The sequence below is a fragment of the Chitinophaga sp. CB10 genome (assembly GCA_001870995.2).
In the GTDB taxonomy this organism is placed as follows: Bacteria; Bacteroidota; Bacteroidia; order Chitinophagales; family Chitinophagaceae; genus Chitinophaga.
In genome coordinates this window covers 57,672-115,342 of sequence record MLAV02000009.1, presented here as the reverse complement: position 1 = coordinate 115,342, position 57,671 = coordinate 57,672, and the positions used below count along the sequence as shown (strand labels likewise).

Below are 57,671 nucleotides of genomic sequence, written 5' to 3'. Positions count from 1 at the left end.
CATCAATCGCTTGTCCGCCGAATACCATGAATGGTTTTACTACGATGGTACCAAGCTCAATTTCGGCAAGCCGGAACAGCTGGATGAAGTGCAGCTGGTGTACGGCCGGGATGTAAACAGCTTGCAATACGCCATGCAGGTGGCGCCGCTCAAGAGCCGCAAGTTTGCCTACCAGCCCGCGGAAGACGAGATGTTCAAGGCGGAGGCCAAAGCGCAGGCCAGCGGCCAGCCGGACCTTGCGCATGCCGTCAACGCATCCAATGAATTATACAGCAAGGTGTACTCCCAACCGACGCATGTACGCGTGGATACAAAAAAGGAGATGGACACTTATGTGGAAAATGAAGATAAGGCCAACATCGCTGACCTGTTGCGGATAACGGCTTCGGGAGATAATCCAGAGGTGGGGCTGGGAAAAATTGTGGATGTGAGCATGAGCGTGAAAGAGGCCCTGAGCTTCAGCGTTCAGCAGCTGGGGCGTTTCCTGGTAACGGCGGTGTATCATCATATAGACGGCGTGGGCCATTACTATCACACGTTTGAGGGTATTACGGCCGATGCGGAAAAAATTCCCGTGCGGGAGTATGAGCGCCCATTTGCGGATATGCAACTGGCTATCGTGGAAGATAATGCGGATCCTAAAGGCCAGGGCCGCGTAAAAGTTAAGTTTAAATGGGAGTGCAATTGCAACGACGCCTCTGAATGGTTGCGGGTAGTAACGCCGGATGCCGGCAGTTCCGATAAAGTGAGCAAGAACCGGGGATTCACTTTCATTCCTGAAAAGGGGGACCAGGTGGTGGTCGCTTTTGAAGAAGGCAATATTGCCCGGCCGATTGTGATGGGCAGCGTGTTCCATGGCAAAACCGGCAGTGGCGGCGGTTCGGCAAACGGGGTAAAGAGCCTGACTACCCGTACCGGCTCCACGGTGATACTTGATGATAATAAGGGAAGCGTTACGGTGAAGGACCCCAGCGGTAATATACTGGTGATGCAGGGAGATGGCACCGTTACCCTGACGGCGCCGCAGAAGATGATCATCAATACGACGGACTTTGTGCTGAACGCCAGCAACAGCGTCACCATCAACGCGCAGCCCGGCGAGCAGGGAGGCGGGGAAGGTACGGTTACCATCAGCGCGAAAAAGAGCATTAGCGGTACGGCCGATACGGAGGATATTACCCTTACCTCTACAGCGAAGGACGTGTGCATAAATTCCGCTGCGGGTGTTTACAAGCTGGATTCAAAAGAGGTATCCATCACCGCTACAGAAAAATTCTACGCCAGCGGAGGCGCGCGGGGTGAATTTGTGGCAAATGAAATCGAGATCAACCAATGTTAAGTATCCATCAACCCAGACCGGGCGATTCCGCTTTGTATCACCTCACTTCCGCCAACAGGACGATTGTAGGCGGGCGGCTGCTGGAATTCATCCAGCAGAAGGTAGTGCGCCTGACCATGCTGGGAGCAGAAGAGGAAGGCACGTTGTGGCAGTCTGAATTATTGGCGCAACAAGTGGAAGGCGCTGCTTTGATACACGAATGGGCGATGGATATGGAAGTATTGCAATCTCCCCTGAAAATATTACTGGACGAAGCAGGGAAACTCAAGGATGTCCGCAACCTGTATGAAATCCGTGAAAGATGGGATAGTACTTATGCCAATACGCTCCGGAAAAAATACAGGAAGCAGCAGGAAGGGCTTGAGGAGCTGATAGCCGCTACCACTGAGCTGTTGCGGGATAAGGCGAGGTTTATACAATCGCTGAACGGGTTCAGCGCCTGGCGTTTTTTCTTCCAGGACAACTTTCGTGGCAAGCAGGGGGAAAGCCGGCAGCCGTTGCTTCTGAAGGGCTTCTTCGGGCAGGTGGACTTACCGCTGACTTTAACCGCGAACTGGATGGAGGAATATGGTATTGGGGAGTATCATTGTCAGTTGACGCACAAAGGGGAACTGGATGTGCAGCAGTTTGACCGGAAACAATTTGCCAGGATGCTGAAAGACCTTACGGGCGTTTATAACGTCAGCGCGGAGCTGGAAGTACTGATGGAAGAGGAATTCCATTACGACCGCCGGCGGTGGCTGACAGGCGGGGAAATGTACCTGGAAACGAAAGTTTCCGACTGGTACCTGGTCGCATCTGCGCATGTGCTGGAGCGCATTGGGGAGGAGCAGGCGGCGGCGCTTAAAAATCATTTCAATGTAGCAGCGGAGCATTCCGCATAAATATCCGGAATCATGGGATCAAAGAAATACATTCCAGATAACAGCTGGCTTACCTGCGATAAAGGAAGCGCTCCTTCCAGGTTAAAGGTGACGCATCATAACAACACGAAGATATACGGCGAGAACCTCGCCAGTGAAATGGATATTGTGCCCGGTGAGAACATTATGCCAATGGGCACCTGTTCGGTGACGGGCGGCAGTTGTCAGCCGCAGCCGATCTATTGGGATAAATGCAACAAGGGCGTAAAGGTAAACGGCTATAAGCTGGTATTTGAAGATGCCTGTTTGTTATGCAAACAGGGTGGTAAGGTGAAAGTAGATTTTAATGCCCCGTCAGGCGGAGGCGGTAATATGCTGTTGGACGGCGTTACGGGCCTTGGCGCGGGCGCGTGGGCGTTTGGAAGTTATGACGCTGCCATAGACTATGTGCAACGCGGGATGATCTACGACGTGGAGAACGGGAAGTTGAGCCTGGTGAGGCCGAACAGTCCGCGCGATTACAGGAGAGGGGGGAACTATGGAGAGATGAAGGACCAGGTGTACCACCGGCAACAGGGGTGGAGAGATGTTCGCAATGAGCATCCGCTGATTGATATTGACAAAAATCCGAAGGCCGGTATTGACGGGGCCTATGCAAAGAAAGGCAGTTACAAGATTACGGATGCAAAATATAACACGGCCACGCTGGAAAACACCGATAACTACGGGCGTGAGCTGAGCAGGCGCTGGACCAGGAACCATATTGACCGCGGGGGAATCAATCCGGCTGACAGGGACGCCTTTACCCGTGCCAATGAATCCGGCACCTTGCAGCGGGAGATGGTGAAGACCATGCCAAATGGCGAGATGCATTCGGAAACGCAGGATAGTCGGGGTTACAAGCAAACCCGTGGCCAGCGTGAAGCGCTGGAGATCAAGACGAGCCGGGCGGGTAACCTGGTCAACGGCGTACGGTCTTCCATCCGTAATTCCAGGCCGGTAACCGCTTTAGCAAATTCAAATTTTTCCCAGGCTGTCAGAAGTAGTAAATTAGCTACCGGGGCTAATAACAGTCTGTTTAAAGTTACGCAGGCTGTTTCCCGCTCAAAGGCGCTAACGGTGGTAGGGAAAGTGGCCGGCAAGGGGTTGGTGGTAGTGGGCGTTGGCCTGGAAGTGCTGAACGTGTATAACACCTACCAGGAAGAGGGGCATTTTGGCGAAAAGACCAAGGAAGCGGTAGGAGGCGCTGCGGGCGCGATTGCCGGCGCATGGGCCGGCGCTGAGCTGGGCGCAATTATAGGAACGGCCATTTGTCCTGGTGTGGGTACGGTGGTCGGCGGATTGCTCGGCGGGGCCATTGGCGGATTGCTGGGAGGCGGATTAGGAAAGACGATTGGCAGCTGGTTCTGATTACATTCTTTAAAATAGCATTAGATGGGTTTTTTAAACAAATTGTTCGGCGGTTCAGCTGCGAAGGAGGATGAACGTTCTCCCGGTCAAAGGGCAGCGTTGAAGAACGCCAAATATTTTGAAAAAATGCTGCAGTTGAAGGAGCATAATATCGTGGTGGATATGGAGATCAGGTCCGACCTGATGAAGCAGGGGAAAGCGGAGCCTTACCATGATTGGTCTATGTCGTTTGACTACCTGCAGAAGTTCACGGTGGCTTATTCCATGGGTAAGCCGCTGGAGGAATGTTATGATATTTTCATTACTGCGGCGGACTGGTTTGCGAATGGATGGGAGCCTGATTCCACTTATGCGGATATGTTGGAAATGGTGGCGCTGGGATACCTGCTGCAAATTCCCGATGATAAGTTTAACGGCATTGCAAAGATCGTGGAGCAGTCCGATGCGGGTTCTGATTACCCCGAGTGGAAGCCGGATGGTATCCTTTGGTTTATCATCAATGCCCGGAGAGGCGGAGGGAAGAATCCGGATGAAGTGATCTATCCGACACTGTATAGTTACTTATTGGATATAACCCGTATGAGTAAGGAAGATGCTACCGTTGCTATGAAAAAATACCTTGATACCTGGTATGACCTGCACAGGAACGATCCGTGGTATGATAATCACAAAAAGGACCAGGCTTATATAGGCTATTGGTGCTGGGAGGCCGGGGCTATCAGTAAAATTATGCAGCTGGATGATACGACGTTTAAGGATAGTCCGTATTATCCGAAGGATTTGGTGGAGTGGGTAAGGAGATGAGTGAGGGGGAGGGGGCTATCTGCATTGGATAAAAGAAATAATTGAAAGGTTTCGGGGTAAATCCGGAACCTTTTTTTATGGCAGAAGGGTTAGTGGGAAGTTTACCCGGTTTGATGAGGTGGGTACACAGTGGGGAAAATGGGGGAATATGCAACCGGCGGTAAGAGGGTTGAACCTGTGTCGTATGCAGTTAAGAGATCAGTGATCATGTGTCAAACCCGTTGTATATATCTTTTCCAGGTGTTAGGAGGCCTGTACAACCTGGGTTAATTAATCCTGCTCATGCGCAGTAATTGCTGAATCAACCGCGACCATTTCCAATGGCATAATACTGGAACGGTTATGTAAAATGCATGACACATGAAAGCGGTAATTCTCCTGGGTACCTTAAAAAAATCCGGACTCTCCAATACGGCCACCCTGGCGGAGTTCTTCGCGGAGCGACTCAACAGGCACGGCGTCAGCACTGACATCATACACCTTGTGAATGAAAATATTGCTGCGGGAACGTACACGGACATGGGCAGCGGGGATGCCTGGCCTGCTGTTTTAGCCCGGGTGGAAGCAGCGTCTATCCTCATTTTTGCTACGCCAATCTGGTGGGGCAATCATTCCTCTGAAATACAAAAAGTAATTGAAAGGCTGGATCACCTGCATGATGAAATTCTGCAGGGCAAGCCATCAAGGCTGGAAGGCAAGGTGGCAGGAGTAATTATTACGGGCGACAGTGATGGCTCCCAGCATATTATCGGCAATATCTGTAATTTCTGCAATGCGATTGGGCTGCTGGTACCGCCGTATGCAAGTTTGGCGGTGCAATGGTCAGAGCAGGCGAAGGATAAGCATCCTACCCGCGAAATGCTGATGGAGAAGTATCATAGTGAATATGGTAAAACTGCGGATACGATGGTATCGCAATTGTTGAAATATGCGGGTAAATAGCCTTTCCGGGGTTTGTGGAGAGGTAAATCTGGGAGTTTAAAGAGCAGTCTTTACTGACAGGTATAACAGGCTGTTTAAATAGAAAAGCCTTTCCTGGCTTTCCGGAAAGGCTCTTTTTTAATCGTCGTTTTTGTCGATACTGTAATCGTTGTTTTCTTCATCCTCTGCGCCGGTGGCTTCTTCTTCATCATCCGCTTCGCTGCCGGGCACATCAAGGGATTCGTCTTCATTGAGCGGGTCCCCGTCTTCATCGCGCTGATCGACTTCTGCTTCGTGCATACGGGTTTCGTCTTCGTAAGCAGGGTCCTCGTTGGCGGCTTCGTCCAGCAGGCGGCGTTCGGTATCGCTGACATTGCTGTCGTCGCTTAAATCCGTGTCAGGGTCATCATCGAGTACGCCTTCGCCTTCTTCATCAGCGGAGGAAGGTGTATCGGGCCCCAGCTTTTCTACTTTAAAATTTTCCTGGCCTGGAATATCACTGACATCAGGCAGATCCATTTTGATAACTTTAGGTTCCTTTTTCATGGCAGACTTTTTCGGAAACAGTGGAAATAATCATGCCATGAGAAGACCGTACTCACTTCTTATCAGGGGACATTCTTGAACATTACGGGCGCTGCGCCATACAACGGCGTTTTACCATCCCATTTTTCTATAAACTGTTGCTGGATCAGCAATGGCGTCAGGGATTGTTGCCTTAACAGGTTCGCTTTTGCTTCTGCTTCAGCCTGTACGATCAGCTTCTTGGCATTAGCTTCCGTAACGCGCAATTCGTTTTCCGCACGGATTGCCTGCTGTACGGCACTGTTCTTCTGATCAATCGCCTGCGTGATACTTTCGGGATATTGCAGGCCGGAAGTCAGCTGCTCCAGGGTAAACCCTTCTTTCATCAGTTCATCAGACAGTTGCTTCTGCACGGCATTTTCAAAACCTTCGCGGTTGCTGATCATGCTATCGGTAGTATAACGGTTGAACTGAATACGAAAAGCATCTTTCACGTAGTTGTACAGGGTGGTCTTTGTAATTTCGCCGATGCCTTTGCGGTATTTGCGGAAGATCTCCGGCGATTTTCCGGCGATTACCCGGAAGGAGATGGTTGGGTCCACATGGAATACGCTACCATCTTTCGCATTCACAGTAAACGGTTCGTAATCCGCCGTCTGTACGAAGATGGGGAATTCATAAATGTTTTCAGTGAAAGGATTGTACCATACCCGGCCTGTAACCAGCGATACGTCCTGCACGCCCTTATCGGAGCCATAGAGCTTTACGCGGATGCCTTCATGGCCGGCATCAATCCTGGTGCAGGAAAAGAAGAAAACGATAAACAGCAGTACTAAAACGGATAGCGTGATAATTGACTTGGAATTAATCTTCATTATTAAACCGGTTTATAAGTTTATAGAGAATAAATAGATTCAGGCCGCCCAGGGTGAGTAACAGCAGCACGCCGGCTAATACCGCATTATCGGATGGCGCGGAAATGAGATGGGCGATGAAAGTCCATGCGTAGATATCTGCGATAAGGAGGGTGATAGTTGCTACTGCTGGTATATAGTTTTTAATGTTCATTCAGTTGGATAAGTTGGTGATGGTATTGCCGGTGGTTGGTTAAATGGGTATAGGTGCGGCAATGCAAAAACATTGAATATCATTTTCCTGAATTAAAGTTAGTATTATTTTTTAATAATTAGAAAAGCCGGGTTGTTGATGCGGGGTTGGCCTTGCGCGAAGATGGGTAAATGCTATGGGATCAGGTGAGGAATAACAGCATGGGTTATACGTCGCAATAAATTTATCAAGGCTAACAAACTGCTTCTACAACGCGGGGGGCAACAAGATAACCGTTAAGTGGCAAACCAATTATTTCGCCACTTAACGGTCCATACAATTATTAACGCTCATTCAGCGGCATATCAGGGTTAAATGCAAGTACGCTAATCGGAATCTGGATGACATATTTAGGTGAATGTGGCGGCAAGGTGGCGATTGCAGCATCGTTTGCAGTCGTTCTTGTAACTGCCGGCATTCTTCCTTCCGCATCCAGGCGGCGCATATCAAACCAGCGGAATCCTCTGTAGGCCAGCTCCCAGCCGCGTTCGCGGATGACCCAATTCAGCACTTCTCCGGAGTCCTGTGAACTCAAAGCCTTATAGGACGACTTACGGATACGGCATATACGAATTTCGTTGAGTTGTTTCAAAGCCTCTGTGGTATTGCCCTGGCGGGCTGCGCATTCTGCCAAAATCAATTTCATCTCTTCTACGCTGGTACCGTAGGACGGCACAGCGCCACTAGGCGAAAAGGAAGTAACGCCGCGGGTTTTGAATTGCAGGTCGCCCAGGTTGTCATATAGGTAACGGAGGCGTAAATCCGCCGTATCAAAGGACTGCAGGAAGCTTACCGTCGGGAATTCCCTCGTGGAGGCCGAGGTGGAATACCGGCCATAGATTTCATAACTGCGGATGGCAAAGGGCGGCAGGTTCTTTCTGTCGCTGATGGTATTGTAGTCGAACAGCCTGGAGGTGCTTTCATTCAGCGCTTCCGTCGCGTATTTGGCCGCTTCGGTGTAATTACCCATATACAGGTATGTTCTGGCCAGTACGCTCACCGCGGCCTGTTTGCTTCCGCGGAAACGATTGGTGGCGTTGTTAGGCAGCAAACCGGGTATTGCCGCTTTGATATTGTTGATAATCGTGTCATATACTGCCTGTACCGTTGCGCGTGGCGGCGTGGCCGCTGAAATATCCGTACTGCTGATGATGGGTACGGCAAGGTCTTTCCCGGCAGTATTGCTGTTATATACTTTCCCGTAGAGGTTCACCAGGTAGAGGTATTCGAAGGACCTTCCCAACAGTGCTTCTGCCTTGATGCGTTTTTTATCCGCCTCCGTGCCGTTTACTGCCTGGTCAATGCCGTTGATTACCGCGTTGAAACGGTAGATATTTGCGTAGTGCTTACCCCAAAAGACCGGCGCTATTTTGATGTCGGAAGTATATTGATCAGTCCAGAGGTAAATCAGGTCTTCCTGGACGGTGGCCGGCTGTGGAATAGCCGGGATGTCCACATTGTCGGCCAGCAGGTTCAGCTCCCTGGCGCCGCTGGCAGTCAGCGTTTGCCCGTTCAGAAACAGATCGTAGTCGTTGACAGTAGTCAGGATAACTTTGCCCTTGGGCGCTACATCGAGGTATTTGTTGCAGGATGTGGCAGCCAGCAGGAAGGCAACCATTCCGGTGATGATATATTTTTTATTCATGTGAGTTGCAGTTAGAAGTTGGTAAATAAGCCGATGGTGTAGGTAGGCACCAGGAACCTTCTTGCGTAGGAGCCGGTGGCAACGCTGTAATTATAACTGTTCAGCCCCAGGGTTGTAATATTGGACGCTTGCGCCTTGATTTCAAAATTCGTAAACCCGGCCTGCCGGATACCTTTCAGATTGCGGAGGTTATAGGAGATGGTAATATCTCGTAATACGAGGTATGCGCCACTCACTACATTCTTATCTGCATAATTATAAACATAAGTATGGTAAGAATTATATAACCAGTAGGGGTAAAGGCCCATGATGTCCGTTTTGGCTTCGTCTCCTTTTACACGGAAATAGTTTTCCGCGCCTGCCAGCGGGCGGTAGTCATACACGGAAGGCGCCGGGATCCTCGTTTTGAATCCTCCGTAATAATCAATCATACAATAGAAATAGAAATTGCCAATATCGATCCGGTTACTGATGCCACCGTTGATGCTGGGGATACTGTTGCCATTGTAAGTGAGGTCCTTCAGGCCCTGGTCGGCCGTACCGAAGCCCGGCGACTTCACCTTACCGTTCACGTCGTACATCAGGGGCAGGCCTGCTGTATCCAACCCTGCATAGCGGTAGCTGAACATGGCGCCCACCGGGTAACCTACGATATAATTGTTGGTGAGGTATAGGTAAGATTGCAAGGTATTATTTACATATAGCGACACGACCTTGTTGGTGTTTCTCGCCAGGATAATGCCGGTATTCCAGTTGAATCTTTTACGGCTGATCCAGTCGGCATTCAGGCTCAGCTCCAAACCATTGTTCTGGATAGATGCAGCGTTTAAAGTAGCGCTGCTGGCGCCTTTGGTAGGGTCTATCTGGGAAGCTGCGAGGAGGTCCTTACTTTTCCTGTTATAGTAATCGATGTTACCGTTGATGCGGCCAAACAGCCGGAAGTCCAGCCCGGCATTGAAGTTGGCCGTTTCTTCCCAGCGCAGGGCTTTATTTTCCATGGAGGATAATTCCAGGGAGGTCGACGATGGGTAGGTCCGCAGGTTGGTGGCAAAAGCTGCTACTATCTGCGGAATGCTGGCCTTGGAGGTATTACCGTTGATGCCATAGGCTACCCGCAATTTCAGTTGATCCAGCCAGCTTGCGTCCTGCAGGAAGTTCTCCTGGTCTATATTCCAGCCTGCGCCGAGCGACCATAACGGCTTGTAGCGATATTTGGGATCGGTGCCGAAGAGGTTGGACTGATCCACGCGCAAGCTGCCGGACAGGGAATATTTGCTGCGATAGGAGTAGATGCCGTTGAAGTAACCGCTGATATAGCGGTCATCGGCGTACGTACGGCCGAAAAGATTGCTGAAAGTCAACCCAGGGTTGCCGGAAGCATATTTTGACAGCCAGGAGCCGGTAAGTATCTTATTGAAATCAACCGGTTGCTGCAGCAGGGTTTGGTCGTTATAACCAAAGGTGCTGCTGGTGGCGCTTTCGCTGGTTACCTTCCTGATCTCCGCGCCGGCTATCAGGTTCAGGGAATGCTGTTGCTGAAAGATCCTGTTGTAGTCCAATTGGGCACGCAGGGTATAGTTGATACTGGAAATACTTTTTTTGTTGATGTAACCGCCTTTAGGTACGTTAAACAGGAGCCCGTTTGCATTGCTTTCTGCATACCTGTTCACATACTGCCGCGCTTCGGACGATTTCTCGCTGGCATAATGTTTCAACCTGGCGGTAGAATTTTCGTATATCCCGCCGAACCGCAGGTTCAGCCCCTTGGTAATTTTATAGTTGAAATTGGCGATAATCTTATTATTGAGGGTCCGGTTGATGTCACTGATCTCGTTGATGTTTACCAGCGGGTAGTTCATGTTGTCATACAGTCCGCGCTGGATATTGAGCTGGTTGAACACCGGGTTCATATTGGAACCGGTGAATATAGCGGCCGGATTGCCGAGTGAATCGGTAAACCGTTCGTAGCCGTAAAGCGACTTGATATCCGGCACAGGGGCCAGATTGGCTTTGGTTTCGAGGTAGTCCGTCGTCAGTTCCAGGGAGAGTTTTTTATTGAATTTATACGTGCCTCTGGCAGAGAGCAGGAACTGGTGATTGATGTTATTAACGGTATTCCGGCGATTGTTCATGTAATTGGCAGAGATGTAATAGGTAGCGCGCTCCGTACCGCCGGACATATTCACATCGTATTGCTGATTCACAGCTGTGCGGAGGAAAAGGCGGCTGTAGTCGGCCGCATTATCGTAGGCGGCCAGGGCGGCGAACCGTTGTTCCAGTTGCTGCTCGGTGATGCGTCCTGCTTTTTTATCCAGGAGGATTTCAAAACCAGGCTGGTACACGCTTGGATTGTTTTCGTAGTTGGACCAGTCTACCGGCAGGTCCGCCCCGTCTTTATAGGAATCCCGGAGGTAGTTTAGCTTGGCGGAATTAGGCGCATAACGGTATGTGCTATACTGTTCCTTCGGGGTAATGCCCAGGGTGGTGCGGAAGGCCAGTTTGGTTTTACCTACTTCCGCCTGTTTCCTTTCAATGATGATCACGCCGTTGGACGCCCGTACGCCATATATGGTGGCGGATGCTGCATCTTTCAGCACGGTTACGGATTTGATTTCGTTTGGGTTAATGGCGCTGAGCGACAGTTCGGTAGGGTAACCATCCACCACGATCAGCGGTTGCTTGTTGGCCGAGATGGTGGATAGTCCGCGGATCTGGAACAGGGAGTTGTCTTCAAATTTCAGGTCCGTGTTGATCAGCAGGCCGGGTAATTTATTTTGAATGCCGGAAAGAAAGTCAGTGCTGATACGGGATTCATATTCTTTGGTACTGATGGAGGCAATGGCGCCGGTGCTTTGCTCGGGCCTTATGCGTTGGTAGGCGGTCGTTACCTCTACTGTATTCAGGTTTTTTCCGGGAGATGTGAGTATCACGGGGTGACCGTTTGCGAGGTCTTTCGCCATTATCGTACGGGGGTCAAAGCCGATTAAAGAAAACCTTACTGGAGCGTCTGCAGGCAGATCGGGGAGCAAAAAGCTGCCGTCTTCACTGGTGATAACGCCTTTCTTCCCGCTGGCCACGCTCACGTAGGGGAGCGGTGCATTCATCTCATTACGTACCACGCCCTGCACCGTAATGGTTTGGGCAGGGGCTGCGTTGGCGGCTGGCTTTTTAAATACGACGATGGTGGTATTTACCAATTTGAATTCCAGGCCGGTGTGCAGCAGCGCTTTGCCGATGGCGTCCGCAACGCTGCAATTACGGCATTCGATGGATACGTCCTGGAAGGCGGCTACTTCCTCGGCGGGGAAGGAAATCTTACATTCCGCCTGCTTGCCGATGTTTTGTAAAATGGCGGACAGTGGTTTGCGTTGCAGGGATATACTCACTGTTTTTGTCAGAACCTGTGCTGATGCTGCCATCATTTGCAGGATCAGTAATAGCAATAGGAATACGCTCCTCATAATAAGGTAATGTTTGGTTGATTTTATATGTGCTGTGAAAACTTTTCTGCTACAATGTTATGGTCACTGTTTGTGCTGCCACGGTGTACTGGTAGCCAAGTGTGGCACAAATGATATCCAGAATTTCGTTTAATGATTCGGTGCCGGCAAAGGCATCTGTTATCGTTACTTTTTTCTCACTGTTTACTTTCGGATCGATGTTAATTTTTACCTGGTACCTTTCTGCCAGTTTTTGGCAGATGGCGCCGAGGGTAATGTCATTGAAATATAATTCCCTTGAAATCCACGCTACCTGTGCGTTGGCAACGTTTTCCAGTTTTACCGGTACCTGTGCGGGAGTATGGGTGTTAAGGACCTGGTTTTTAGTAAGTACTGCCAGTTCCTTGTTATTGTTGGTAACTCTCACCTTACCGCTGGTTACGGCGATGGAAACCATGCTGCCGTTTTTGTCCGTGCGGATGTTGAAAGAAGTGCCCAGTACCTGGGTGCGAATATTCCCGGTACGGATAATAAACGGTTTTGCCGGGTTGGCCTTGATTTCAAAATAGCTTTCCCCGTTAAGGCTTACCTGCCGGCGGTTACCTTCAAAGTCAGACTCCATTTGCAGGGTGCTGCCGGCCTTTAATAACACCACGCTGCTGTCGGGCAGGGTGATGTGCCGGTCGTATGCAGTGGCTTCGCTGATGGGTACGGCCGGCGTCGTAGCGGCGACGGGCCCATGGATGTTGGTAGCGGGGGGAGTAACAATGGATGGTTTATACAGTATGACAGCCAGCGCGGCGATGGCCGCTGCTGTGGCCAGTGATATTTTGATGATGCGCAGGTAGCGGCGTTTGGGAGGATTTTTCAGGTCGTTGAATTCCCGGAGGCGGTCCTGCAGGTACGCCGGCGCATGCGGGTCCCAATCCGGCGCCGGGGCATGGTTGCCCAGTTGCTCGTACCACTGTTGCAATTTGGCTGATTCTTCGGCAGTTTGCTGGTTGGCGGCGTGCTTGTCCAACAGTTCCTGCAACTCTTTTTTAGTCATTTAGTTGGTAAGTTCTTTGCTTCGAACATATATATGACGAATGAAAACGGCCTGACCGTTACTCCTGCCGGAAAAAAATCTTCCTGTTTTGCTATTCTGTGATTTGGCCTATATTTACGGCCCGTCATGTGGCCAAATATTGATCCATCTGCAACAACATACTGACCAACAATTGCTCTCGCTATGGATAAGCGGCGATGAAAAGGCGTTTGAGGAAATCTACAAACGTTATTTTCCTGTGCTGGTAAGTGTTGCCTGGCAAAAATCAGGGGACCGGTTTATTGCGGAGGAGGTGGTGCAGGAGTGTATGCTGGCTTTCTATCATCGCAGGGGGGCCGGTATAGCCAATGTAGGCGCTTACCTGCAGGTTATATTACGTAATAAGTTATATGATTATTTCAGGAAGACGTTAATCATGCAGCAGCATGTGGCTTCGGCCGGGGAGCGGGTGGCGCAGGTGGACGATCCGTATCAGCGTTTGTTCCAGGAAGAGCTGATGGCGGGGATACGTAAAAGTATTAATCTGTTACCAGAGCAATGCCGAAAGGTATTTTTGCTGAGCAGGGAGGAGCATTTAAGTAATCAGGAGATTGCGGTGCGGCTGGGGATATCTGTAAATACGGTGGAGCAGCATATGCGCAAGGCATTGCGGAGGTTACGGCAGGAGTTGCCGCCGGCTGTGGTAGTGTTTTTGTTGATGGCGTTTTATTATGTGAGGTAATGGTTATATAACTAAGTGGCTGTACTATTGAATTTCATATCTCCGATATAGTATTACTGGCGGCTGCTATACTATTTTTTTCTAACGTTTTTTTATTGGTGATTGGTTCGGACCTGCGACTGAATGCATCAATCCATGGTATGTATTTTACAAACTATTTTAATGCCAGGTATTCGCAGGCGCCTTATTCCCCAGTTCTACTTTCCCGGATGATACATTTACCGAAAGCCCTGTTGCTGGCAGGGCTGTAGGAAATCGAACTCCTCTCTAAACCCAACCTGGTAAAGCTTCTTGCCCGCTCATTCGTTGAATGAACAGCGATTCCTCCCCTCAACGAATGAGAATGAACAGATCATTTTTCAACGAATGAGAATGAACAGCCGAGATTTGTTAGAACTACTTACATTTGATTTCAACCATTGTTAAAATTAACCTTTATGAAATCATTTTTAGATAATGATTTTCTCATCGAACTGAACGAGAAAAGATGCGCGGAGTATGCATCGTTAGCCTATCAGATGGCTTCGCGGTTTAGTATGTTGTTTGTTTTTTATTCCTTCGTCCTGGCGGGAGCCATACCGGTACTGAGGCTGTTACTGAAGCAATTGTTATATGGAAGGAGTATTGACTACCCACTGGGTATAGGATTTTTGGCTTTCGGCATTATGCTGGCCGGGTCCATTGCTTATGCCCTGCCCTTGATTGATTCGGAGGAACCCGGTATTCTGAAGCTGCCCAGGTATTATTATCGTGAAGCAAGGGATTTCCTCTGCATCCTTACACCGGGGAATGAAATTACCCTGGCCGATAAAATGAACGAGCAGTTGAAATTACTCTACAATAAAGACCTGGAGGCCTTGGCATCGGAAAGGTATAGACGCGCTGTTTTCCTGGAATCATGTTTCAAGCAGAGTGTTTATTATGCTGTATCAGCCTTTGCGATTTTTACAATTGTATTTAGCAACTATTTATTGCACTACTAAAATATACCATTATGTATAAAGCAATTCAGCGGTTTTTCCAGAAACGTTACATTCGGAAATGGCAGAAGTATTATGCCAGTATTGACAAGAAGGGAGAGTTTATCAGGGATATGACAGAAATTTTTGGAAGTGAGGAAATAGCCCGTGAAATGGCAGACCGCCTTCCTCCTGTTATGGTAAACTTTAGCAAAGGGGTGGAGTTTCCGATGTGGGAGCCCGTCAAAAGGCCATCGGATGGCCTTGGTCCGGCCTGTCGTTAATACAAAACGGCTACCGGTGGTACGAATTCCGTAGTTCCGCCATATAGGGTAAGGTCTAAAGCCTGTTTAAAATTCCTGATGCAGCATACTGTAAGTCTATGCTTCCCCGTTTTAGGAAATAAACCTAAATTTACAGTTTCTCACTGCTGTTATGATCGGATCCATTTTAAGCAGGCTGGAAGCCTCCCGCAAGGAACTGCTGGACCTCGGCCTTAGAAATCCCCTGCTGAACTATAAGTTACCCACCGGCAAAGGACTGCATATTGTGCAGGAGCAGTCTGCCGCTGTTTATAACATTCTCGTTCGGGAGAACAGGACAATGACCTTCGCCGGCAAAACTGCCGCCGAGGCAGCGCGTACCCACGAACTGCCACTGGAAACGCCTTTGAAAGGCACTAACGGGAATGCGCCTGCGGTGGCTGCGGCGCCTTCTTCAACCGCGAAGGATCCCATTACGGATACCAAGCTGCAAACCAACGAAAATAACGTTACCCTTCAGCATAAGCTCCTGCAAACCTATTACGCAGCCCGTACCAGCGTGGAGGAGCAAGGGGTGAATATCCTCTACCTCTCACTCGGGATGCTGCAATGGTACGAATCAGACAGCAGCCAGGAAGCGCGGCTGGCGCCACTGATCCTTGTACCGGTGCTGCTGGATCGCAGTAATGTGGGGGATCGTTTCAAGCTGAAATATACCCTGGAAGAGGTGGGAGAGAATATTTCCCTGCAGGCGAAAATGAAGATGGAATTCAATATCCATATTCCGGAGCTGCCGGACCAGGAGGATGTGGATATCAACGAATACTTTGCCGGGGTAGAAGCGGCCATCAAGGGATTCGATCGCTGGAAAGTGATTCCTGATGCCATAGAACTGGGATTCTTCTCCTTCGGAAAGTTCATGATATATAATGACCTGGACAGCGCCAACTGGCCAGCCGGTCAGAAGCCGGAAGAGCACCCGCTGATTGCAAGCCTGTTCGGAAACGGTTTTCAGGACGCTGGTCCCGACGTGCCGGAAGATGCGTTTATCGACCGGGATACCAACGCGGCTGAACTGTTCCAGGTGGTGGATGCGGACAGCTCCCAGATCATGGCTATGCTGGCCGTACAACAGGGGCGTAACCTGGTGATACAGGGGCCTCCGGGTACCGGCAAGTCCCAGACCATCACCAATATCATCGCAGACGCCATCGGCAGGGGAAAGAAAGTGCTGTTCGTTGCGGAAAAACTGGCGGCCCTGGAAGTGGTAAAGCGCAGACTGGATAATATCTACCTCGGAGAAGCCTGCCTGGAATTGCACAGCCATAAAGCTAACAAGAAGGCGCTGCACCAGGAGCTCCGGCGCGTGATGGACCTTGGCAAGCCCGCTGCCTCCAAACTACAGGAGGAACTGCACCTGCTGGAAGCAACCCGTGAGGAGCTAAACGATTACTGCATTGCCATAAACAGCGACATTCAAAACAGCAGCCTCACGCCGCAGCAAATCATCGGTCACCTGCTGCAATTGCGCCAGGAAACGGCAGGGGTTACCCTGCCCCGGATTGCCGTTCCGGATATCCATAACTGGGACGCCTATACGGCCGGTAAGGCTATTGCCCTGGCGGAGCGAATGCAGGCTTGTTTGCGTATGACGGGCGTGCCTGCCACCGCTGTGTTCCGCGGCTCTATGCTGACCAGTCTCCTGCCGCACGAGCAGGAACGCGTTAAAAACTTACTGGAGGAAGCAGTGGGTACTATACAGCGCTTGCAGGCGCGCGCCTTGGAAACTGCCTCCTGGTTGCAACTGCCTGCGCCGGAAACGATGGCGGCGGTTAGGGACCTGATCGCAATTTGCGGGGTGATTGCCGCGCAGCCGGACATACGGGAAATGAATATCAGCCATCCGGGATGGTTGCGTCAATTCCAACTTATTAAAGAAGTATTATCCGCGGGAGAGCAGGCAGCTGCTCTCCGGGAACAATATAAACAGATCCTGATTCCCGAAGCATGGGAGCAGGACCTGTTACAGGTTCGCCAGGATCTGCTGGCACACGGGGAAAAGTGGTATAAGTTCCTGATTGGCTCCTGGCGCCGAAGTAAACAACAGCTGGCAGCACTGTGCCTGCAGGGATTACCGGATGATAACGCCACCCGCCTTCAATACGTGGATGATGTGATGGCTTATCGCCGCTTTGAGGCAATGCTCAGGGAGAATGCGGCCCTGACCGATGGCCTCTTTGCTACCCGCTGGGAAAAGCTGCACAGTGATTGGCCGGTACTGAACACGGCTACAAACTGGCTGCAGCAATTGCACCAGCAAATACAACAGGGAACAACACCCGCCGTGGTGCTCGACTGCCTGCAGCGCGGCGCCGATCCGGCAAAAGCAGGAGTGGAAGCCGGGGAGCTGCAACGGCAACTGGCCGTTGCCATGGAACAATTGCAGGCTGTCCTGCAGGCATTGCAAATGGATGAAAGCAAACGCCTGCCACTGCCCGCATTGCAGGAGCAGACTTTCAGCTCCCAACAGGAAACATTACAGGTGTGGCTGTCGCATCTGCCGGAGATAACCCATACGATTGCCTGGAATAATATTTCCGCTACGGCTGCAAGCGAGCAGCTGCAATGCCTTACTGATGCAGGCATGCATTGGCCGGAAGCCGGGCAGTGGCTAAAGGCCGCCCTGCTGAAAAGCTGGTATGAACACCTCCTGGAAGCAGCTGTACGGCAATATCCGGAGTTGCGGAAATTTAACAGGTCCAGCCACGAAGAGCTGATCCGGCAGTTCCAGCGCCTGGATACCCTGCAGCTACAGTATAACCGGGTGCGCGCCGCATTGCAGCACTGGGAGCAAATGCCGAAGACCGAGGCCGGCGGACAGGTGAACATACTGAAAACGGAATTCAATAAGAAAGCCAGGCATATGCCGGTGCGTAAGCTGATGCAGGCCGCTGGCTGGGCTATCCAGGCTATTAAGCCGGTATTCATGATGAGCCCCATGTCCATTGCGAACTTCCTGCCGCCGGAATCAGTGGAGTTTGACCTGGTGATTTTCGATGAAGCGAGCCAGGTGAGGCCGGTGGACGCGTTGGGCGCCATTATGCGGGGTAAACAATTGGTTGTAGTAGGGGATACACGACAGCTGCCGCCTACCAGCTTCTTTGATACGCTGACCAAAGAAATCGATGACGAGGAAAATGTGACGGCGGATATGCAAAGCATACTCGGGCTCTGCGACGCCCAGGGCGCTCCGCAAAGGATGCTCCGTTGGCATTACCGTAGCCGGCACGAATCCCTGATCACGCTTTCCAACCACGAATTCTACGATAATAAGCTGGTGATATTCCCGGGCCCCGGCTCCAGAGAACAGGCCGGACTGGTATTTCACCATCTGCCGGATACGGCGTACGACCGCGGCAAGACCCGGACGAACCCGAAAGAGGCAGCGCGTGTAGCCGATGCCGTTATTGCACATGCGAAATTGTTTCCACACCAAAGCCTGGGAGTGGTAGCCTTCAGTACCAGTCAGCGCGAAGCCATCAGCGATGCGCTGGAGGTGCGCCGGAAAGCAAATCCTGAACTGGAAAGCTTCTTTACCAGTCACCACGATGAGCCTTTCTTCGTTAAGAACCTGGAAAACGTGCAGGGCGACGAGCGGGATGTAATTTATATCTCTATCGGTTACGGCCGTACGGAGGAAGGATATGTGGCCATGTCGTTCGGACCGCTGAACAACGAAGGCGGGGAGCGCCGGCTGAACGTACTTATCACCCGTGCGAAGCTGCGCTGTGAAGTGTTTACTAATATCACTGCAGACGATATCGATGAAAATCGCACTCAGAGCTATGGCATCCGCGCGTTGAAAAGTTTCCTATACTACGCGCAGCATGGCAAGCTTAACTATACAGAAGAAACCGGCCTGCCGGCGGCCAGTCCTTTTGAGGAAAACGTAGCCGCTGCGCTTACCGCCAGGGGTTATACGGTGCGTAAACAGGTAGGCGCCAAAGGGTTCTATATAGATATGGCTGTAGTGGATCCGGATTATCCTGGCAGGTACCTGCTGGGGATAGAGTGTGACGGAGCAGCGTATCATTCCGCACGATCTGCGCGCGACAGGGATCGCTTACGTCAGCAGGTCCTGGAAGGCATGGGATGGAAGATTCACCGCATATGGAGTACGGATTGGTTCCATCATCCGGAAGCGGAGTTGGAGCGACTCATCGCTGCAATCGAAGCGGCGAAGCATGCCCACCAGGAAGCAGATAAGGTGGACCTGATCACCGCCGAAGAAATGGCCATGGAGCGTACCGCTGTAGAAGCGACGGAAGAAAAAGCGGCGCCTTACCGGATAGCAACGCTGCCGGATGAAATCCGCAACCAGGAACTTCATCAGGCGCCCATAGGACAGCTTTGCAGTTGGATACAGCAGGTGGTGGAAGTGGAAAGCCCCGTGCATTTTGATGAGCTGGCGCGCCGCATGGTGGAAGCAGCGGGCGTTACACGGGTAGGGCCGCGACTCCGGGAAGTGCTGCGCCACGCAGTACGGCATGCCGATGCCGGAAAGCGTATCCGGATAAAAGGCCAGTTCCTCTGGCATGTGGACCTCCCTACTCCGTTGGTACGTGACCGTAGTGAGTTGCCTGCATCTGCCCGGAAAGTAAATTATATCGCCGTGGAGGAAATGGGGGTAGCGCTGGAAAAAGTGGTGAAAGACGCTGTGGCAATACAGCCGGAGGCCGCCGTACCTTTTATGGCTAAGATGTTTGGTTTCAGCCGGGTGACGGAGGAGATGAGGGCGGAATTCCTGAAAGGGATTGCGGTTAATGTGGAGAATAAGGTGGTGCAGATGGAAGGGGATTATTTGAAGGTTTAGAATATGGTTGGAAGCTTGGAATAAGGTGCGCGGTTAGCAGGAGATGATATGAAAGCTTAGAATAAGATGGTTCAGATGGTAAGGGATTATTTGAAGAAAGCTTTGAATCAGGTGATCCAGGTAGGAGATTATTGGAAAGCGTAGAATAAGATGGTTCAGATGGTAGGGGATTATTTGAAGAAAGCTTTGAATCAGGTGATCCAGATAGGAGATTATTGGAAAGCGTAGAATAAGATGGTTCAGATGGTAGGGGATTATTTGGAGAAAGCTTTGAATAAGGTGATCCAGATAGGAGATTATTGAACGCATAAAAATAAGGTGTACGAAAGCAGGGAACTGTTGACAGCCCTAAATGGTATCATAAAATAATAGTCTATAGAAGGGCTAATATACAGAACGCGGCGCCGGCGAAAGCCGGCATCCCATGAGTACACCTGCACACGTAATACCGGACAAGGCTGTACTAAAATCGAACAGTTATATATAATATTACATATGTTTACTGTTGTGAGATAGTAATCGGGTGGTTGGCATATGACATGCGGCAATCGTTTAAAACACTCCCCATGATACGCAACTATCTGCTTATAGCATGGCGTAACCTTATACGCTATCCATTGTTTACCCTCATCAATATGACCGGCCTCACCATTGGTCTGGCCGCCTGTTGGATATTGTTGCTGTACGTATTCAGGGAGCGTAGCTACGATAACTATTTTGATAAAGGCGACCGGATTTACCGCGTAGTAAATTCGGCCAGCTGGTCAGGAGGAAGCCTGAACCTGGCGCCTACCTCGGCGCCGTTTGGTCCCATACTGGAACGCGATTTTCCGGAAGTGGAAGCCGCCATCAGAGTAGTGGCCGATGGTAACAACCGTATAGATGCAGGGGGTAAACGATACGATTTTCCCTCTCTCTTCATCGCTGACCCCGGCTTTTTCAAAGTGTTTAATTTCCGGTCCCTGGCAGGTAATGCATCCGAAGCATTGACTTCTCCCAACAATATAGTACTCACCCAAAGCCTTGCTGTAAAAATATACGGAAGCCTGGAGCAGGCGATAGGCAAGCCTTTGGTGATGAATAAAGCCACTTACCAGGTGGCGGCCGTTGTGGAAGATGTGCCTGCCAATACGCATTTCCGGTTTGACGCCGTACGGCCATTATCCGCAGATTATCATGCAGATGGCTGGCAGAGGTTTGAGCTATATACTTACCTGCTGTTGAAACCCAATGCCAGCGCAGCGGCATTGCAAACGAGGCTGGGCGGGTTTTATGACAGCTACCTGAAAAAATATATGGGAGAAGGAGTGGCTTACACGATGACGTTGCAACCGCTCCGGGACATACACCTGCATTCCCACCTGGATTTTGAGCTGGATGCCAATGGAAATGTGGTATATGTGTATATTTTTCTCTCTGCCGCCATCCTGATCCTGTTGATCGCCTGTATTAATTATACCAACCTGTCTACCGCCAGGGCGGTGACGCGTACAAAGGAAATTGGCGTGCGGAAGGCGCTGGGGTCAGACCGCTGGCAGGTGGCAATGCTGTTTTTCGCGGAAGCATTTTTGCTGACGCTGGCGGCTGTAGTGGTAGCTGCTGGCATTGTTTGGATTACGCTTCCCTATTTTAATAGTATGGCAGGCATGAACATCCATATAACGGACGCGGGTGTACGTAATACGCTGTTGGCGGTCGTGGCAGTAGTACTGCTCACTGGCCTGGTGGCTGGAGCCTATCCGGCGTTGATCATGTCAGGATACAAGATGGTTCAGAGTCTGAAAGGCAAGTCGGCATTACCGGGGCAGAACTATTTCAGGAAAGGATTAGTGATATTCCAGTTTATGGTAGCCATCCTGCTCGCTATCAGTGCCAATGTGACTTACCGGCAAATGAAATATGTAATGACGGCAGACATTGGCTTTAACAAAAGCCAGGTGATAACCTTCCACCTGCCATCGGAGGAGAGTCGCCACCATATTGCCGCAATGAAGCAGCAGTTGCTGGAAAGCCGTTTGATCAAAAGCGTGTCCGCCGCCAGTAACCCTATCGGCGATAATAATATTGGTACGAATGGTTATTATTTTGAGCAGGATGGAAAAATGCCGTCGGCGACTATGCTGGCGCAGAATTTTTATGTGGACGCAGATTTCGTTCCCACCCTGGACCTGAAGGTGATCCGGGGCCGCAACTTTAGTATGGAAGGGGAGGGCGACAGGTACAACGGGGTGTTGATCAACGAAACGCTGATGAAGAAGCTGAAATGGGAACATCCCATAGGCAAAAGAGTGGAGTTTGAGATCGGCGCCGACGGTACACGGATTTCCCGCACGGTGGTGGGGGTAGTGAATGATTTCCATATTTATTCCCTGCAGCACAAAATTGCGCCGCTGGTTTTAAAGATGGCGCCGGAGGTTAGCATGGAAGATAATCTGTATGTACGATTGAGCGGGGAGGATATACCGGGAGCGATCCGGTGGATTGAAAAAGTTTATCACCGGTTCGACAAGGAGAATACTTTTTCCTGGCGGTTCCTGGATGAAGCCTTTGGTCAGCAGTACCAGCGGGAAAGGGTGCAGGAGCGTATATTCATTACGTTTACCCTGCTGGCAGTATTCATCGCCTGCCTTGGTCTGCTGGGGCTGGCAGCAATTACCACGGTACAGCGTCATAAGGAAATCGGCATCCGGAAAGTCCTGGGAGCTTCCGTTTGGGGCATAGTGGGCCTGCTATCAAAGGATTTTATGAAGCTGGTCTTGATTGCGATCGCGATGGCCATTCCGGTGGGCTGGTGGTATATGCACCGCTGGCTGGACCAGTTTGCTTACCATATTCCGCTGGGCTCACCGCTGTTTATTACTACTGCGCTGGGCGTACTGCTGTTGGTGCTGATTACAGTAAGTGTCCATGCTGTAAGGGCGGCTGTAGCTAATCCTGCAAAGAGTCTGCGGTCAGCCGATTAGTCAAACTGCCGGCTGAAGTCGGCCAGGGAGATGCCGTGCAGCTTATTAACCAATACGCCTTCTACTTCGGCATAGAGGTTTTCGAGGTGGGTGTTGATATCCCGGCCTACTGCGCAGTCGGGGTTGGGCGTATTGCGGCTATTGCCAAGGAGAGAGGATTGCCGCACCGCGGCGTAGATATCGGACAGCAGGATATTCCCGGCAGGTTTGGCCAGGGTGGCGCCGCCGTTTTTTCCTTCCTTACTTTCTACCAGCCCGCAGCTCCGGAGGTTGCTGATTTCCTTGCGGACGATCACCGGGTTGCAGTTGATGCTGCCGGCAATGAAGTCGGACGACAGTAAACTTCCTTCCGCTCTGGCGAGCAGGGTAAGTATATGTAGAGAAATGGGAAATCTGCCGTTATTCATTCTGTAATTAATGTTATTACAGTACAAAGTTACAATAAAAGCGGCGAATACTGAAATTATCGGCGGCTGAGAAAGTACACGATGCTGGCGGCAATGAGCAGTAATACGATCAGGACTATGACGCATCCATTTTTGCTTGGCTTTTTAACCGCATGTGTAAGTCCCCTGGTTGCCAGTAAATTATCTACATCCTGTTTGGCTTGCGACAGGGAAATTTTAGGGCCGCCCAGCTTATTCATTTCCATCAGGTAATATTTTATACCGTGGATGATGCCATGACTAAGGCAGAGGTCGACCACCTGGTCGTTAATACTCTTTTTTTGCTGCGCCAGCGAGTGTGGGGATGAGGGGTAGGCGGGGACTACCTTTTGGCAGTGATCACACACTACAATTACATCATTAGGATTTTTTTCGGGAATAGCGCGGACGAGTTCATGGCTGCCGCAGAATGGGCAGGCAGCGGCAAGGTCGTTTACTGTGCTCATTAATGGAATATCAGTTTTTATAACTGACGGAAGATAATGAAAAAGGCTGACTAAAATACGATATTGGGGAAGGAAGATTTGCCGGAGGCAGTCGCCCGCGGTAGGCGGCCGGCTGCTTCCGGTGTAAAAAAGGCAGTTATTGCTTTTTCAGGTGGTCTTTAAAGACTTTTTTGAACTTTTCCAGCTTAGGCTTGATCACGAAGTAGCAGTAAGGCTGGGAACCGTTCTGGTTATAATAGTTCTGGTGGTAATCTTCTGCCTTATAGAACCTGGTAAAAGGTGCAATCTCGGTTACGATGGGCTTTTCGTAGGCGCCGGAGTGCTGCAGTTTATTTTTGTAATATTCTGCTTTTTCCTTCTGTTCTTCATTATGGTAGAAGATAACGGAGCGGTATTGGGTGCCCACGTCGTTGCCCTGGCGATTGAGCTGGGTAGGGTCGTGGCTGATCCAGAAGGCTTCCAGTAGCTCGTCGTAGGTAATTTTGGTGGTGTCGTACGTCACCTGGATCACCTCTGCATGACCGGTATTGCCTTCGCATACCTCTTCGTAGGTGGGGTTGGGGACGTTACCGCCGGAATAACCGGATTCCACTTTCACCACACCATCCAGGTATTGAAACTGTGCCTCTGTACACCAGAAGCATCCCCCGCCGAAGGTGGCGGTTTGGAGATTGGTATTGTTCTTTACTTCCATATCGTTGGGTACCTTATCCTTTTTATTTTGGGCGCAGGCTGCCAGCGCCATTGTTATCAGAAATATAAATATTGAGTATTTTCGCATAATGAAACCGTTTTTAATTGTTGGTTAAACCACTTACCAGTAAGACGCCAGAAATGCCCAAACCTTACAGCGTAAATATTATTTACGTGTAAATTGATACAAGAGAACGACAAGTTAAGTAACTTTAACATTCTTTTTGCCCAGCAGCAGCGTTTTTAACCTTAGCAAACAGAGAATTAAATGAATTTCCCGGTGACCACCGCCTATGTTAGCAGCACGTATGGAGATGGTCAGATTTATTATTAAACAACACATTACAATTGAAGTATTTTCCTGAATCTGCGCTTGTGCAGTTGGAATTTGATAAAGTACAACAGCTCCTGATGGAGCATTGTAAGACGGAGTTAGGTAAACAGATGGCCAAAGATCTCCGGCTGCATACGCATATAGATTATGTTAAGACCGCCTTGCAACAGGCGCATGAATACAAGCAACTTACCTTATTACAGGAGCATTTCCCGAATGATTTTGTGCTCAACCTGAAGACGGAGCTGAAGCTCCTGTCTATCCAGGGGGCGGTACTCACGGGGGAACAGGCGCTGCAGATCCGCAAACTGGCGGAGAGCATGCATGCCATCACCCGCTTCTTTGATCATGACCGTAAGGTGCAATATGTTGCATTACACGAGGTTATAAAAGAAACCTATTACGAGAAAAAGATCACGGCCTTAATAGATGAGGTGCTGGACGAAGTGGGGCAGGTGAAGGATAATGCGAGCCCTGAGCTGGCGAAGATCCGCATGTCCCTGTTCCGCAAGCGTACGGAACTGCGCCGCGTGTTTGAGCGCGTGATGCAGAAACTGCAAAAGGCCAATTACCTGGCCGACCAGGGCGAGGCGTTCCTCAACGGTCGCCGCGTGGTAGCCATCTATGCGGAAAACAAGCGCATGGTAAAAGGTATCATCCACGGGGAGTCCGATACGGGCAAAACCACCTTCCTGGAGCCGGACGAAACCATTGAACTGAATAATGATGTGCAGTCGCTCGAGCGGGAAGAAAACCGCGAGGTGTACCGCATTCTCCGTCAGCTGACGGCAAAGCTTAATGGCTACAGCGATTTGCTGAACAGCTATCACGACGTACTGGGGATTTATGACTTTATCCGGGCGAAAGCCAAGCTGGCGCTGGATATGGACGGTAACTACCCGGCACTGGTACCGCACGCCCAGGTACACCTGGTGCAGGCCTACCACCCGTTGCTGTTGCTGTACAACCGCAAGAACAGCAAGCCTACCGTACCGGTGAACATTACGCTGGACAAGGACAACCATATCCTCGTGATCAGCGGGCCGAATGCCGGCGGTAAAACCGTTACGCTCAAAACTGTTGGTTTATTGCAACTCATGGTACAATCCGGGTTGCTGGTGCCGGTACATCCGACCTCCCAGATGGGTATTTTTAAACAGATCATGATCCACATCGGGGATACCCAATCGCTGGAATTTGAGCTGAGTACCTATTCCTCTCACCTGAAAAACATGAAATATTTTATGGAAAACGCGAACGGAAGAACGCTGTTTTTCATAGATGAGCTGGGAAGCGGGTCCGATCCTAACCTGGGTGGGGCTTTTGCGGAGGTGATCATGGAGGAACTGGCCAAGAAGCACGCTTTCGGTATCGTGACCACGCACTACCTCAACCTGAAGGTGATGGCCAACAAGGTGAAAGGTATTATCAACGGCGCCATGGGCTTCGACGAGGAAACCCTTATGCCACTGTATAAATTACTGATTGGCAAGCCAGGCAGCTCCTATACGTTTTCGATCGCGCAGCGCATCGGGTTACATCCCTCGCTGATCGCACGGGCGAGGAAGCTGGTGGACGAGGGGCATTTCAAACTGGATAAGCTGCTGAACAAGGCAGAACAGGACCTCCAGAAAGTGGAAGCCGAGAAGAAAGACCTGCAGAAGCTGATCAAGGAAAACGAACGGCTGAAACGCGAATACGAAGAGTTGTCCGACAAGGAGCGCAAAAACCAGCAGATAACCTTCCTTAAATTGCAGAATAAAATCAAGGAAGACGATCTGCAGTATCTGAAAGATATGGAGCGCAAGCTCAAGCAGATCGTGGTGGAATGGAAGCGCGCCGAGAAGAACGACGAGCGTGAAAAAGTAATGAAAGCCGCGGAAATCCTGCTTTTCAGACGCAGGGAAAAACAGATTAACGAAAAGATTGACAAGAAAGTACAGGATAAATTCAGAGAAGTAGGAGGAGAGGTCCAGGTGGGCGACCAGGTGAAAATCCTGAGTAACCGCCAGGTAGGTAAGCTGATAGAGATCCGCGATAAACGCGCGATCGTCCAGTTAGGCAAAGTGCCTATCAATGTGAAGCTGAGCGACCTTGTGGTGGTTGAGGAGAAAGTATCCGAGTAATTAGATTACCTTAAAATGAACCGAAGATGGAAGTAGCAAGTAAAACACCAATACCTGTTTATCGACTGGAAGACTGTACGGATGGTTTTCCCTTTCTGATCACCAGGATGAAGGGGAACGAACCGGTGGTAAAAGACTTTGCCATTCCACATCGCCATACAGGATATAGTATAGATATCGTTGTGAAGGGAAGCATCCACCAGTCGGTGGACTTCCGGCAGCACCAGGTAATGGCGCCGGCAGTAATGCTGATGGAGCCTGACCAGGTGCACCTGCACAGGATGGAGGAAGATTGCGAGATGATCAGTATCTATTTTACCGATGAGTTTCTGCAATCCGAATTGCAGGGAGTGGTAAGTTGCTGGCGTTGCATCTTCGGTTCAGGGGTAATTCCTATAAATGAGGAGCAGCTGGAAGAGTTGCTTTCCTACGCGTACCTGATCGAAAAGGAGTATTTATCGAACCGGATCCGCCGGGAGGAGATTATCCGTAACCTGCTCAACGCCTTTATTATTGCCTGCGGCCGTATATCTGAGCCGGCTACACGCGACAGCATCTGGCTGCGGGTGGAAAGCGCGCAATATAACATGGCGCGCCAGTTTAAGGTACTGGTAGATAAACATTACCATGAAAAGGCCCAGGTTTCAGATTATGCCGAAATGTTATTTGTGACCCCCGGTCATTTGAATGATACGGTGAAATCCCTCATGGGGCGGAATGCGAAATACGTGATCGACGAGAAGCGTATTCTCGAAGCAAAGCGGCTACTGTACTGGGGTGAGCACTCTGTGAAGCAGATTGCATCGCACCTGAATTTTGAAGATGATGCCTACTTTAACCGCTTTTTTAAGAAGCATACCGGACAAACTCCGGCGGCATTTCAACGAGAAAGCCGTGAAAAGTACAATTAAACCCGCAAAAATTTAAATCGATCAAAAATATATTTGTCTATTTTTGCATCGTGAATAATATAATGACGCTGCCCGTACGTCATTCAAAATTTGAAAGCCATGGAAATTAGCGATTAGAGATTAACCGCAACCTTCAGAATTGCTTAATTAATTATTTCATTTACAGAAGTAACATATTGCTGCATGTAAGCGTATAACATTGCTGTTTAGTTATACGAATGCACAGTGAATTGCGGATGCATAACTCCCGCCCGTAAACCGTTATGCATACCCTGTACACTGCCGTGCAATATATTACCTGTATCCTCACGCCCGATTGCTATCATAGAACTAGCTTTTGTGAAACCAGAAGAGTTGTACTGGATTCGCACGGGGGAAGCTATTGTCGCAACACAAAAAAGAACAACGTATGAATTCATTGAGATCAATCTTTGCAAACCTGCCGTCAGGCTTACTTTATAGTGCTGTTATTCTATCTGCCATGTATGGTTGTGGCGCTTCACAGGCGAACAACAATCCTGGCAATCAGGCGGCGCCCTTACCGGTACTGCAACTCAGTACCGTACCTGCTACTACTTACCGTGAATACAGCGCTACTATTGAAGGTCGCGTGAACGTGGAAATCCGCGCACAGGTAGATGGTATCCTGGAAAAAATATTCGTGGACGAAGGCGCATACGTAAAGGCCGGCCAGCCGTTGTTTAAGATCAACGACCGCCTGTACAATGAGCAGCTGAGCAATGCCAACGCAAGTTTGCTGGCAGCGCAGGCTAACCTGGAAAAAGCGCAGGTGGAAGTAGACCGCATTACGCCGCTGGTAAAGAATAATGTAGTATCCGAAGTGCAGTTGAAAACGGCACAGTCTACCTACGCTGCCGCGAAAGCCGCTGTAGCACAGGCGCAGGCCATGGTAGGCAACGCGCGTATCAACAACGGCTACACGCTGATCACTGCCCCGGTAAGTGGTTACATCGGCAGAATACCTTATAAGACAGGCGCGCTCGTAGGTCGTAGTGAACCGCAGCCACTGACTGTACTCTCTGATGTATCTGAAGTATATGCTTACTTTTCCATGAGCGAGCCCGACTTCCTGCAATTCAAAAACAACACAGAAGGCGCTACCATCGCGGATAAGGTGAAACGCCTGCCTAAAGTGGAGTTGCAGCTGGCCGACAGAACGATCTATCCTGAAAAAGGAACGATTGAAACCATGGAAGGTCAGTTCGATAAAACCATGGGCGCGGTGAGCTTCCGTGCTACTTTCCCGAATGCCGCAGGACTGCTGCGCAGTGGCAATACCGGTAAGATCAGAATCCCTGAGCAATTTGAGCAGGCAGTACTGGTACCGGCAGAAGCGACTTATGAGCTGCAGGATAAAGTAATGGTGTTTGTGGTGGCAGACAGTAATAAAGTAGCTGGCGTGCCGATCACCATTGCCGGTAAAAGCGGTAACTATTACTTCGTGGAAAAGGGTGTGAAAGCCGGACAGCGTATCGTTTACTCAGGCCTTGACCGCCTGCACGATGGTACTCCTGTGGCGCCGCAGCTGATGTCGCTCGACAGCCTGCTGAAAGCGAAGCCCCTTTAATCATTAATAAGTTATAACGGTGACGGGTATGCTGTTCTTTTAACTACGTATAGTCGTTACCGTAATTACCACCTTTTGTAAGTCATCATTATTGATGATACTTAAATTCTATTGCTATTATGTTCAGAAAATTCATAGAACGGCCGGTACTTGCCACCGTTATATCCATACTGCTGGTGCTACTGGGGATACTGTCCTTGTTCCAGTTGCCCATGACGCAGTTCCCGGACATTGCGCCACCCAGCGTGGCCGTAACAGCCTCTTATCCGGGTGCGAACGCTGAGGTAGTAGCCCGCTCCGTGGCTACGCCTATTGAAGAGGCGGTGAACGGTGTAGAGAACATGACTTACATGACCTCTACTTCTAACAATGATGGTTCCATGACCCTGACGGTTTACTTCAAGCTGGGTACTGATCCTGATAAAGCTGCTGTAAACGTGCAAAACCGCGTGGCCAAAGCAACGGCGCTGCTGCCGACAGAGGTGGTGCAGGCGGGTATCAGCACGCAGAAGCAGCAGAACAGTATGATCATGGTGGTGAACCTCATGAGCGACAAAGAGGAGTTCAATGAAACCTTTTTGCAGAACTACGCTAAGATCAATATCATTCCTGATATTCAACGTGTAACTGGGGTTGGCCAGGCGATGGTATTTGGCACCAAAGACTATTCCATGCGTATATGGCTGAAGCCCGACCGCCTTGCTGCCTATAATATGGCGCCGCAGGAAGTGTTGGCGGCTATCAAAGACCAGAACCTGGAAGCCGCCCCGGGCCGTTTCGGGGAAGGTAGTAAAGAGTCTTTCGAGTATGTTATTAAATACAAAGGAAAGCTCAATAAGAACGAACAGTACGAGGATATCATCCTGCGCGCTGATGCCGATGGTTCCGTGATACGTCTTAAGGACGTAGCCCGTGTGGAATTCGGCTCGTTCAGCTACGGAAGTGACACGAAAGTGAACAGTAAATATGGTATTGGTATTGCCATCTTCCAAACTGCCGGATCGAATGCAAACGAGATCCAGGAGAACATTAATGCCCTGATGGAAAAAGCGAAAGCTGCTTTCCCTACCGGTATTGAAACGTTCAACATCTATAGTACCAAAGAATACCTGGATGAATCTATCGACCAGGTAAAACATACCCTGATAGAAGCCTTTATCCTGGTGTTCATCGTGGTGTTCATCTTCCTGCAGGACTTCCGTTCTACCCTGATCCCGGCAATTGCGGTACCAGTGGCTATTATCGGTACGTTCTTCTTCATGCAGCTGTTTGGTTTCTCCATCAACCTGCTCACCCTCTTTGCGCTGATCCTGGCGATCGGTATCGTAGTGGATGATGCGATCGTGGTAGTGGAGGCCGTGCATGCGAAGATGGAAAAGGGCAGGGACCCGCGGTCGGCGACGATTACCTCCATGCAGGAAATCTCCGGGGCTATCATCTCTATTACCCTGGTGATGTCCGCGGTATTCGTACCGGTGGGATTCATGCAGGGCCCGGTAGGGGTGTTCTACCGTCAGTTCGCGTTCACGCTGGCTATCGCCATCCTGATCTCCGCGCTGAACGCGTTGACGCTGAGTCCTGCCTTGTGTGCGCTGCTGCTGAAAAATACCCATGCCGGCGGTCACCATCACGACGAGGAGCCTGCGAAGAAAGGTTTTAGCAAAAGATTCTTTGCTGCCTTTAATACCGGCTTCAATGCCATGACCAACAAATATTCCAAGAGTCTGCAGTTCCTGATCAAACGTAAGTGGATCACTATTGCAGGTCTGGCTATCATAGGCGTCGCCACGGTGTGGATGATGCGTAAAACGCCTACCGGCTTTATTCCTACGGAAGACCAGGGCTTCGCGGTATATGCCGTTACCATGCCTCCGGGTTCTTCCCTGGAACGTACCCGCCAGGTGGTAGACAAAGTGGAAAAGATCATGAAAAACATGGAAGCTACCCATAACTACCTCAGCGTATCCGGGTTCAACTTCCTGTCCAACTCCAGCAGTGCTACTTCCGGCGTAGGCTTCGTGAAAATGAAGCCATATAAGGAGCGCGGTAAGGTAAAAGATATGAATGCGATCATGGGCATGATGCAGGCGCAACTGGCCGGCATCCCTGAAGCGAGCGTGTTTGTGTTCAGTATGCCTACGGTGCCGGGCTTCAGTAACGTAGCCGGTTTTGAAATGATCCTGCAGGACCGCACCGGCGGCCCGCTGGATAAGCTGGGCAATACCGCTTACGGATTTATCGGCGAGCTGATGAAGCGTAAGGAGATTGCCTTTGCCTTCACCACGTTTAATGCGGGGCATCCGCAGTATGAAGTGGAGGTGGACGACAGAAAGGCGCGGCAGCTGGGTATCCCCGTGGCGGACATCCTGCAGACCCTGCAAGTGTACTACGGCTCCATGTTTGCGTCTGACTTTAACCGCTTCGGTAAATACTACCGTGTAATTGTACAGGCGGATGCGCCGATGCGTAAGGAAGCTTCCTCGCTGGACGGTATCTACGTTAAAAATGCCAGTGGTGAAATGGTGCCTATCAACACCGTGGTATCACTGAAACGCGTGTACGGACCTGAAACCGTAACCAGGAACAACCTGTTCAACGCCGTAACGATCAACGGTCAGGCTAAACCTGGCTACAGTAGCGGTGACGCCATCAAGGCCGTACAGGAAGTAGCGGCGCAGTACCTGCCAAGGGGTTATGCTTACGAGTGGGTAGGTATGACCAAGGAGGAGATCAGCGCCGGTAACCAGACGGTGATCATCTTCACCCTCTGTCTGATATTCGTGTACTTCCTGCTGGCAGCGCAATACGAAAGTTATATCCTGCCGCTTGCGGTTATCTTATCCATTCCTTTGGGAATCTTCGGGGTATTTGCATTCATCAACCTGTTTGGCATCGACAACAACATTTATGTCCAGGTAGGTCTGATCATGCTGGTAGGTTTGCTGGCTAAGAATGCGATCCTGATCGTGGAGTATGCGGTGCAGCGGCGCCGCGGTGGTATGGGGCTGGTAGCCTCGGCTATCAGAGCGGCCAGCCTGCGTTTACGCCCGATCCTGATGACTTCCTTCGCCTTTATTGCGGGTCTGTTGCCGCTGATGCGCGCAACCGGTTCCTCCGCACTGGGTAACAGGTCTATCAGTACCGGCGCTGCCGGCGGTATGCTTACCGGGGTTATCCTGGGGGTATTTGCTATCCCTGTATTATATGTGATTTTCCAGTACCTGCAGGAGAAGGTAAGTCCTAAGAGAATGGTGGTTACCGCCAGGGAAGAAGAAGCAGAGCTGGTACATTAAGATTCAACGCAACAAGAAAGAAAAAATGAAGCACAGATATTTTAAAAGTCATTTCATCGTGTTGTCTTTAGTTGTAGGTTTAGCAGCATGTCGGGTAGGTCGCAATTACGAGCGACCCCCGATGGCGCTGCCAGAGCAGTTCAACAATGCGGCGCCATCCGACAGCAGCATTGCCGCGATGGAATGGAAAAAGTTTTTTACGGATCCAACCCTTCAACAGCTGATCGACAAAGCGGTGAGCGGTAACCTGGACCTGCAGTTGGCCGTAAAACGGGTGGATGCAGCGCAGGAATACCTGAAGCAGGCGAAAGTAGCGTGGCTGCCGTCCTTCACCGGGCAGGTGAGCGCCGCAACGAACTTCCCGTCCAAGAACAGCCTGAATGGTATGAACATGAGCCAGTTTGGCATGGGCGATCATATTGAAGATTATAATGCCGGCGTAAGCATGTCCTGGGAGATTGACATCTGGGGTAAGATACGCCGCCAGAAAGAGGCTGCCCTGGCTACTTACCTGCAAACCTACGAAGGCGCCCACGCCGTGCAGACCAGCGTGGTATCAGCCGTGGCAAGCAGTTATTTCAACCTCCTGATGCTGGACCAGCAGCTGGACATTGCCCGTAAGAACGTGGCGCTGACAGATACCATCGTGCAGGTGATCCGCCTGCAGAAGGCTGCCGGCGAGGTGACGGAGCTGGCCATACAACAGGCCATTTCCCAGCAGCAGGCGGCGGAATTGCTCATTCCGCAGCTGGAACAGGGGATTGCCATCCAGGAAAACGCCCTGCGTATCCTTACCGGTGAGCTGCCGGGGACTATAGCCCGCAACAGCAAGCTGCATGATTTCAGCGTGCCGGCGGACCTGCCGGCGGGTATTCCGGCTGAAATGATCAGTCGCCGCCCGGATGTACGCGCCAGCGAAATGGGCCTGGTGGCGGCCAATGCCAAAGTAGGCGTGGCCCAGGCCAGCATGTACCCGTCCCTGAACATCACTGCCAGCGGTGGACTGAACAGCTTTAAAGCGAGCAATTGGTTCACAATGCCGGCTTCCCTGTTCGGAACAGTAGCGGGTAGCCTTACCCAGCCGATCTTCCAGAAAAGGGCCTTAAAAACCCAATTGGAAGTAGCCCGTATCCAAAGGGAGCAGGCGGTGATAACCTTCCGGCAGTCGGCCCTGAATGCGATCGGGGAAGTAAGCGACGCCCTGGTGAAGCTGGATAAGCTCAAAACCCGCCAGGAGATCGTGGCGCGGCAGGTGAGCACCACCCAGCTGGCGATACAGCAGGCACAACTGTTGTTCCGCAGCGGTATGGCTAATTACCTGGAAGTAATCACGGCGCAGGCGAAAGCCCTGGAATCTGAGCTGAACCAGGCGAATATTGAAAGAGAGCGCCTTTCTGCCATGGTGGACCTTTACCGTTCACTGGGCGGAGGCTGGAAATAAATAAAACGGGAAGTACGGGCCAGGTAAAGTGTGATGAATCAGCAATATCTATGGACCATGAATCAACAGTAAGGTAATAAAAACGGGCCTGGTTCGTACATCCTTCGTTAAGCGGAATCCCTGTGGGAGCGGGTTTACGAAGAAATTTCAAAAATTTTTTGGAAATTTGTTTGGGTTTTATACCTTTGCATCCCACTGGAGAGTTGGCAGAGCGGTCGATTGCGGCAGTCTTGAAAACTGTTGACTGTAACAGGTCCCGGGGTTCGAATCCCTGACTCTCCGCGAGTAAAATGAGATTATCGATAAGATAATCTCATTTTTTGTTTTAAGGGATTTAGGGAGAATCCGTCAGTCTTTTCTATCCATGACTCTCCGCAAGTAAAAAGAGATCATCAATAAGATGACCTCTTTTTGTGTTTTAACGGATTTCGGGAGAATCCCTCAGTCTTTACTTAAATGTCATTTATTGTTTTCAGATATCTTCCCCACCCTTTACAGCGCTCCCGCCAGAGATGTCTTTCGGGATCGGCTTACGCCTAATTTTTTAAGCCTCTTATTTTTGCTGCCACCTCAGCATCGTTGGGTTCAAGTGTTAGATATCTTTCAAACGTTTCGATGGCCCTACTTTTATCACCCGTCAGGCGGTATCCTTCTGCAAGACTGTAAAGCGAGCCGGATGATCCGGGGAAACTCCTTGTGTTCAGCAGTAATAATGCCAACGCTTCGTCATTCTTTTTATCAAACAACTTATGCCATGCCCAGCGGTCAATAACGCTTTCCCTGAGTTTTAGCTGGCCTTTGTTTTCAGCAACCAGCTTGAGCCCGGCTTCCAATCCGGCTTTGGCAGTTGTATCGATGATCTTTTTTGTATAGAAATAATTATCTGTTGCTGGTGATGGGCCGCATATAAGGCGCTTGATAAAATTGCTGGCTTCCCAATAATTCTCTACTTCGCCGTTAGTGAGGATAATTACGGTAAAACCAAGGTCAGGACAGACCATCAGTTCGTTGGCAATACCAAAATGCCCACCGGTATGACCGAAGAGCGGGTGGCCATTCAATGTGTCTATGCTCATGCCATAGGCATAGCTACCTTTGTCATATTTAACTTTCCCGTTTATATAAAGCGCAGTGTTTTCTTTATTGAGCAGCTGGTTGGTCAGAACTGCATTGGCGAACCTGAGCAGATCTGCCGCGGTGGAATAGCTGCCGCCGGCCGGGCCGCCTTTCACCACATTTACATAGATATTATTTTTCCACTGGCCGGGATCTTCAGGCGACATGCTATAGCCAATGGCTATACGGGGTACAGCATTGTCGAGTTCATAAGCATCGGTATCATACATTTTCAGCGGGAGGAAGATATGTTGTTTTACATAGTCAAAATAAGTTTGCCCGCTTACCTGTTCAATGATCTTTCCTAAAAGCGTATAGCCGGCATTGCTGTAAAAATAACGGGCGCCTGGCGTAAAAAGTAGCGGTTTGTTGATGAACAGCGTAATATAGTCGTCAACCGTTCTATACTTTTCTTTAGCCAGTTTTTCATGTTCTTCCCAAAAGTTCCCCATGCCCGAAGTATGTGTCAGCAATTGGTGAATGGTGACGGAATCAGCCACTGCTTTGTTGGCATAACCCGGCAGCACGGAACCGACTTTCGCCTTGAGGGAGAGTTTGCCGGCTTGCACTAATTGCATAATGGCCATACCGGTGAACATTTTACCCATAGAGGCAAGATTAAAGCGGGTATTGAGCCGGTTAGGTATGCTATCGGAGAGATTGGCGTAGCCATAAGCTTTATTGAAAACGGTTTTCCTGTTTCTGGCGATAAGCACGACGCCGCTGAAGTGATCGGTTGCTGCCAATTGATCGAGATGCCGGGCTACAGACGTAGCAAGTGGGTCTTTAACCTGAGCTGAAAGCGTTGGTGGAAATACTAAAACGGCCAATGCCGGAACAACAGCAGCCAAGAAATTTTTCATGATTATACTTTATGCAAAATAAAATGATCACCCGGATAAATAATTGTACAAATGTCAGGCGCCTGCAGTTTTTTATTAAATTAGCAACTGATATGAAGGTTAGTATCTACAAACCGGTTTCCCCTTTGCTGCAACAGCATATCGCCTATATTTATACGCTTGACCGGCAGGATGGGGATGAACCCTGCACCTACCTGACGTTTCCCGGTATCTATAATATTGTATGCTTGTACGCCGACACGGTAAGTGAGGTGAGTGACGACCTGGTATCTATCCGGCATGAACCGAATGGCGTACTGGAAAGCCGGCTGGTAGGAAAATTCAGCAAGGCGGTATGTGTTAAGTATGAAGGCCGGATCAGCGAGATCACCACATTCTTCAAACCTTTCGCCATAAACGCTTTTCTGCCATCACCGTTAAAAGACTTTGCCGGAGGGCATTTTTCTTTTTTCAATCCTCATCCTGATTATGTGCCGGCAATGCAGGCCATCCAATCCATGCATACGGTGCAGGACAAGCTGGCTGCACTGGAAGCTTACTGGCTTAGCAAATACAATGGTTATACACATCCTTTTCTGCCTGCTATCCTGGATGAAATGGGCAATGAGGACATCCCGGAACGCAGCATAAGCGAGATATGCAAGGCCTATGGGGTATCCCGTCAAACCATGCACCAACATTTCGAGAGATACCTTTGTAAAACACCCGCAGCGTTCAGAAAGATCATCCGTTTCCGGAAAGCGGTGCATGCGCATCCATCATTGCCGGCGGAGCAGAGGCTGACCCGCCTTTCGGTACTGGCCAATTATTTTGATCAGTCGCACATGATCCGTGACTTTAAAGAACTGACCGGCCATACGCCTAAATCCTTTTTTAAAAACATTTCCCGTTTTGGCGATGGCCAGATCAGCTGGCTATTCCTGTAGCCCGGACCTTTCCTGTGTGCTTTTCTTTAACAGGTCCCGGGTTTCGAATTGCGGGCATATTGTAAATGCCTTCGGATTATACCCGAACGCATTTTTCATCCCAGCAACATCCACAAAAAACTCCCAACATCCCCCAAAAAACTTAAATTAGTAACTTAGATACTATCCTATATATAACACCTTTATCAATGCAGCGCTCCTTCATTGTATTCCTTAAAAACAAAACCTCCTTCCAATTCAAATATGCAGGAAACGTCAGGCATATAGCCCAGGCAAAGAACGGATACCGCGTTACATTTAGCGACGGCAGAAGTTACAATTACGGAGCCGATAAAGTCCAGTATTACCCCCTCCTTGCCACCAGGGAAAACGTCCGTATTTACGAACAAGGAAAGTTGAATCAAAAATATAATGCAGTTGATAGCTATGGCCGTTATGTGATTTTCAGAAACGGGGATTACTGCTCTGATCCCGTTGAAAACGATGCCAGTATTGAAATTTGCGACATCAGGAAGGATAATCGGCGGGCAGATTCCGTCATCAGTTATTTCAAAAGGATCCTGGAAGAACATACCAGCAATACTTTTGATATTCAAACGGAAGAAGGGGAGGCCAGAGGCGCCAATCAAATCAGCAATGACATATTACTCAAAGCGATTGAAAATTTAGACCTGAAGGAATCCAGGTCTGTGTTATCGAAGTATATCGACGGCGTTCCGCCGGCTGCCACTAAGGCCCCCGAGCTGCTGATTTACCCCTTCGGCTGCAATGAAAGCCAGCAACAGGCGGTGAAAACTGCGCTCAGCAATAGTTTAAGCATCATAGAAGGCCCTCCGGGTACAGGTAAAACCCAAACAATTCTGAATATTATCGCCAATCTTATTGCGCAGCAAAAAACGGTGGCAATTGTTTCGAACAACAATTCTGCTGTATTTAATGTGCGGGAGAAGTTAGCGAAATACGGTTATGAAACAGTAGTGGCTTCGCTGGGCAATAGCAACAATAAAGCCACCTTTTTCGGAAGCCTCGAAAAACAAACCGTTCCTGATAATTTCAAGCTACCAGGGGAGCAGTTAAAAATGCGCAGGGAAAAGGTGCGCCGGCTGGATGCCATGCTTACCAAATGCTTTCAGCAGCGGAATAGGTTTGCGTATTTAACGGCAGCCTTATCTGACGCGGAAATCGAATTTAGTCATCTGAAAGCAGAGCAACCGCTCGATCCAAACATAAAGTCTATACTGGACAAGAAGTTTTACCGCAAGTGGAGCGTCAGGAGCGCCCTGAAGCTAAAAGAGCTGGTTGCTGCCGCCGATAGGGAGAAAAAGTACTCCGTCATCGACAAATTACGCTTCACGCTGCAATACGGCCTGTTCGACCTGGATGTTATCAGGCAGTACCACGAAGAATTCCCCGTTTATGTCAATCACAGGTTCTACGAAATATATACCGCAAAGTTAAAAAAGCAAACCGAGCGCATTAAAAGGTGGCTGCAATCCCATGATGAAAAGGAAAATCTCGGCAGCCTGATTAAAGCTTCCAAAGAAATATTCAATGGGCTGTTATATGAAAGGTACAGCCGTTTGAATGCGGTTACCTTCACAGCGGACGATTATCGCCGGCAGTTTGACCAATTCACCGCACGATACCCGGTCATCCTCAGTTCGACGCTCTCCCTGCACACCAGTATTCCCAAAGGGCACCTGTTTGATTACCTGATCATTGATGAAGCTTCGCAGGTAGACGTCATCAAATCCGCCGTGTGCTTTTCCTGCTGCCGGAATGCGATCGTGGTAGGGGATAGTATGCAGCTCACCCATATTGTGGACGAGCAAAGCCGGGCCGCGGCGGAAGTAATCCTGTCGAAATACACGGTTGCTCCTGCGTATGACTATGTCGGAAAGAATATCCTGGACTCGCTGAAGACCTTGTACGGCCATAAGATCGAGGCCGTATTGCTGAAAGAACATTACAGGTGCCACCCCCTCATCATCGGGTTCTGTAACAAGAAGTACTATAGCAATAACCTGGCAATTATGACTTCCGGTCAGCATCATCCGTTCAGGATAATTGAAACAAACATCTCAGGCGAAAAAGATAATTATAATCAAAGGCAGATCGCTGAAACAGACTTATATATCCGGGAGAGATATGCTACGGACTATACAAAAGTGGGCGTGATAGCGCCCTACAGAAACCACACGCACCTCTTGCAGCAGCAGCTGCCGCCCGGTATAGAGGCGGATACCATCCATAAGTTCCAGGGGCGTGAAAAAGAAGTGATTATATTCAACACCGTCAAAAATAAAATAAGCGCATTCATTGATAACCCCAACCTGATAAATGTTGCCGTATCAAGGGCGGTGAAGGAATTTGTATTAGTGAAGTCAGCATCCATGGATTTGCCGCACGGAACAAACATCGGGGATCTCATACGCTACATGTGTTACACGACGGACCCCAAGAAAACCATTGTACCCGGCCGCATACGTTCCGTGTTTGACTTATTGTACAAGGAGTATAACCAGGTATTCGTGTCCTTTATTTCTTCCAATAACAACATAAAAGGATCCGCGGCAGAGATCATCATAGATAAGCTGCTGCGGGAAAAAATATTGGTAAGCCATATCAGGTACGCCGGTATTGATATGGCGAGGGAATACAAGCTGTCAGACCTTATCCGGGATTTTCAACCCTTCACCGAAGAGGAAACCCGGTTTATAAGAAGCAATTCCAGGCTTGATTTTCTGTTGTATAATAAAATCGATAAAACGCCCATCCTCGCTATCGAGGTGGATGGCGTGGCATTCCATGCCAACCGGCTGCAACAGCAGAGAGATAATAAGAAAGACCATATCCTGAAAAAGATAGGTCTGCCTTTATTGAGATTATCGACGGACGGGCATAATGAAGAGGCAAGGATATTGGAGCATTTAAACGCTGCCATGGGGATCACCGGAGCGGTGTCCGTTAACCCCTGAACGGATTCCCTTTCCCCTCCTGTATATACGGTACCAGGCTGTCTGCTATAAACTGTTGCCATCCCTTCGTGCATGCCTCATAGCACTCCACTTCCGGCTCGAGGCCTTGATGGGTAAACGTTAACCTCGTTTTCCCTTCCAGGGTATCGATCTCAAAAATGTTCTTAGTGCCTGTCCATTCCTGTTGATCCTTCAAAAAGGAGAGCTTACTATCCGTCACCAGCCAGATGATGCGTTTAAAAGGTACTGCTTCCACTACTTTGTGTTTGGAATAATGCACATCTCCGAAGGTCACGTCAAACTCATCCCCGGTATTGGCGGATGCGCCGTTAAAATGCGTACACCACCACTGGTCCACCTCGCAGATGGCGCGATACACGGTAGCTGGCGCCTTATCCAACAGGAAACTTACCTGGTAGCTGCGGGACTGTTCGCTTTTCTTCTTCCCGGCGCTGTCAATCGCAGCCTGGTAAGGATTAGGATTGCCTTTGCCGGTTTCTATCAGGGCTTTCAGGCTGCCGCGGATGTAGTTGCCCCAGGAGTCCGAACAGATATTATAGCATTCTTCCGTCGGCACCAGGCCGATATGCGTAAATACCAATTCCGTCTGATCCGCTTTTTTGCTGATGTCAAAGCTGATGCGGGTGCCTGTCCATTCGGATGCGTCTTTGGTGAAGTTGAAGTAATTTTCTTCTACGAGCCAGACTACTTTACTATCCGGCACAAATTCGACTATTTTCATCCGGCTGCGGTGTACATCCTGGTAGTGGTAATGGAAGGTTTCGTCCAAACCATCGGTGCGGCCTTCGATTTGCTCGGACCACCAGCCGCGGACGTTGGTGACTGCCCGGAAAACTTCTTCGGGCGACTGCCGTACCTGTATGGATGCCGTATAATTTTGCGCATTCATCATATGTAGTGTTTTGACTTTGAAGGTTAATTTGTTTCCGTAGGGCCGCCTTGGGGCAGGCGTAATTTTTAGGTAAAGCTACCGCCTGATTTTGACTTTCAGGGTGGGTGATATGGACCTTTTGGTGGGTTGATTTGGACATTCACAAGCGTTATATTTGTAGAAAACCCAGCATGAAGCATCTGACCATCATCGTGCCCAACGGCGAAAATAACCTCAGTAGTATAGTAGGTGCTTTCAAAATATTCTCCCGCGCCAATGCCTACCGCAAAGAACATCAGGGCAAGGAGCTCTTCCGGATTGAGCTGGCGGGAACCGCTCCCGTGGTCGACTTCTACGGCGGCCTTTTCAGCGTAAAGCCGCATACGGATATCTCGCAGGTAAAGCAAACGGACCTGATCATTGTTCCTTCCCTGAACCATGCTTTTGATGCAGCAGTAGCGCAGAACGCGCCGATAATCGAATGGCTGCGCGTGCAATACAGGAACGGCGCTGAAATCGCCAGCATCTGCACCGGGGCATTCCTCCTGGCGGCTGCCGGCTTGCTGGACGGCAAAACCTGCTCCACACACTGGTCTGCAGCTGACCAGTTAAAACAACGATTCCCAAAAATCAACGTCGAATCCGATAAACTGCTCACCGAGGAAAACGGTATCTATACTAACGGTGGCGCCTACTCGTTCCTGAACCTGGTATTATACCTGGTCGAAAAATATTTTGACCGGCAGACGGCGATTTTCTGTTCAAAGGTATTCCAGATTGAGATCGACCGGCACAGCCAGTCCGCCTTTATGATCTTCAAAGGGCAGAAGGAACATGGGGACGAAATGGTCAAAGCGGCGCAAACCTATATTGAAGAGCGTATGAGCGAGAAAATCTCCTTTGAACAACTCTCAGCCAGGTTTGCCGTTGGCCGCAGGAACTTTGATCGCCGGTTTATTAAAGCAACGGGCAACACGCCCCTGGAATACTTTCAGCGCCTGAAAATTGAAGCAGCAAAGCGCGCATTTGAAACCACCCGGAAGACGATCAACCAGGTGATGTACGAAGTAGGCTATTCGGACCTGAAGGCATTCCGCGAAGTATTTCGTAAGATTACCGGGATGTCGCCACTGGAATACCGGAACAGGTATAATAAAGAGTCGTTTGCCGGCGGTTAATATCACTGCGCTGCTCCGCTCCGCCGGCTATCAACCGCAACTCATTACACCATATATCCACTAACCACTTACAATCAACCGTTAAACCACTAAACCACTAAACCACTAAACCACTAACCACTTACAACTTACCACTATCCACCAACCACCAACCCCTCCCCCCAAAAAAATTCCCCACCCACTAACCTCTACGTTACTACTTACCTTTAAGTAACTCCCTCCTTTTCACCACCAGGCGGACCTAATTTTGCCTTCGATAATTCGATTGGAACATGCCGGGCATACCGGCAGATAAAACGGAAAAATTAAACAGGCAATTTTTATGAAACGCATACTTCATCTGATTTCAAGTCTGCAAGGGAAAGCATCCCATAGTCTGCAACTGGGCCAGGCCATCGTCAGAAAAATTCAGGAAAAATATCCCGGCAGCACGCTGGAAGAGTTGAACCTGGTGGAAATGGAAATACCTCACCTGACGCCGGACTCGCTGCGCGCTTTCTTTATCCCACAGGATCAGCTGACGGAGGAAGACAAAGCCTCCATCCAGCTTTCCGACACGCTGGTGCAACAGCTGCTGGCGGCCGATATTATCGTCATCGGCGCGCCGCTCTACAACTTCACCATCCACTCTTCCCTGAAAGCATGGATCGATCATATTACCCGTGCCGGCGTAACTTTCGGATACGGGGAAAATGGCCCGGTGGGAATGGTCAAAGGAAAAAAGGTGTATGTAGCCATGACTTCCGGCGGCATTTACTCGGAAGGTCCGGCTAAGGCGTACGACTTTGTGGCGCCTTACCTGCAGGCAGTGCTGGGCTTCCTCGGCATGCAGGATGTGTCCGTCGTGCGGGCGGAAGGGCTCAAAATGCCGGCCGTGCAGGGACATGCCATGGATAAAGCCATTGAACAAATTCAGATTGACTGACGCTAACAACCATTCAAAGGCCCCGGGTAAATACCGGGGCTTTTTTGTCGCAGATACCCCCTGTCCCGAACATCGGATTGATTTATTTTTGAAAGGCAACTACACCAGGCCTGTATCTTCAAATCCGATTCCAATGAGAAAAATTATCTACGGTATTAACCTGACTGCCGGTGGCTGCTGCGACCACACACAAATCAGCGGCAGCGAAGAAACCCACGTGTACTTTACGGACCTGCTGCGCCAGGCGGGCCTGCTCCTCTACGGTCGTAAGACCTATGACCTGATGGTGCCTTTCTGGCCGGAGGTGGCCAGGGCGCAAACCGGCGCCCCATCGATGCTTGAATTTGCGAAGGTGTTTGATAGTCTGGAAAAGGTAGTTTGTTCCCGGACGGTGGACCACTTTCCCGGCAACCCCAGGGTGATCCGCGATAACCTGGCCGAAGAGGTCATGCAACTAAAGCAGCAACCCGGTAAAGATATCTCCATTGGCGGTGTGGAACTGCCGGGGGAATTAATCAGGCTGGGGCTCGTGGATGAATATTATTTCCTCGTGCATCCCGTGATAGCAGGGCAGGGCCGGCGTTTGCTGGATGGCATCCATCCGGGCGCGCAGGAGCATTTAAAACTCGCCGATGCCAGAACCCTTCCTTCCGGATGCATCTCCCTGCATTATCTTCATCAGTGACAATAAAGTCTTACCTTTCAGTAGGAAAGAAAAGCTATGAAGAAAATAGGATTTTTATCATTCGGGCATTGGGCCAATCATCCGGCCTACAGCACCCGTACCGCGAGTGATACCCTGCTTCAATCTATCGACCTGGCCGTAGCCGCGGAAGAAATCGGTTTGGATGGCGCGTACTTTCGCGTACACCATTTCGCCGCCCAGCTGGCGTCGCCGTTTCCTTTACTGGCGGCTATCGGCGCTAAAACCAGCAAGATAGAAATCGGAACAGGCGTGATCGATATGCGGTATGAAAATCCGCTGTATATGGTAGAAGATGCCGGCGCGGCGGATCTGATTTCGGGAGGAAGATTACAATTAGGCATCAGCAGGGGATCGCCGGAGCAGGTCATCGATGGATGGCGCTATTTCGGTTATGAGCCTGCAGCCGGCGAAACGGATGCGGATATGGGCCGCCGTAAGGCGCTGGAGTTCCTCGACAAACTGAAAGGCGTGGGCTTCGCGCAACCTAACCCTTACCCGATGTTTCCCAATCCGCCGGGGTTGCTGCGCCTGGAGCCTCATTCGGAAGGCCTGCGCGATCGCATCTGGTGGGGCGCGGCTTCCAACGCTACAGCGGTATGGGCCGCGGAAAACGGGATGCACCTGCAAAGCTCTACGCTCAAGTACGACGAAAGCGGAAAGCCTTTCCATATCCAACAGGCCGAACAGATCAGGCTGTACAAGGAAGCCTGGAAGAAGGCCGGCCATACGCGCGAGCCAAGGGTGTCCGTGAGCCGCTCCATCTTTGCGCTGGTCAATGACCAGGACCGTTATTACTTCGGCCGGGAAAGCGACCGGGTGGATAAAATCGGCATGATCGAACAGGACAAGCGCGCCATCTTCGGCAGGAGCTATGCGGCCGAACCGGATCAACTCATTAAGGAGCTGGCAGAGGATGAAGCCATCCGCGAAGCGGATACCTTGCTGCTAACGATACCGAATACACTGGGCGTTGAATACAATGTACACGTACTGTCCTCCATCCTGAAGTATGTAGCGCCAGGATTGGGTTGGCGTTAACGCTATCAGCATACATTACTTAAAACACGAAAAGCCTTTGGATAAATTCCAAAGGCTTTTTATTTTTCAGGAAGTAGCTCAATCCCTCTTTTTCCTTTTAGGCTCTTCCGGCTGTTCCCACACCCAACTCAGCATAGCCGTCATAGAGTTCTTGGGTATATGCACCTCTGCCGATCTCTTCAGCGTTTTGGTGACGCCGGTGGAATCCTCATATACAATTTTCATATCCACATCAAATTTACCGCCCTGCTTCATGGGCTCGGAAAAGTTGAACTGGGTATAAAGCAAATTGAGCTGCATGCTGTCCAGGCAATCCTTAGCGGTACATTCCAGCTTCAGGACGTTTTTTTTCATCCCATTCAGGTCCCAGTTGTCAATATCGGTGGCTTTGCCAACGGGGTTAAAACGGTTGAGCGCCCAGGTTTCCCAGCCCATGGACAGCTGGGTGATCTTACTGCGGGAACTGTTGTCCATATCATACCTTCCAGTACTCACAGTGATTTCTTTGATCCCCTGTGCCTGTGTCTGACTGATAAACAGGCAGCCGGCGAAGGCTAACATAATTTTTCTCATATCCTACTATGATTTACTACTCTGTAATGTCAGGATATGTCTTATAGTACCAGAAATTTAAATTTCGTTAACAAAATTGTGCAAATTCCGACCATCAGGGTCGATTGTCACCTCCCTGCTAATTCCCTGATAATGATTTTGCTAACGTTCGCTTTTAAAATAATTTTGCAGCTTACAAAAGTTACAACATGAGGATAGCTATCAATGGTTTTGGACGTATCGGCAGGATATTCTTACGGATGGCCCTGGAAAGGCCGGGTATAGAAGTGGTTGCCATTAATGATCTGGCGGATGCCGCTACCATGGCTCACCTTTATATGTACGATTCCGTACATGGGCCATACGAAGGGGAGGTACGCCTGGCGGGCGACCACCTGGTAATTGACGGGCGCCAGATCCGTATCCTCTCGGAACGCGACCCCTTGAAGCTGCCCTGGGCGGAGCTGGACATTGACCTGGTCGTAGAATCCACCGGGAAGTTTACCACCGGCACGGCCGCGGGCTTACACCTGCAGGCCGGCGCGAGGCAGGTGATTGTGTCCGCCCCTTCGCCCGATAAGGACATTCCGACCGTGGTATTAGGGGTAAACGACCACCTGGTAGACCTTACAGCTCCTGTATTGTCCAACGCTTCCTGCACCACCAACAACGTGGCGCCTATGGTAAAAGTATTGGACGACAACTGGGGTATCGTTGACGGCTATATTACCACCGTGCATTCCATGACAGGGGATCAGAACCTGCATGACGCGCCCCACAGGGACCTGCGCCGTGCGCGCGCTGCGGCCGCTTCCATTATCCCTACTTCCACCGGCGCCGCCAAGGCCATCACATCTATCTTCCCGCACCTGGAAGGCCGCATGGGAGGCGCGGGGATACGCGTACCGGTGCTGAACGGCTCCCTGACCGACTTTACCTGCATCCTCAGGAAGCAGCCTGCCAGCGTAGCTGAAATCAACGCGAAGTTCAGGGAGGCGGCGGAAGGCGATATGAAAAATATCCTGAAGTACACGGAACATCCCATCGTATCCATCGATATCGTGGATAACCCGTATTCCTGCACTTTTGACGCCTTGCTCACTTCCATCGTGGGCGACCTCGTGAAGGTAGTAGGCTGGTACGATAATGAATTCGGCTATTCCAACCGCCTGGCTGACCTGGTGGTGCGGATTGCCGCGCTGAAGCATAAATAGCAGTCGATTGCCAGCGCGCAAACAGCAAGACATAAAGTATGAAAGAAAGATCCGCTACTGGCGGGTCTTTTTTTATGCCGGCCATTCTACGCCCGTCACTTTTTCGCTGAATTGCCACAAGGCCGCCGCCAGCTCCGGATCGCTGGCATAGCTGCGCACCCCGTAAATAATCGTTTCATCATCCGCTACAAACGGAGCGATGTTGCAATCCTCGCAATAAACGCCGCCAATGCCATCCAGCTGCTCGCTGAGGGCGCACCAAACGGCGGTTGCCGCTCCCTGGGCCGGCGTTTTGAAATTTTTGACCCGCTGTTTCCAGGCTTCCAGCTCCGCTTCGGACATATGCAGCACTACATCCGTGAGGATAGCGCCGGGATGCACCGCATAGGCTTTTACGCCGTGCGGTTGCCCCGCCTTGTTCAAATGCACGGCAAACAAGGCATTGGCTGTTTTGGATTGGGCATATGCTTTTACGGGATCGTAAGGATGGCGTTCAAAATTCAGGTCGTCCAGGCGGAGCGCCATACGCCGGTGCCCCACGGAGGAATGCGCGATGACGCGCGCGTTGCCGGCTTTTTTCAGCGCGGGCCAAAGGAGGCCGCTCAGCTGAAAATGCCCGAGGTGATTGGCGCCGAATTGCAGCTCGTAACCCCGTTTATCCGTCGTTATCTCCGGCGGAAAAAATACGCCGGCATTGTTGAACAAATAATGCAGCGCCTGGTGCGCAGCCAGGTATTGTTTGGCGAAGGCTTCCACGGAAACCGGATCCGCCAGGTCCAGCGGATGGTAGGATACATTGGGCAGCCCTTCCAGCCTGGCTTTTGCTTTACCGGCGTTCCTGGCGCCTACCACTACGTTGGCCCCTGCCCGTGAGAGGGTTTGCACTATTTCAAAACCGATGCCGGCGCTACCGCCTGTCACCACCACGTTTTTACCGCGGAGGTCATGACCGGCCGCTACTTCATCAGCCGTGCTTTGCGCATTGAACCGGGAATCGATGGGCTGTTGCTTTGGGTTCATAAGATGCCTGTATTTATAAGGTTGGGCCGTTGTGTTGGCATACTGCAAAGTTGCAAATTTTGTAATAACGATGCCCTACCTATTGGCAGCATTTTTTTCTCCCCCAAAATTTTTTTATGGGAGAAAATATAATGCCGCAGCCGGAAAGCGGTTACTAACAGGTATGGCTATATGTTTTGCAGTATGCCATGGGAACGCCGTTCCCTTACGCAATCGTATCGGTTTTTTTATTCTTTGGTAAATACCATTACCCTGCCGGCCTGCTTCAGCGTCATCGTCTTAGCCGCGGGATCAAACGTCATCTCCGCCTTCACCCGGTCGATCCTGAACTGATGCTTGCCGGTAGGCTCCAATGCCAGCGCCGTCTGCCCGGTCACCTGCCCGATGAGCGTGTTATCCTGGCGGGTAAAAGTGATTTTAACCGGCAGGTCTTTGGAGGCATAGACGCCGGTGTACTGGTCCAGCTCTTCGCTGGTAACCGCGTAGGCGCTGAAAGACGGCATTTCCCAAGGCGCGCCGTAGGCGGCGGACATGAGGATAATGGCGATGTTGTTGATATCGTAGTTGGCGCCGTTGGAGGTGATGGCAAAAGAAATATCATCCGCCGGGTAGTAGGCGCAGAGGGAGCTAAAGCCATCGATACCGCCATTGTGGCCATAGCCGGCCTTATCGCCGAAAGGCATCGGGAACAGGCCCAGGCCTTCCTGGTTGCTGACAGGTTTCATTTGCTCCACGCTTTCCCTGCTGATGATCTTGCCGGTAAACAACGCGCGGAGAAACCGCGTGAGGTCCGCCGGGGTGGACACGATGCCGCCTGCGCCTAACGGAACGGAAATATCCGTTTCCGGCATCAGCTGCCACTGGCCAAGGAATTTATAGGAATTGCTTTCATGGTCAGCGGTGCGGATCTTCCCGCCCAGGTATGTGTTTGTTAAGCCCGCCGGCTTGCAGATATAGGTAGTCAGCAATTTGGCGTAGGGTTGTTTGAAAACCTTTTCCAGGATGTAGGTGAGCAATACGTAGTTGGAATTGCTGTAGGACATGCGGCTGCCAGGTTCAAAATCGCTCCCTCCTTTGGTGATGATGTCCACCAGTTCTTTCTCCGTTTTCGGTTGGGTACTCCAGGAAAGATAATCCTGGTTGGCGGTGAAGTTGTGGATGCCGCTGCGGTGGCTCAGCATATGGCGGATCGTGATTTTATCCGCCTGCGCAATCCCGGGAAACCAGCTGCTCAGCGTTTGATCCAGCGCCAGCTGGCGGCTTTCGATGGCTTTAAATACCAGCGCCGCGGTAAACGTTTTGGAGATGGAGCCGATGCGATATTTCGTTTCCCCGTCTGCCGGGAGTTTGGCGGCAACATCTGCATAACCGGTTGCCCGGGCATATACCAGCGTTCCATTTTTAGTGACCGCCACGCTGCCCATAAACTTGTCATGCGCGGCCAGCGCGTTCAGGAAGGAGTCCAGCTTTGGAGCGTCTGACTGTTGCGCGTGTACAAAACATACGGTACAACTCAGTACCAGGGTTAAATAGTATTTCCACATAGCATTAAAATTTATACGCGCCTGGGGAAGCAGAAAAAAAGCGCTACATCGAAGTAAAGCAAAATTCCAGATAAAAAAACAGGGTGGCAAAAGATTTGCCACCCGAATGATTATTTTTTGCCGTTGTTCAGTGTTTCGGCTACAAAGTCGACCCACTGGTAGTCTTTCACCGTGCGGTCAATAAAGTAATCCGGCTGCAACCCGATGTCGTCGATCGCAAAATCCGGGATGCGAATCGTACGCGACAAGCCGTAGTACAGCTCAAAATCCTTGCAGGGAGATGGTACGATATGCACGTTGGAAATATCCAGCATACCATACGTAGTACGGCCGAAGAATTTCACTTTCTGACTTTGTTTGGCGGCCAGCAAAAACTGTTCTGTGGTGCTGCCGTTCTTATTGTGAATGATGATACCCACCCTTTTCGGATAGGGGTACACGGTATCCCGTTTGGAGATGTTCACATCCTTGCCGAACAAATTGACAAACTCGCCGGGATGCGCGCTGAGCGTATCATAGAACGTTTTGAACATCTTCCGGGAATCCTCGTCAAATTCATCCATTTTGGTCAGGTCCAGCATACGCTGGTTGTTCAGCGGGGTAGAGAGGAATTCCACGCCCACCGTGCGTACCGGGTTGGTGTAGAGGATGGGCAGGAGTTGTTCGAAGCTCGCGTCGCTGCCGCCTGGATTGTTCCGCAGGTCAATGATCAGGTTTTCGGTAGAGAGGATCACGTCCCTGTTTTGGCGGATGACGCTGTCGATCAGCTTCTTCTCGGAAATTTCAAAGAAAGGGATGCGCAGGTAAGCAGTGGTGGCGTCGAGCTTTTCAAAGAAAGGCTTCCTCGCATTTAGCTGTACGGCAGCCTTTTCGTATTTCGCCTTGTCCACGCCTTCGGGCAGCGTTGCCTCCGTGGCGGGCGCCGTCTGTATGGCCTGGGCGGCGGCATCGCTCTTCAGGTATTGGATGCCGATATGGCCGTTCCTGAAAAAGCGTATCCACTGGTTAATGGTGGCGGCGCACTCGCTGTTGTTCGGCAGCTTTTTTACTTTTTCCAGGTACACCCGGTTGTGCATTTCATAGGCTTCCCGGCCTTTCTTTTTGATGATGTAGCTAAACCCTGCATCGTTTTCTTCAAAGGTTTTCTTAGCCCAGAGGAAATTGCTTTCGCAGGAGCAGGTTTGTGCGGCAGCATCCATGGCAAGGGCAAATAATGGAATAAGGAGTAAGGACGTGTTTCTCATAAATTAGTCAGACTTATTTTTTAAAAGTAAGCAGGGGCGATTGCTTTTGCAACCCTGCCCCCTTTAACCCCCTGCAATTACTGAAAAGGGTTATCTTTAACCGCATAAAAAACTTATCCAGCGGGCATGGAGAATTACAGTATCGTATTATTTCTGTTGGCGGTCATGATTGGCTTATCGGCATTGGCCGGCAAGATAAGATTACCTTACCCGGTGCTATTGATTGTAGCCGGTATAGGCATTGGCTTTATTCCCACCTTGCCGGAGATTGTGCTCAATCCGGAAATTATCTTCCTCATTTTTTTACCTCCTTTATTGTATGATGCGGCGTTCAATATTTCGTTTCCGGATTTCCGGACGAACATCCGTACCATCAGCGCGCTGGCGATAGGGCTGGTGTTTTTGACGGCTACCTGCATCGCGGTGCTGGCGCATTATCTTATCCCGGGTATGACCTGGGCCATGTCCTTCACGCTGGGGGCCATCCTTTCCGCGACGGACGCCGTGGCGGCTACCAGTATTACCAAGGGCCTGCGCCTGTCCCATAAAACGCTGACGATACTCGAAGGGGAGAGCCTGGTCAACGACGCCTCTGCGCTGGTGGCGTTTCGCTTTTCCCTGGCGGCCGTAACGGGGACGGCATTTGTATTCCGGGAGGCGTTGCTGCAATTTTTTATCCTCATGGGAGGCGGCGCTATCATCGGTTTTGTGATGGCTAAGCTGCTGGCCTTCATCCTCGTGCGGGTGAAAAATAATGATATGGTTACCATCAGCTTTATGCTGATCATGCCTTTTATCACTTACCTGCTGGCGGAAGAGCTGCATGTATCCGGCGTGATAGCCGTGGTGCTGCTGGGCTTGGGCATTTCCCGCTTCAGCAAGAAAGTATTTCCGGATAGTATCAAGCTGCAATCCAAGTCCATCTGGGATATCATAATATTCATGCTGAACGGGCTGATTTTTATCCTGATAGGCCTGGAGTTTCCGTACGTGTTGAAGAACATAGATCCTGACAAGGTATGGCTGTATGTCGGCTATGCTTTCCTCGTCAATATCGTAGCGTTGGTGGTGCGGATGATCCGGGTGTTTATGCAGAAAGGCTCCCTGCAGCGGGCTTTTCAGCGGAAGGACAAGCGCGTGAGCGCCAATGCCCTGCTGGATTATAAGACCAGCCTGATCATCTCCTGGGCGGGGATGCGGGGCATTGTATCCCTGGCGATTGCCATAGGTTTGCCTAAGACGCTGGAAGGCGGAGCGCCATTTCCGCAGCGGGACATTATCATATTCATTTCCGTAGTGGCGGTATTGATATCGCTGATAGGGCAGGGGCTTTCGCTGCCCTGGCTGATACGCACGCTCACGCGGCAGCAGCCGGCAGGGGCGGAGGTCCGGGAAAGGAAATAGTTTTTATCTTGCCGTTAAATTTTAAAGATGTCTTTTTCAATCAGTCTTTTACAGGAATTGTTACAGGAGCTCAGCGGCGTGCTGCCGGCGGATACGGCGCCGCTGTTTGCCATTACCCGGATGGTGAAGCTGGAAGAAGGGGAGGCGTATATCCGGGAGGGCGAGCTCACGCGCAAGCTGGCCTATATTGAAAAAGGGATCATACGGGCGTATGCGGAGAAGTCGAGCGGGGATGACGGTACGCTCTTCCTCCGCTGGGAAGGGCAGCTCATTGCCTCCCATGATGGCATTATCCAGCGGCAGCCTTCCCGCTTTATTTACCGCGCGCTGGAGCCGGTGACCATGCTGGAAATCGATTATGACAAGCTGGAAGAGGTGCTTAAAGTACACCCGGAGTTTGAGCCCCTGCGTAATTACTTCCTGATGAAGATGCTGGGAGAAGCGCTGGAAGGCCTGGAAGGATTTGTGTTCCTGACGCCGGAGGAAAGATACCTGCGCCTGCTGGACAGTAAGTGGGGCGTGGTGAACCGGGTGCCGGATAAATATATTGCGTCCATGCTGGGGGTAACGCCCGTTTCGTTGAGCCGTATCCGTAAGCGGCTACATGCCCGCGGCCGCAAAAATGAAGCGGGAAATTAACATTTGTTAATTGGATTTATTAACCTTTGTTAACCCCGGTATCCTGCTGCTGTAGCTAATTTTGAGGTATAATCTCAATGGATATGGAAGCAGTTATTGCAGCGACGATTAAAATTTTTACCACCTCTGTTATTCGGTATTTTCTTTTGGCGGGGATTCCTTTCCTGCTGTTTTACCTCTTCTTCCCCCGCAGGAACAGCCGGCGTAAAATCCAGCAGCGGCTGGCTGGCAATAAGGATTTCCTCCGGGAGGTATGGCACTCCATGACCAGCACGCTGGTGTTTACCGTTATTTCTGTGATCATACTGTTTACCCCGGTACGGCATATTACGCAGCTGTACACTAACGTGAACGACTATCCGCTGTGGTACATCGGCGTGAGCCTGGCGCTGACGCTGATCGTCCACGATACCTATTTTTACTGGATGCACCGCATCCTGCATCACCCGGCGCTGTTCAAGCGCACGCACCTGGTGCATCACCTGAGCACCAATCCCAGCCCGTGGACGAGCTACAGTTTTCATGTGCTGGAAGCGATTGCGGAAGGCGGCGTGCTGCTGGTGCTCACCGTCCTGATGCCGTTGCACCCTATTACGATAATGCTGTTTACTGTGACAGGTTTTATGATTAATGTGTACGGCCACCTGGGCTATGAGCTGATGCCGCGCTGGTTCAGGCATACCTGGGCGTTTGAGGTGTTGAATACATCGGTACATCATAACCTGCATCATAGTAAGTTCAAAGGGAATTACGGGTTGTATTTCAGGGTGTGGGACCGGCTGATGGGCACGGAGCATCCGGATTATGTGAAGGAATATGATAAGGTGCAGGCGAGGCGGTTTGCGGAGAAGACGGCTGCGTAGGGCGCATACGGTGAAAGCGGAAGTTTTGTTGGCGGGCCAGGGGGCCCGCTTTTTTTATTTGGTAGCATTTTTTGCAGGGCGCACTATGACCTCCAATGACTTATACATCCCAACTTTCCAAGATCAAATAATAATATTATCGTATATAAAATATTTATATTTTGTGTGCTGGAAAAGATTAACCTTATCCCATTGAAGATCCCGATCACCTAAATCTCATAGTTTGCATCGGCCCAAATACCATACCTATGCCTGCAGAGCAGTAGCGCTTGTATCTGCATTGTTTTTGCTTAGTCCCGCTACATCAATGGCCCAGCGCCTCGATGCCATCGGAAAGGAAAAACCCATCAAAGTGACCGGCGGCATTGGCCTCGAGCAGGTAGCTTACCTGTCGTCAGGTTTGCAGGAAGGACGGAGAGAGCCCTATAACTTTTTTCTTACAGGCAACATCAACTTTGACCTCTTCGGATGGGCAGTGCCCTTCTCATTCTCCTATACCAACCAGGGCAGGGTAGCGTTTAGCCAGCCTTTTAACCAATACGGCCTCACGCCAACGTATAAATGGATCACCGGTCATATCGGCTATACCAGCATGAATTTTTCCAGCTATACTTTAAGCGGCCATCTGTTTAACGGGCTGGGGGTGGACCTCGCGCCGGCAGGGCGGTTTAAGTTCAGCGCCATGTACGGGCGGCTGCAACAGGCTGTAACAGCGGATACTACCCGGCCGGAGATCATTCCTGCGTATAAGCGTATGGGTTATGGTTTTAAAGCCAGCTATGGCGCCGGGAAAGATAATATAGACCTCATCGTGTTCAGCGCCAAGGACGATCCCAATTCCATCGAAGCGCCCGGGCCGCAGTATAATATCACCCCGCAGGAAAACCTCGTGGTAGGCCTCAACGTTCGCAAGCAATTAATGAACCGCCTGTCCGTAAACGCGGAGGTGGCCTGGAGCGCACTCACCCGCGATGCGCGGCTGGCATCCGATAGTGCGGACCTGGTGAAGTTTCCATCCCTGGGCCTCATCCAAAAAAACAGCACCACCGCTTTGTACACGGCCTATAAAACAGGGATGACCTACTCGGCCAATAAATACTCGCTGGGCCTGGGGTATGAATGGGTAGCGCCGGAATACAAAACGCTTGGCGCCTATTATTTTACGAACGACTTCGAGAATATCACCGGCAACCTTCAGTTCAGGATGTTTAAGGACAAAGTAACGGGAGGGCTCAACGCCGGGGTGCAGCATAACAACCTGAAGAAAGACAAGCAAAGCACGATGAGCCGGTGGGTCGGCGCCCTTAACCTCTCCTGGGTAGCATCCCAGAAAATGAATTTCAACTTCTCCTACAGCAACTTCCAGTCCTTCGTCAATATCAAATCCGATTTCGATTACATCAACCAGGTATCGCCCTACCAGAACCTGGACACGCTCAATTATACGCAGATATCCAGCAACGCCAGCATGAGTATGAACTACAGCATCTCCCGCACGAAAGAAAAAGCGCAGATGCTGATGTGCAATGTTTCCTACATGAAAAGCAGCGATTTGCAGGGCGGCGTGAAACAGCCTACCGGTACGGTTTTCTATAACCTCAATACGGCTTACAGCATGCAGCTGGTGCCCAGGAATATGTCCGTCACCCTTGGCTTCAACGCCAACCGCAACTCTGCCATGAATATGCAAAGCACTACGCTGGGGCCTACCCTGGGCGTGAACAAAACGCTGCTGAATAAAAAACTGCGTACATCCGGCACCGTGTCCTGGAACGGTAGTTTCAACAATGGCAACGCCGGCACAAAAGTGCTGACAGCGAGGCTTTCCGGCGCTTACACGGTGAAGAAGAAACATAACCTGAACCTGGGGATTACGGGCCTGAACAGGTCGGGCAGCAGTAATTCCGCTAAAAGCATTTCGGAGCTGACGTCCACACTGGGATACAATTATAATTTTTAAAACATGCGCTTGTCTATAGGAAAACGACTCTTATTCACACTGTTACTGTTGCCGCTCTGGGCCGCAGGGCAGATCAACCATCCGGTGATGGTGAATGTGCAGCTGAATCCGCCGTATAGCCTGTACCTGAGCGACTATGCGGCGCCGGATGTGCAGCGCATGCAGGTGCATATTTTGCTGAAAGACCTGACTGAATCCAATTACAAATGCCGCCTCCGGGTTACCATCGAAGGCATTGGCATCACCATACAAAATAAAACAGGCTTCTATGTAGCGCCTTTTATTATTAATGGGGGGGAGATGGTAACCTTATCAGGGGCCGATCTCGCGCCCTATTTTGACACGCGCAATCTCGTTATTCAGGGATTGGATAATTCCTTTACCCGGAACGGGGCTAAGTTACCGGAAGGCATCTATCGCTTTACCGTAGAGGTAATGGATTATAACCGCAATACAGTAATCTCCAACGCGGGATCTGCCATGGTGGCGAGCTTCCTGAGCTATCCGCCCATCATCAACCTGCCCATGGCTAATGCTAAGGTAGACGCTATGGACCCGCAGAATGTACTGTTTCAATGGATGCCCCGGCATACCGCCTCTGTCAACGCAGCGTTCAACGTGGTGTATAAATTCCGCCTGGTGGAACTGGTGCCGCAGGACCGTGATCCCAACGATGCCATGCGCTCACTGCGACCCATATACGAAAATATCTTGCAGCAGACGTCGCTGGTGTACGGCCCCGGCGAGCCGGCCCTGACGCCGGGGAACAACTATGCCGTGCAGGTGCAGGCCATTGAAGCGGACGGCAAGGATATGTTTGTAAACGATGGCTTCAGCGAAGTGGTGAAATTCACCTACGGCGAAAAATGCAGCGTGCCGCAGCAGATTGTGGCCGCATTTGCCGGCAGGAATGAACTGAAGCTCTCCTGGGCCTCCACCATCTCCCAGCAGGGCTTCACCGTGCGTTACCGGGAAGCGGGCAACGCGCCATCCCAATGGTACGAGGAAACTTCGTTTATGCCCCAGGCGACCATCAGTGGCCTGAAGCCGGGCAAGCAATACGAATACCAGGTGAAAGCACAGTGTATGTGGGGATACGGGGATTATTCGCCCATCCAGCAGTTTACCATGCCGAACGAAACCCTCAGCGAAGGCGATTTCGTGTGCGGTAAAAATGCCGGCGATCAGAAGATCAGCAATACGAACAGTATTGAAAAACTGAATATACAGGATACCATTTATGCGGCGGACTTTAAAGTGATTCTTACCTCCGTCAGCGGCAGCAACGGCCAGTTCAGCGGTACGGGCCAGGTAATGGTGCCCCTGCTGGGCTTCCTGGACCTGCCGGTCACCTTCAGCAACATCAGCGTGAATACGGATAAGCGTATGTACGCCGGCGTGATAGAGCTGGCCCAGAGCAGTCATGAGCAGGTAAGGCAAAACCTCGACGATGCCATACAGCACCTGTTCGACAAGCTGGATACCATGCTGACTTCCCCCGATCCTAAACAACTCTTCCTCATCGATGCGGCGGACATGCTGTCCGAAATAGACAAGATGAAAGGCTGGGACGACCTCGACCCCGCCACGCAGGCGCAACTGGGCGAGCTGCAGGAGAAGTTGAAGGAGCTGCAAACCTACCAGGCGCAATACCCAGATATGAGTCCGGAAGAGCGGCAAACCACCGGGCAAAAACTGGCCGGCGACCTGAAGAAGCTCACCGGCGATGCCAAAGCCGCCTTTGAAATGGCGAAGCAAAAACTGAAAGACCTGATCAATATCTACCGCCTTGCGCTGGACGTACTGGTGAAACAGCGGCAGCAAACGGCGGACGAAGCCGGCTACCAGCAAAAGAAAGCGGCGTTCGACCAATTCCTGAAGGCGGTGAACCCTGCGGCCAGCCCGGCAGGAGGCGCTTCCGACAGCCCGGTATTGCTGATGGAGAAAATGGAAGAGATGCCGGCAGCATCCGTGAATACCGCCGGCGTATCCGCCATCTCCGACTACCTGAATGCCTTGTATAAAAAGAATGAAAGCACGCTGCTCCTGATCCTGAAAAACAGCAAGGAAGAAGAGACGGATAAGGAAGTGGTGAGCCTGCTGAAAGTGGATGGCAAACCGGCCGCGGAAGCGATTGCCACGGAAGCCGCCAAAAATGACAAGGATGGCACGGTGAAAAAGGTGAGTGCTTCCATATTAACCCTCATTGCAGAAATACTAGAAAAATATTAGCCATGAAAGTGATGAAGCGTTTACTGGCGATAATAATTGTGTACTGGCTGACGGCGGCGCAGGCCTTTGCCCTGCCGCTGGACAGCCTGCAGCGTAAGGAAGTGGTGGACCGGGGCGTGGCTGCATTGAAACAGCTGATTGCGCAGAACGAATGGAACGACCGGCATGGGCGCTCGGCCAACAATAATTATATCCTCTTTGTAGATCCGAATTACATC

General features: G+C 50.6%; 43 protein-coding genes and 1 tRNA gene (2 of these 44 cut by a window edge). 29 read left to right on the top strand and 15 right to left on the bottom strand.

Annotation, left to right across the window (positions count from 1 at the left end):
- The 5 genes from BOC67_RS14490 to BOC67_RS14470 form a co-directional block, all read left to right on the top strand.
- On the top strand, positions 1 to 1,339 hold the 3' portion of the coding sequence (locus tag BOC67_RS14490; protein ID WP_291911105.1) for a phage baseplate assembly protein V. Its footprint begins 482 nt before the window's first position; 1,339 of the gene's 1,821 nt are visible here — the last part of the coding sequence; its start codon lies off the left edge, out of view; the stop codon is at positions 1,337 to 1,339.
- Positions 1,333 to 2,223 carry a hypothetical protein gene (locus BOC67_RS14485; protein WP_291911104.1) on the top strand — a complete coding sequence of 297 codons (891 nt, stop codon included), beginning with the start codon at positions 1,333 to 1,335 and terminating at the stop codon, positions 2,221 to 2,223. Before BOC67_RS14490 ends, BOC67_RS14485 begins: the two co-directional genes overlap by 7 nt.
- A 12-nt stretch (positions 2,224 to 2,235) precedes the next feature.
- Positions 2,236 to 3,612, top strand: coding sequence for a PAAR-like protein (locus tag BOC67_RS14480; protein WP_291911103.1), 1,377 nt, complete (start codon positions 2,236 to 2,238; stop codon positions 3,610 to 3,612).
- Positions 3,613 to 3,636: 24 nt separating this feature from the next.
- Positions 3,637 to 4,416, top strand: coding sequence for a PoNe immunity protein domain-containing protein (locus BOC67_RS14475; RefSeq protein WP_291911101.1), 780 nt, complete (start codon positions 3,637 to 3,639; stop codon positions 4,414 to 4,416).
- 360 nt (positions 4,417 to 4,776) lie between these two features.
- The gene (locus BOC67_RS14470) at positions 4,777 to 5,358 is read left to right on the top strand and encodes a flavodoxin family protein (protein WP_291911100.1); all 582 of its coding nucleotides are present in this window, start codon (positions 4,777 to 4,779) and stop codon (positions 5,356 to 5,358) included.
- 117 nt (positions 5,359 to 5,475) lie between these two features.
- Here BOC67_RS14470 and BOC67_RS14465 read toward each other — a convergent pair whose 3' ends face one another.
- From BOC67_RS14465 to BOC67_RS14440, 6 genes are all read right to left on the bottom strand, one after another.
- Positions 5,476 to 5,883, bottom strand: coding sequence for a hypothetical protein (locus BOC67_RS14465; protein ID WP_291911098.1), 408 nt, complete (start codon positions 5,881 to 5,883; stop codon positions 5,476 to 5,478).
- A gap of 62 nt (positions 5,884 to 5,945) precedes the next feature.
- Complete coding sequence (locus BOC67_RS14460) at positions 5,946 to 6,737, bottom strand: SPFH domain-containing protein (RefSeq protein ID WP_291911096.1); 792 nt, start codon at positions 6,735 to 6,737, stop codon at positions 5,946 to 5,948.
- Positions 6,727 to 6,930 (bottom strand): hypothetical protein, encoded by a 204-nt coding sequence (locus tag BOC67_RS14455; RefSeq protein WP_291911094.1) that lies wholly within the window; start codon positions 6,928 to 6,930, stop codon positions 6,727 to 6,729. The genes BOC67_RS14460 and BOC67_RS14455 overlap by 11 nt, the downstream gene beginning before the upstream one ends.
- A gap of 322 nt (positions 6,931 to 7,252) precedes the next feature.
- Positions 7,253 to 8,614 carry a RagB/SusD family nutrient uptake outer membrane protein gene (locus tag BOC67_RS14450; protein ID WP_291911092.1) on the bottom strand — a complete coding sequence of 454 codons (1,362 nt, stop codon included), beginning with the start codon at positions 8,612 to 8,614 and terminating at the stop codon, positions 7,253 to 7,255.
- A gap of 11 nt (positions 8,615 to 8,625) precedes the next feature.
- The gene (locus BOC67_RS14445) at positions 8,626 to 12,075 is read right to left on the bottom strand and encodes a SusC/RagA family TonB-linked outer membrane protein (RefSeq protein ID WP_291911089.1); all 3,450 of its coding nucleotides are present in this window, start codon (positions 12,073 to 12,075) and stop codon (positions 8,626 to 8,628) included.
- A 49-nt stretch (positions 12,076 to 12,124) separates the two neighbouring features.
- A complete protein-coding gene (locus BOC67_RS14440; protein WP_291911086.1) occupies positions 12,125 to 13,102 on the bottom strand; it encodes a FecR family protein in 978 nt (325 codons plus the stop codon).
- A 139-nt stretch (positions 13,103 to 13,241) separates the two neighbouring features.
- On the opposite strand from BOC67_RS14440, the gene BOC67_RS14435 reads away from it, so the two are divergent.
- From BOC67_RS14435 to BOC67_RS14415, 5 genes are all read left to right on the top strand, one after another.
- The gene (locus BOC67_RS14435) at positions 13,242 to 13,823 is read left to right on the top strand and encodes an RNA polymerase sigma-70 factor (protein ID WP_291911084.1); all 582 of its coding nucleotides are present in this window, start codon (positions 13,242 to 13,244) and stop codon (positions 13,821 to 13,823) included.
- Between the two features lie 437 nt (positions 13,824 to 14,260).
- Positions 14,261 to 14,806 (top strand): hypothetical protein, encoded by a 546-nt coding sequence (locus tag BOC67_RS14430; protein WP_291911081.1) that lies wholly within the window; start codon positions 14,261 to 14,263, stop codon positions 14,804 to 14,806.
- 11 nt (positions 14,807 to 14,817) lie between these two features.
- A complete protein-coding gene (locus BOC67_RS14425; RefSeq protein WP_291911079.1) occupies positions 14,818 to 15,066 on the top strand; it encodes a hypothetical protein in 249 nt (82 codons plus the stop codon).
- 151 nt (positions 15,067 to 15,217) lie between these two features.
- Complete coding sequence (locus BOC67_RS14420; RefSeq protein WP_291911077.1) at positions 15,218 to 19,918, top strand: DUF3320 domain-containing protein; 4,701 nt, start codon at positions 15,218 to 15,220, stop codon at positions 19,916 to 19,918.
- A 566-nt stretch (positions 19,919 to 20,484) separates the two neighbouring features.
- The gene (locus tag BOC67_RS14415) at positions 20,485 to 22,881 is read left to right on the top strand and encodes an ABC transporter permease (protein WP_291911074.1); all 2,397 of its coding nucleotides are present in this window, start codon (positions 20,485 to 20,487) and stop codon (positions 22,879 to 22,881) included.
- Here the strand turns inward: BOC67_RS14415 and BOC67_RS14410 are convergent.
- From BOC67_RS14410 to msrA, 3 genes are all read right to left on the bottom strand, one after another.
- Positions 22,878 to 23,288 (bottom strand): Rrf2 family transcriptional regulator, encoded by a 411-nt coding sequence (locus tag BOC67_RS14410; protein ID WP_291911071.1) that lies wholly within the window; start codon positions 23,286 to 23,288, stop codon positions 22,878 to 22,880. The genes BOC67_RS14415 and BOC67_RS14410 overlap by 4 nt on opposite strands.
- Before the next feature lie 56 nt (positions 23,289 to 23,344).
- Positions 23,345 to 23,773 (bottom strand): hypothetical protein, encoded by a 429-nt coding sequence (locus BOC67_RS14405; RefSeq protein WP_291911068.1) that lies wholly within the window; start codon positions 23,771 to 23,773, stop codon positions 23,345 to 23,347.
- 136 nt (positions 23,774 to 23,909) lie between these two features.
- Entirely contained in the window at positions 23,910 to 24,467 is a 558-nt protein-coding gene (gene msrA, locus BOC67_RS14400; protein ID WP_367115568.1) for a peptide-methionine (S)-S-oxide reductase MsrA, read from the bottom strand.
- Between the two features lie 374 nt (positions 24,468 to 24,841).
- Between msrA and BOC67_RS14395 the strand changes: the two genes are divergently transcribed.
- The 6 genes from BOC67_RS14395 (at position 24,842) to BOC67_RS14370 (ending at position 34,441) form a co-directional block, all read left to right on the top strand.
- On the top strand, positions 24,842 to 26,926 hold the full coding sequence (locus BOC67_RS14395; RefSeq protein ID WP_291911065.1) for a MutS2/Smr-associated SH3 domain-containing protein: 2,085 nt from the start codon (positions 24,842 to 24,844) through the stop codon (positions 26,924 to 26,926).
- A 26-nt stretch (positions 26,927 to 26,952) separates the two neighbouring features.
- Positions 26,953 to 27,837 (top strand): helix-turn-helix domain-containing protein, encoded by an 885-nt coding sequence (locus BOC67_RS14390; RefSeq protein ID WP_291911063.1) that lies wholly within the window; start codon positions 26,953 to 26,955, stop codon positions 27,835 to 27,837.
- A gap of 481 nt (positions 27,838 to 28,318) precedes the next feature.
- Positions 28,319 to 29,425 carry an efflux RND transporter periplasmic adaptor subunit gene (locus BOC67_RS14385; protein ID WP_291911061.1) on the top strand — a complete coding sequence of 369 codons (1,107 nt, stop codon included), beginning with the start codon at positions 28,319 to 28,321 and terminating at the stop codon, positions 29,423 to 29,425.
- A 119-nt stretch (positions 29,426 to 29,544) separates the two neighbouring features.
- The gene (locus BOC67_RS14380; protein WP_291911059.1) at positions 29,545 to 32,718 is read left to right on the top strand and encodes an efflux RND transporter permease subunit; all 3,174 of its coding nucleotides are present in this window, start codon (positions 29,545 to 29,547) and stop codon (positions 32,716 to 32,718) included.
- Positions 32,719 to 32,743: 25 nt separating this feature from the next.
- On the top strand, positions 32,744 to 34,159 hold the full coding sequence (locus tag BOC67_RS14375; protein ID WP_291911058.1) for an efflux transporter outer membrane subunit: 1,416 nt from the start codon (positions 32,744 to 32,746) through the stop codon (positions 34,157 to 34,159).
- 197 nt (positions 34,160 to 34,356) lie between these two features.
- Positions 34,357 to 34,441: transfer RNA gene (locus tag BOC67_RS14370), tRNA-Ser, on the top strand.
- A 254-nt stretch (positions 34,442 to 34,695) separates the two neighbouring features.
- On the opposite strand, the gene BOC67_RS14365 is transcribed toward BOC67_RS14370, so the two are convergent.
- The gene (locus BOC67_RS14365) at positions 34,696 to 36,138 is read right to left on the bottom strand and encodes a serine hydrolase (RefSeq protein ID WP_291911057.1); all 1,443 of its coding nucleotides are present in this window, start codon (positions 36,136 to 36,138) and stop codon (positions 34,696 to 34,698) included.
- A 92-nt stretch (positions 36,139 to 36,230) separates the two neighbouring features.
- Between BOC67_RS14365 and BOC67_RS14360 the strand changes: the two genes are divergently transcribed.
- Positions 36,231 to 37,064 carry a helix-turn-helix domain-containing protein gene (locus BOC67_RS14360; RefSeq protein ID WP_291911055.1) on the top strand — a complete coding sequence of 278 codons (834 nt, stop codon included), beginning with the start codon at positions 36,231 to 36,233 and terminating at the stop codon, positions 37,062 to 37,064.
- Between the two features lie 188 nt (positions 37,065 to 37,252).
- Positions 37,253 to 40,042 carry an AAA domain-containing protein gene (locus tag BOC67_RS14355; protein WP_291911054.1) on the top strand — a complete coding sequence of 930 codons (2,790 nt, stop codon included), beginning with the start codon at positions 37,253 to 37,255 and terminating at the stop codon, positions 40,040 to 40,042.
- Here the strand turns inward: BOC67_RS14355 and BOC67_RS14350 are convergent.
- Complete coding sequence (locus tag BOC67_RS14350) at positions 40,032 to 40,955, bottom strand: SRPBCC domain-containing protein (RefSeq protein WP_291911053.1); 924 nt, start codon at positions 40,953 to 40,955, stop codon at positions 40,032 to 40,034. The two genes, BOC67_RS14355 and BOC67_RS14350, sit on opposite strands and share 11 nt — an antisense overlap.
- A gap of 170 nt (positions 40,956 to 41,125) precedes the next feature.
- On the opposite strand from BOC67_RS14350, the gene BOC67_RS14345 reads away from it, so the two are divergent.
- The 4 genes from BOC67_RS14345 to BOC67_RS14330 all read left to right on the top strand — a co-directional run bounded on the left by BOC67_RS14345 (position 41,126) and on the right by BOC67_RS14330 (position 44,781).
- Positions 41,126 to 42,112, top strand: coding sequence for a GlxA family transcriptional regulator (locus BOC67_RS14345; protein WP_291911052.1), 987 nt, complete (start codon positions 41,126 to 41,128; stop codon positions 42,110 to 42,112).
- Between the two features lie 322 nt (positions 42,113 to 42,434).
- Positions 42,435 to 43,037, top strand: coding sequence for an NAD(P)H-dependent oxidoreductase (locus BOC67_RS14340; RefSeq protein WP_291911051.1), 603 nt, complete (start codon positions 42,435 to 42,437; stop codon positions 43,035 to 43,037).
- A 133-nt stretch (positions 43,038 to 43,170) separates the two neighbouring features.
- On the top strand, positions 43,171 to 43,722 hold the full coding sequence (locus BOC67_RS14335; RefSeq protein ID WP_291911050.1) for a dihydrofolate reductase family protein: 552 nt from the start codon (positions 43,171 to 43,173) through the stop codon (positions 43,720 to 43,722).
- A gap of 36 nt (positions 43,723 to 43,758) precedes the next feature.
- A complete protein-coding gene (locus BOC67_RS14330; protein ID WP_291911049.1) occupies positions 43,759 to 44,781 on the top strand; it encodes an LLM class flavin-dependent oxidoreductase in 1,023 nt (340 codons plus the stop codon).
- Between the two features lie 78 nt (positions 44,782 to 44,859).
- Here BOC67_RS14330 and BOC67_RS14325 read toward each other — a convergent pair whose 3' ends face one another.
- Positions 44,860 to 45,354, bottom strand: a complete 495-nt coding sequence (locus tag BOC67_RS14325; RefSeq protein WP_291911048.1) for a hypothetical protein — start codon at positions 45,352 to 45,354, stop codon at positions 44,860 to 44,862.
- A gap of 188 nt (positions 45,355 to 45,542) precedes the next feature.
- Between BOC67_RS14325 and gap the strand changes: the two genes are divergently transcribed.
- Positions 45,543 to 46,547: a type I glyceraldehyde-3-phosphate dehydrogenase gene (gene gap / locus BOC67_RS14320; RefSeq protein WP_291911047.1), complete on the top strand. Its 1,005-nt coding sequence runs from the start codon at positions 45,543 to 45,545 to the stop codon at positions 46,545 to 46,547.
- A 72-nt stretch (positions 46,548 to 46,619) separates the two neighbouring features.
- Here gap and BOC67_RS14315 read toward each other — a convergent pair whose 3' ends face one another.
- The 3 genes from BOC67_RS14315 to BOC67_RS14305 all read right to left on the bottom strand — a co-directional run bounded on the left by BOC67_RS14315 (position 46,620) and on the right by BOC67_RS14305 (position 50,355).
- Positions 46,620 to 47,567: an SDR family NAD(P)-dependent oxidoreductase gene (locus tag BOC67_RS14315; protein WP_291911046.1), complete on the bottom strand. Its 948-nt coding sequence runs from the start codon at positions 47,565 to 47,567 to the stop codon at positions 46,620 to 46,622.
- 227 nt (positions 47,568 to 47,794) lie between these two features.
- Positions 47,795 to 49,111 (bottom strand): serine hydrolase, encoded by a 1,317-nt coding sequence (locus BOC67_RS14310; protein ID WP_291911045.1) that lies wholly within the window; start codon positions 49,109 to 49,111, stop codon positions 47,795 to 47,797.
- A gap of 110 nt (positions 49,112 to 49,221) precedes the next feature.
- On the bottom strand, positions 49,222 to 50,355 hold the full coding sequence (locus BOC67_RS14305) for a S41 family peptidase (protein ID WP_291911044.1): 1,134 nt from the start codon (positions 50,353 to 50,355) through the stop codon (positions 49,222 to 49,224).
- Between the two features lie 126 nt (positions 50,356 to 50,481).
- Here BOC67_RS14305 and BOC67_RS14300 point away from each other — a divergent pair, with 126 nt between their 5' ends.
- The 6 genes from BOC67_RS14300 to BOC67_RS14275 all read left to right on the top strand — a co-directional run.
- The gene (locus BOC67_RS14300; protein ID WP_291911043.1) at positions 50,482 to 51,759 is read left to right on the top strand and encodes a Na+/H+ antiporter; all 1,278 of its coding nucleotides are present in this window, start codon (positions 50,482 to 50,484) and stop codon (positions 51,757 to 51,759) included.
- 27 nt (positions 51,760 to 51,786) lie between these two features.
- Positions 51,787 to 52,398: a Crp/Fnr family transcriptional regulator gene (locus BOC67_RS14295; protein WP_291911041.1), complete on the top strand. Its 612-nt coding sequence runs from the start codon at positions 51,787 to 51,789 to the stop codon at positions 52,396 to 52,398.
- A gap of 83 nt (positions 52,399 to 52,481) precedes the next feature.
- A complete protein-coding gene (locus BOC67_RS14290) occupies positions 52,482 to 53,261 on the top strand; it encodes a sterol desaturase family protein (RefSeq protein ID WP_291911040.1) in 780 nt (259 codons plus the stop codon).
- 223 nt (positions 53,262 to 53,484) lie between these two features.
- Positions 53,485 to 55,221, top strand: coding sequence for a hypothetical protein (locus BOC67_RS14285; RefSeq protein ID WP_291911039.1), 1,737 nt, complete (start codon positions 53,485 to 53,487; stop codon positions 55,219 to 55,221).
- Between the two features lie 3 nt (positions 55,222 to 55,224).
- Positions 55,225 to 57,453, top strand: coding sequence for a fibronectin type III domain-containing protein (locus BOC67_RS14280; protein WP_291911038.1), 2,229 nt, complete (start codon positions 55,225 to 55,227; stop codon positions 57,451 to 57,453).
- A 2-nt stretch (positions 57,454 to 57,455) separates the two neighbouring features.
- Positions 57,456 to 57,671, top strand: the beginning of a protein-coding gene (locus BOC67_RS14275; protein ID WP_291911037.1) for a hypothetical protein. Its footprint extends 3,000 nt past the window's final position; only the first 216 of its 3,216 coding nucleotides appear in the window; its start codon is at positions 57,456 to 57,458; the stop codon falls past the right edge of the window.

What these genes read in the sequence shown, in the direction of transcription:
- BOC67_RS14345 (WP_291911052.1), top strand. Translation starts at nt 41,126, where the DNA reads ATGAAGCATCTGACCATCATCGTGCCCAACGGCGAAAATAACCTCAGT.
- BOC67_RS14475 (WP_291911101.1), top strand. Translation starts at nt 3,637, where the DNA reads ATGGGTTTTTTAAACAAATTGTTCGGCGGTTCAGCTGCGAAGGAGGAT.
- BOC67_RS14330 (WP_291911049.1), top strand. Translation starts at nt 43,759, where the DNA reads ATGAAGAAAATAGGATTTTTATCATTCGGGCATTGGGCCAATCATCCG.
- msrA (WP_367115568.1), bottom strand. Translation starts at nt 24,467, where the DNA reads ATGGAAGTAAAGAACAATACCAATCTCCAAACCGCCACCTTCGGCGGG.
- BOC67_RS14470 (WP_291911100.1), top strand. Translation starts at nt 4,777, where the DNA reads ATGAAAGCGGTAATTCTCCTGGGTACCTTAAAAAAATCCGGACTCTCC.
- BOC67_RS14420 (WP_291911077.1), top strand. Translation starts at nt 15,218, where the DNA reads ATGATCGGATCCATTTTAAGCAGGCTGGAAGCCTCCCGCAAGGAACTG.
- BOC67_RS14335 (WP_291911050.1), top strand. Translation starts at nt 43,171, where the DNA reads ATGAGAAAAATTATCTACGGTATTAACCTGACTGCCGGTGGCTGCTGC.
- BOC67_RS14290 (WP_291911040.1), top strand. Translation starts at nt 52,482, where the DNA reads ATGGAAGCAGTTATTGCAGCGACGATTAAAATTTTTACCACCTCTGTT.
- BOC67_RS14480 (WP_291911103.1), top strand. Translation starts at nt 2,236, where the DNA reads ATGGGATCAAAGAAATACATTCCAGATAACAGCTGGCTTACCTGCGAT.
- BOC67_RS14295 (WP_291911041.1), top strand. Translation starts at nt 51,787, where the DNA reads ATGTCTTTTTCAATCAGTCTTTTACAGGAATTGTTACAGGAGCTCAGC.
- BOC67_RS14455 (WP_291911094.1), bottom strand. Translation starts at nt 6,930, where the DNA reads ATGAACATTAAAAACTATATACCAGCAGTAGCAACTATCACCCTCCTT.
- BOC67_RS14325 (WP_291911048.1), bottom strand. Translation starts at nt 45,354, where the DNA reads ATGAGAAAAATTATGTTAGCCTTCGCCGGCTGCCTGTTTATCAGTCAG.
- BOC67_RS14365 (WP_291911057.1), bottom strand. Translation starts at nt 36,138, where the DNA reads ATGAAAAATTTCTTGGCTGCTGTTGTTCCGGCATTGGCCGTTTTAGTA.
- BOC67_RS14280 (WP_291911038.1), top strand. Translation starts at nt 55,225, where the DNA reads ATGCGCTTGTCTATAGGAAAACGACTCTTATTCACACTGTTACTGTTG.
- BOC67_RS14430 (WP_291911081.1), top strand. Translation starts at nt 14,261, where the DNA reads ATGAAATCATTTTTAGATAATGATTTTCTCATCGAACTGAACGAGAAA.
- BOC67_RS14355 (WP_291911054.1), top strand. Translation starts at nt 37,253, where the DNA reads ATGCAGCGCTCCTTCATTGTATTCCTTAAAAACAAAACCTCCTTCCAA.
- BOC67_RS14465 (WP_291911098.1), bottom strand. Translation starts at nt 5,883, where the DNA reads ATGAAAAAGGAACCTAAAGTTATCAAAATGGATCTGCCTGATGTCAGT.
- BOC67_RS14350 (WP_291911053.1), bottom strand. Translation starts at nt 40,955, where the DNA reads ATGATGAATGCGCAAAATTATACGGCATCCATACAGGTACGGCAGTCG.
- BOC67_RS14360 (WP_291911055.1), top strand. Translation starts at nt 36,231, where the DNA reads ATGAAGGTTAGTATCTACAAACCGGTTTCCCCTTTGCTGCAACAGCAT.
- BOC67_RS14385 (WP_291911061.1), top strand. Translation starts at nt 28,319, where the DNA reads ATGTATGGTTGTGGCGCTTCACAGGCGAACAACAATCCTGGCAATCAG.
- BOC67_RS14425 (WP_291911079.1), top strand. Translation starts at nt 14,818, where the DNA reads ATGTATAAAGCAATTCAGCGGTTTTTCCAGAAACGTTACATTCGGAAA.
- BOC67_RS14405 (WP_291911068.1), bottom strand. Translation starts at nt 23,773, where the DNA reads ATGAGCACAGTAAACGACCTTGCCGCTGCCTGCCCATTCTGCGGCAGC.
- BOC67_RS14410 (WP_291911071.1), bottom strand. Translation starts at nt 23,288, where the DNA reads ATGAATAACGGCAGATTTCCCATTTCTCTACATATACTTACCCTGCTC.
- BOC67_RS14450 (WP_291911092.1), bottom strand. Translation starts at nt 8,614, where the DNA reads ATGAATAAAAAATATATCATCACCGGAATGGTTGCCTTCCTGCTGGCT.
- BOC67_RS14315 (WP_291911046.1), bottom strand. Translation starts at nt 47,567, where the DNA reads ATGAACCCAAAGCAACAGCCCATCGATTCCCGGTTCAATGCGCAAAGC.
- BOC67_RS14440 (WP_291911086.1), bottom strand. Translation starts at nt 13,102, where the DNA reads ATGACTAAAAAAGAGTTGCAGGAACTGTTGGACAAGCACGCCGCCAAC.
- BOC67_RS14340 (WP_291911051.1), top strand. Translation starts at nt 42,435, where the DNA reads ATGAAACGCATACTTCATCTGATTTCAAGTCTGCAAGGGAAAGCATCC.
- BOC67_RS14375 (WP_291911058.1), top strand. Translation starts at nt 32,744, where the DNA reads ATGAAGCACAGATATTTTAAAAGTCATTTCATCGTGTTGTCTTTAGTT.
- BOC67_RS14415 (WP_291911074.1), top strand. Translation starts at nt 20,485, where the DNA reads ATGATACGCAACTATCTGCTTATAGCATGGCGTAACCTTATACGCTAT.
- gap (WP_291911047.1), top strand. Translation starts at nt 45,543, where the DNA reads ATGAGGATAGCTATCAATGGTTTTGGACGTATCGGCAGGATATTCTTA.
- BOC67_RS14300 (WP_291911043.1), top strand. Translation starts at nt 50,482, where the DNA reads ATGGAGAATTACAGTATCGTATTATTTCTGTTGGCGGTCATGATTGGC.
- BOC67_RS14305 (WP_291911044.1), bottom strand. Translation starts at nt 50,355, where the DNA reads ATGAGAAACACGTCCTTACTCCTTATTCCATTATTTGCCCTTGCCATG.
- BOC67_RS14310 (WP_291911045.1), bottom strand. Translation starts at nt 49,111, where the DNA reads ATGTGGAAATACTATTTAACCCTGGTACTGAGTTGTACCGTATGTTTT.
- BOC67_RS14485 (WP_291911104.1), top strand. Translation starts at nt 1,333, where the DNA reads ATGTTAAGTATCCATCAACCCAGACCGGGCGATTCCGCTTTGTATCAC.
- BOC67_RS14380 (WP_291911059.1), top strand. Translation starts at nt 29,545, where the DNA reads ATGTTCAGAAAATTCATAGAACGGCCGGTACTTGCCACCGTTATATCC.
- BOC67_RS14460 (WP_291911096.1), bottom strand. Translation starts at nt 6,737, where the DNA reads ATGAAGATTAATTCCAAGTCAATTATCACGCTATCCGTTTTAGTACTG.
- BOC67_RS14445 (WP_291911089.1), bottom strand. Translation starts at nt 12,075, where the DNA reads ATGAGGAGCGTATTCCTATTGCTATTACTGATCCTGCAAATGATGGCA.
- BOC67_RS14390 (WP_291911063.1), top strand. Translation starts at nt 26,953, where the DNA reads ATGGAAGTAGCAAGTAAAACACCAATACCTGTTTATCGACTGGAAGAC.